The sequence below is a fragment of the Avibacterium endocarditidis genome, from assembly GCF_965138825.1.
GTDB classification, from domain to species: domain Bacteria; phylum Pseudomonadota; class Gammaproteobacteria; order Enterobacterales; family Pasteurellaceae; genus Avibacterium; species Avibacterium endocarditidis.
The window spans coordinates 1-51,589 of record NZ_CBCSDH010000015.1; the positions used below are offsets into that span (position 1 = coordinate 1).

49 protein-coding genes and 6 pseudogenes are annotated in these 51,589 nt (G+C 39.3%); 21 read left to right on the forward strand and 34 right to left on the reverse strand.

All coding sequences use genetic code 11. The annotated features are described in order from the left end of the window. From ACNAV8_RS08865 to lptM, 7 genes and pseudogenes are all read right to left on the reverse strand, one after another. Window positions 1–119 (reverse strand): annotated as a pseudogene (locus ACNAV8_RS08865) (IS1595 family transposase); the annotation flags it as partial. Window position 120: 1 nt separating this feature from the next. Next, a pseudogene (locus ACNAV8_RS08870) lies at window positions 121–409 on the reverse strand (IS1595 family transposase); the annotation flags it as partial. Window positions 410–470: 61 nt separating this feature from the next. Then, window positions 471–589, reverse strand: a pseudogene (locus ACNAV8_RS08875) (IS1595 family transposase); the annotation flags it as partial. Window positions 590–680: 91 nt separating this feature from the next. Next, window positions 681–1,057, reverse strand: a pseudogene (locus ACNAV8_RS08880) (hypothetical protein). Further along, window positions 1,053–1,481 (reverse strand): hypothetical protein, encoded by a 429-nt coding sequence (locus ACNAV8_RS08885; protein ID WP_264256192.1) that lies wholly within the window; start codon window positions 1,479–1,481, stop codon window positions 1,053–1,055. Before ACNAV8_RS08885 ends, ACNAV8_RS08880 begins: the two are co-directional and overlap by 5 nt. Before the next feature lie 156 nt (window positions 1,482–1,637). After that, window positions 1,638–2,888 (reverse strand): diaminopimelate decarboxylase, encoded by a 1,251-nt coding sequence (gene lysA, locus ACNAV8_RS08890; RefSeq protein WP_103855635.1) that lies wholly within the window; start codon window positions 2,886–2,888, stop codon window positions 1,638–1,640. A gap of 10 nt (window positions 2,889–2,898) precedes the next feature. Beyond that, the gene (gene lptM / locus ACNAV8_RS08895) at window positions 2,899–3,018 is read right to left on the reverse strand and encodes an LPS translocon maturation chaperone LptM (protein ID WP_391484921.1); all 120 of its coding nucleotides are present in this window, start codon (window positions 3,016–3,018) and stop codon (window positions 2,899–2,901) included. A 147-nt stretch (window positions 3,019–3,165) separates the two neighbouring features. On the opposite strand from lptM, the gene cyaY reads away from it, so the two are divergent. From cyaY to ACNAV8_RS08935, 8 genes are all read left to right on the forward strand, one after another. Further along, window positions 3,166–3,474 carry an iron donor protein CyaY gene (gene cyaY / locus ACNAV8_RS08900; protein ID WP_103855636.1) on the forward strand — a complete coding sequence of 103 codons (309 nt, stop codon included), beginning with the start codon at window positions 3,166–3,168 and terminating at the stop codon, window positions 3,472–3,474. A 61-nt stretch (window positions 3,475–3,535) separates the two neighbouring features. Next, window positions 3,536–5,380 carry a DNA helicase RecQ gene (recQ, locus tag ACNAV8_RS08905; RefSeq protein ID WP_110479589.1) on the forward strand — a complete coding sequence of 615 codons (1,845 nt, stop codon included), beginning with the start codon at window positions 3,536–3,538 and terminating at the stop codon, window positions 5,378–5,380. Between the two features lie 342 nt (window positions 5,381–5,722). After that, window positions 5,723–5,950, forward strand: coding sequence for a hypothetical protein (locus ACNAV8_RS08910; RefSeq protein WP_103854296.1), 228 nt, complete (start codon window positions 5,723–5,725; stop codon window positions 5,948–5,950). A gap of 235 nt (window positions 5,951–6,185) precedes the next feature. After that, complete coding sequence (locus ACNAV8_RS08915; RefSeq protein ID WP_103854297.1) at window positions 6,186–6,407, forward strand: hypothetical protein; 222 nt, start codon at window positions 6,186–6,188, stop codon at window positions 6,405–6,407. 786 nt (window positions 6,408–7,193) lie between these two features. After that, complete coding sequence (locus ACNAV8_RS08920; protein ID WP_110479587.1) at window positions 7,194–8,447, forward strand: HlyD family secretion protein; 1,254 nt, start codon at window positions 7,194–7,196, stop codon at window positions 8,445–8,447. Window positions 8,448–8,467: 20 nt separating this feature from the next. Further along, entirely contained in the window at window positions 8,468–10,546 is a 2,079-nt protein-coding gene (locus ACNAV8_RS08925; protein WP_110479586.1) for a peptidase domain-containing ABC transporter, read from the forward strand. A gap of 298 nt (window positions 10,547–10,844) precedes the next feature. Continuing rightward, window positions 10,845–12,023 (forward strand): ATP-grasp domain-containing protein, encoded by a 1,179-nt coding sequence (locus tag ACNAV8_RS08930; RefSeq protein WP_103855616.1) that lies wholly within the window; start codon window positions 10,845–10,847, stop codon window positions 12,021–12,023. Between the two features lie 8 nt (window positions 12,024–12,031). Continuing rightward, window positions 12,032–12,787 (forward strand): esterase family protein, encoded by a 756-nt coding sequence (locus ACNAV8_RS08935; RefSeq protein ID WP_103855617.1) that lies wholly within the window; start codon window positions 12,032–12,034, stop codon window positions 12,785–12,787. Between the two features lie 39 nt (window positions 12,788–12,826). Here ACNAV8_RS08935 and ACNAV8_RS08940 read toward each other — a convergent pair whose 3' ends face one another. Continuing rightward, on the reverse strand, window positions 12,827–13,651 hold the full coding sequence (locus tag ACNAV8_RS08940) for an alpha/beta hydrolase (RefSeq protein WP_103855618.1): 825 nt from the start codon (window positions 13,649–13,651) through the stop codon (window positions 12,827–12,829). A 48-nt stretch (window positions 13,652–13,699) separates the two neighbouring features. After that, window positions 13,700–14,164: a xanthine phosphoribosyltransferase gene (gene gpt, locus ACNAV8_RS08945; RefSeq protein ID WP_115248727.1), complete on the reverse strand. Its 465-nt coding sequence runs from the start codon at window positions 14,162–14,164 to the stop codon at window positions 13,700–13,702. A 121-nt stretch (window positions 14,165–14,285) separates the two neighbouring features. Between gpt and ACNAV8_RS08950 the strand changes: the two genes are divergently transcribed. Next, window positions 14,286–15,740 (forward strand): aminoacyl-histidine dipeptidase, encoded by a 1,455-nt coding sequence (locus ACNAV8_RS08950; RefSeq protein WP_103855619.1) that lies wholly within the window; start codon window positions 14,286–14,288, stop codon window positions 15,738–15,740. Between the two features lie 239 nt (window positions 15,741–15,979). Here the strand turns inward: ACNAV8_RS08950 and ACNAV8_RS08955 are convergent, their stop codons facing one another. From ACNAV8_RS08955 to ACNAV8_RS08970, 4 genes are all read right to left on the reverse strand, one after another. Beyond that, window positions 15,980–16,348 (reverse strand): hypothetical protein, encoded by a 369-nt coding sequence (locus tag ACNAV8_RS08955; protein ID WP_415777594.1) that lies wholly within the window; start codon window positions 16,346–16,348, stop codon window positions 15,980–15,982. Between the two features lie 1,049 nt (window positions 16,349–17,397). Further along, window positions 17,398–17,814 carry a protein-export chaperone SecB gene (locus ACNAV8_RS08960; RefSeq protein ID WP_103855620.1) on the reverse strand — a complete coding sequence of 139 codons (417 nt, stop codon included), beginning with the start codon at window positions 17,812–17,814 and terminating at the stop codon, window positions 17,398–17,400. Between the two features lie 20 nt (window positions 17,815–17,834). Then, complete coding sequence (locus ACNAV8_RS08965) at window positions 17,835–18,224, reverse strand: hypothetical protein (RefSeq protein ID WP_415777595.1); 390 nt, start codon at window positions 18,222–18,224, stop codon at window positions 17,835–17,837. Window position 18,225: 1 nt separating this feature from the next. Beyond that, the gene (locus ACNAV8_RS08970; protein WP_415777596.1) at window positions 18,226–18,873 is read right to left on the reverse strand and encodes a hypothetical protein; all 648 of its coding nucleotides are present in this window, start codon (window positions 18,871–18,873) and stop codon (window positions 18,226–18,228) included. A 262-nt stretch (window positions 18,874–19,135) separates the two neighbouring features. Between ACNAV8_RS08970 and ACNAV8_RS08975 the strand changes: the two are divergent. Beyond that, a pseudogene (locus ACNAV8_RS08975) lies at window positions 19,136–19,614 on the forward strand (IS1595 family transposase); the annotation flags it as partial. Between the two features lie 116 nt (window positions 19,615–19,730). Here ACNAV8_RS08975 and ACNAV8_RS08980 read toward each other — a convergent pair. The 13 genes from ACNAV8_RS08980 to ACNAV8_RS09040 all read right to left on the reverse strand — a co-directional run bounded on the left by ACNAV8_RS08980 (window position 19,731) and on the right by ACNAV8_RS09040 (window position 30,521). Beyond that, window positions 19,731–20,159 (reverse strand): F0F1 ATP synthase subunit epsilon, encoded by a 429-nt coding sequence (locus tag ACNAV8_RS08980; protein WP_103855668.1) that lies wholly within the window; start codon window positions 20,157–20,159, stop codon window positions 19,731–19,733. A gap of 39 nt (window positions 20,160–20,198) precedes the next feature. After that, the gene (gene atpD, locus ACNAV8_RS08985; RefSeq protein WP_103855669.1) at window positions 20,199–21,572 is read right to left on the reverse strand and encodes a F0F1 ATP synthase subunit beta; all 1,374 of its coding nucleotides are present in this window, start codon (window positions 21,570–21,572) and stop codon (window positions 20,199–20,201) included. Window positions 21,573–21,588: 16 nt separating this feature from the next. After that, entirely contained in the window at window positions 21,589–22,458 is an 870-nt protein-coding gene (atpG, locus tag ACNAV8_RS08990; protein WP_415777597.1) for a F0F1 ATP synthase subunit gamma, read from the reverse strand. Between the two features lie 22 nt (window positions 22,459–22,480). Beyond that, entirely contained in the window at window positions 22,481–24,022 is a 1,542-nt protein-coding gene (atpA, locus tag ACNAV8_RS08995; RefSeq protein ID WP_103855670.1) for a F0F1 ATP synthase subunit alpha, read from the reverse strand. 12 nt (window positions 24,023–24,034) lie between these two features. Next, window positions 24,035–24,583 carry a F0F1 ATP synthase subunit delta gene (gene atpH, locus ACNAV8_RS09000; RefSeq protein WP_035688891.1) on the reverse strand — a complete coding sequence of 183 codons (549 nt, stop codon included), beginning with the start codon at window positions 24,581–24,583 and terminating at the stop codon, window positions 24,035–24,037. Window positions 24,584–24,596: 13 nt separating this feature from the next. Further along, window positions 24,597–25,067, reverse strand: a complete 471-nt coding sequence (gene atpF, locus ACNAV8_RS09005; protein WP_017806727.1) for a F0F1 ATP synthase subunit B — start codon at window positions 25,065–25,067, stop codon at window positions 24,597–24,599. 73 nt (window positions 25,068–25,140) lie between these two features. Continuing rightward, window positions 25,141–25,395 (reverse strand): F0F1 ATP synthase subunit C, encoded by a 255-nt coding sequence (gene atpE / locus ACNAV8_RS09010; RefSeq protein WP_005539567.1) that lies wholly within the window; start codon window positions 25,393–25,395, stop codon window positions 25,141–25,143. Window positions 25,396–25,472: 77 nt separating this feature from the next. After that, window positions 25,473–26,261, reverse strand: coding sequence for a F0F1 ATP synthase subunit A (gene atpB, locus ACNAV8_RS09015; RefSeq protein ID WP_103855672.1), 789 nt, complete (start codon window positions 26,259–26,261; stop codon window positions 25,473–25,475). 22 nt (window positions 26,262–26,283) lie between these two features. Then, window positions 26,284–26,667 carry an ATP synthase subunit I gene (locus tag ACNAV8_RS09020; protein ID WP_103855673.1) on the reverse strand — a complete coding sequence of 128 codons (384 nt, stop codon included), beginning with the start codon at window positions 26,665–26,667 and terminating at the stop codon, window positions 26,284–26,286. A 139-nt stretch (window positions 26,668–26,806) separates the two neighbouring features. Further along, complete coding sequence (gene rsmG / locus ACNAV8_RS09025) at window positions 26,807–27,442, reverse strand: 16S rRNA (guanine(527)-N(7))-methyltransferase RsmG (protein ID WP_415777598.1); 636 nt, start codon at window positions 27,440–27,442, stop codon at window positions 26,807–26,809. Further along, window positions 27,442–29,331, reverse strand: coding sequence for a tRNA uridine-5-carboxymethylaminomethyl(34) synthesis enzyme MnmG (gene mnmG, locus ACNAV8_RS09030; RefSeq protein WP_415777599.1), 1,890 nt, complete (start codon window positions 29,329–29,331; stop codon window positions 27,442–27,444). Before mnmG ends, rsmG begins: the two co-directional genes overlap by 1 nt. 467 nt (window positions 29,332–29,798) lie before the next feature. Beyond that, window positions 29,799–30,242 (reverse strand): FMN-binding protein MioC, encoded by a 444-nt coding sequence (gene mioC / locus ACNAV8_RS09035; protein WP_103855676.1) that lies wholly within the window; start codon window positions 30,240–30,242, stop codon window positions 29,799–29,801. A gap of 60 nt (window positions 30,243–30,302) precedes the next feature. After that, window positions 30,303–30,521, reverse strand: a complete 219-nt coding sequence (locus ACNAV8_RS09040) for a cell division protein ZapB (protein WP_103854316.1) — start codon at window positions 30,519–30,521, stop codon at window positions 30,303–30,305. A 155-nt stretch (window positions 30,522–30,676) separates the two neighbouring features. On the opposite strand from ACNAV8_RS09040, the gene glpX reads away from it, so the two are divergent. Then, window positions 30,677–31,690, forward strand: a complete 1,014-nt coding sequence (gene glpX, locus ACNAV8_RS09045) for a class II fructose-bisphosphatase (RefSeq protein WP_103855677.1) — start codon at window positions 30,677–30,679, stop codon at window positions 31,688–31,690. Window positions 31,691–31,912: 222 nt separating this feature from the next. Then, on the forward strand, window positions 31,913–34,345 hold the full coding sequence (gyrB, locus tag ACNAV8_RS09050; protein ID WP_415777600.1) for a DNA topoisomerase (ATP-hydrolyzing) subunit B: 2,433 nt from the start codon (window positions 31,913–31,915) through the stop codon (window positions 34,343–34,345). A gap of 101 nt (window positions 34,346–34,446) precedes the next feature. On the opposite strand, the gene ACNAV8_RS09055 is transcribed toward gyrB, so the two are convergent. From ACNAV8_RS09055 to ACNAV8_RS09085, 7 genes are all read right to left on the reverse strand, one after another. Continuing rightward, window positions 34,447–35,880, reverse strand: a complete 1,434-nt coding sequence (locus ACNAV8_RS09055; RefSeq protein ID WP_415777601.1) for a cytochrome-c peroxidase — start codon at window positions 35,878–35,880, stop codon at window positions 34,447–34,449. Window positions 35,881–36,193: 313 nt separating this feature from the next. Next, a complete protein-coding gene (locus tag ACNAV8_RS09060) occupies window positions 36,194–36,289 on the reverse strand; it encodes a methionine/alanine import family NSS transporter small subunit (protein ID WP_103854320.1) in 96 nt (31 codons plus the stop codon). 1 nt (window position 36,290) lies between these two features. Next, window positions 36,291–37,811 carry a sodium-dependent transporter gene (locus ACNAV8_RS09065; protein WP_103855680.1) on the reverse strand — a complete coding sequence of 507 codons (1,521 nt, stop codon included), beginning with the start codon at window positions 37,809–37,811 and terminating at the stop codon, window positions 36,291–36,293. 340 nt (window positions 37,812–38,151) lie between these two features. Continuing rightward, the gene (aroE, locus tag ACNAV8_RS09070) at window positions 38,152–38,982 is read right to left on the reverse strand and encodes a shikimate dehydrogenase (RefSeq protein ID WP_103855681.1); all 831 of its coding nucleotides are present in this window, start codon (window positions 38,980–38,982) and stop codon (window positions 38,152–38,154) included. 11 nt (window positions 38,983–38,993) lie between these two features. Next, on the reverse strand, window positions 38,994–39,557 hold the full coding sequence (gene tsaC / locus ACNAV8_RS09075) for an L-threonylcarbamoyladenylate synthase type 1 TsaC (RefSeq protein WP_103855682.1): 564 nt from the start codon (window positions 39,555–39,557) through the stop codon (window positions 38,994–38,996). Continuing rightward, a complete protein-coding gene (locus ACNAV8_RS09080; RefSeq protein ID WP_415777602.1) occupies window positions 39,550–40,113 on the reverse strand; it encodes a DNA topoisomerase family protein in 564 nt (187 codons plus the stop codon). Before ACNAV8_RS09080 ends, tsaC begins: the two co-directional genes overlap by 8 nt. Beyond that, on the reverse strand, window positions 40,106–40,726 hold the full coding sequence (locus ACNAV8_RS09085; RefSeq protein WP_103855683.1) for a Maf family protein: 621 nt from the start codon (window positions 40,724–40,726) through the stop codon (window positions 40,106–40,108). Before ACNAV8_RS09085 ends, ACNAV8_RS09080 begins: the two co-directional genes overlap by 8 nt. A gap of 151 nt (window positions 40,727–40,877) precedes the next feature. Here ACNAV8_RS09085 and ACNAV8_RS09090 point away from each other — a divergent pair, with 151 nt between their 5' ends. Together ACNAV8_RS09090 and ACNAV8_RS09095 are read left to right on the forward strand one after the other, a co-directional pair. Beyond that, entirely contained in the window at window positions 40,878–42,497 is a 1,620-nt protein-coding gene (locus ACNAV8_RS09090) for a DNA recombination protein RmuC (RefSeq protein ID WP_415777603.1), read from the forward strand. Window positions 42,498–42,575: 78 nt separating this feature from the next. After that, a complete protein-coding gene (locus ACNAV8_RS09095; protein ID WP_115248866.1) occupies window positions 42,576–43,112 on the forward strand; it encodes a TIGR00645 family protein in 537 nt (178 codons plus the stop codon). A gap of 34 nt (window positions 43,113–43,146) precedes the next feature. Here ACNAV8_RS09095 and mutS read toward each other — a convergent pair whose 3' ends face one another. After that, window positions 43,147–45,729: a DNA mismatch repair protein MutS gene (mutS, locus tag ACNAV8_RS09100; protein WP_415777604.1), complete on the reverse strand. Its 2,583-nt coding sequence runs from the start codon at window positions 45,727–45,729 to the stop codon at window positions 43,147–43,149. A gap of 319 nt (window positions 45,730–46,048) precedes the next feature. Here mutS and recA point away from each other — a divergent pair, with 319 nt between their 5' ends. The 7 genes and pseudogenes from recA to ACNAV8_RS09135 form a co-directional block, all read left to right on the forward strand. Further along, complete coding sequence (gene recA / locus ACNAV8_RS09105; RefSeq protein WP_415777605.1) at window positions 46,049–47,116, forward strand: recombinase RecA; 1,068 nt, start codon at window positions 46,049–46,051, stop codon at window positions 47,114–47,116. Window positions 47,117–47,202: 86 nt separating this feature from the next. Then, window positions 47,203–47,661 (forward strand): recombination regulator RecX, encoded by a 459-nt coding sequence (gene recX, locus ACNAV8_RS09110; RefSeq protein WP_103855685.1) that lies wholly within the window; start codon window positions 47,203–47,205, stop codon window positions 47,659–47,661. Window positions 47,662–47,813: 152 nt separating this feature from the next. Beyond that, entirely contained in the window at window positions 47,814–49,529 is a 1,716-nt protein-coding gene (gene proS / locus ACNAV8_RS09115; RefSeq protein WP_103855686.1) for a proline--tRNA ligase, read from the forward strand. A gap of 75 nt (window positions 49,530–49,604) precedes the next feature. Further along, complete coding sequence (locus ACNAV8_RS09120) at window positions 49,605–49,895, forward strand: carbonic anhydrase family protein (RefSeq protein ID WP_245872612.1); 291 nt, start codon at window positions 49,605–49,607, stop codon at window positions 49,893–49,895. A 167-nt stretch (window positions 49,896–50,062) separates the two neighbouring features. Next, entirely contained in the window at window positions 50,063–50,815 is a 753-nt protein-coding gene (trmB, locus tag ACNAV8_RS09125; RefSeq protein ID WP_103855687.1) for a tRNA (guanosine(46)-N7)-methyltransferase TrmB, read from the forward strand. Between the two features lie 29 nt (window positions 50,816–50,844). Then, the gene (locus tag ACNAV8_RS09130; RefSeq protein WP_103855688.1) at window positions 50,845–51,183 is read left to right on the forward strand and encodes a YggL family protein; all 339 of its coding nucleotides are present in this window, start codon (window positions 50,845–50,847) and stop codon (window positions 51,181–51,183) included. A gap of 270 nt (window positions 51,184–51,453) precedes the next feature. After that, window positions 51,454–51,589 (forward strand): annotated as a pseudogene (locus ACNAV8_RS09135) (IS110 family transposase); the annotation flags it as partial.

Here is a 51,589-nt window from a genome sequence, read left to right on the forward strand (position 1 = left end):
ATTCACATTCCTTCAAGAATAAAGGAAAGTTTTTTCGGTTAATTCCATTATATTTTCGCAGTATCCGCTTCGCCTGATTCCAAAAATTTTCAATGCCATTAATATGATTTTGTTTCACCNCAAATAGCTCGGAATGATTGATTCGTTCGTGGTGAAATTCACTCACATCAAGCGCATCATAACTGCGATAAGTGTCCGTATAAACCCAGCTATCAGGCTTGATTTTTCTTTTAATAACAGGGAGTAATGTTTCACTCTTGGTGTTTTCAACCACAACAGTAAATACCTTTCCTTGTCGTTTTAGTCACCCAAAAACAGCAACTTTTCCAGCCGCTCCTCACCCTCCTTTTCCCTTTCGATGACCACCAAAATAGCTTTCGTCTAGTTCAATTTCCCCCTCAAAAATCTCNTTAACTTCAAGGGATAAATGATAGNCAATCACAAGCCTGATTTTATGGTAGAACAAAGCNGCTGTATTCGGTTGAATATCTAGCAAATTTGCTGCCGTTCTTGCAGTAACTTCTGCGACAAAAAACTCAAGCAGTTTTTTCTGTATAGATTTCTTTAATTTACAATGTGTTATCTTCATTTTTGTAGTATAGCATTGTTGCTAATCTACTACAGCCCCTTACTTTTTATTGGAACGTTATAAAAATCTTTGGAATTGTACTATGTTAACCCTAAATTCCACACCAAAATCGCAGTGTTTTTAGCAATTCTTTTGGTGTGCCAAAGTTAAACCGAAATTCACATTCTTTCAAGGATAACGGAAAAGATTTCTTGTTAATTCCGTTATATTTTCTTAGTGCTCGTTTAGACTGACTCCAAAAATTTTCAATCCCATTATTAATATGATTTTTACATCTACTAAATTGGCATCTTGAACTAAATGGTCGCTAATCACCCCTCTGATCTTACGATAAAATAAGGCGGCAGAATTAGGAGTAATTTCTAGTAAATTTGCTGCTGAACGGGCTGTCATTTCAAGCACAAAAAACTCTAGCAGTTTTCTCTGTATAAATTTCTTTATTTTTATATAACTAACATAACTGTTAATCTAATACAGCCCCTTCTTTTTTATCTAAAGAATAATTTTTCTTAACAAAGCGGAGAATTTTAGTATAAAAGAAGCTCAATATTACACCTAAAATAATAAAATAGATTAAGGCTAAAGACGTATCCAAGCTATATTTTTTACTCCAAAAATAGCATAGATAAAAAATCATTAAACAACAAGCAAAATAAAACAAAAGTACATTACGGCCTTTTGCATTTAAGTCATTAAATGGATTATTCGGTTTAATGGTATTTTTATTAATATATAAGGTAGAAAAGTAAACAATAGAAAGTAAAATAATGAGCGATAAAAGTACAAACTCAAGCTCATAGCCTGATACCCAGCCTGATTTTTCAACACGCCTAATCATCATACCACTAAATCCTATTATCATCATATTTAAACATTTTAAGTGTTTTTTCATTGGGTTACCTTAATAATTATTTGAAGGAAAAATTCAGCAAAATCGCACCGCACTTTATTTTAGCAATATAAATTTTTACATTCTATTTTGAGCGATATAACGTTCATCAAAACCTAAAAAAAATAACCCACAAAAGGTGGGTTATCTCTATTATTTTTACGGCAATACACTTTCTAGCTGCCATAATTCAGGGTAGGTTTCGCGGCGTTTGATAAGATGCGCTTGATCGCCGTCCACCATCACTTCAATGGCTCTTGGGCGGGAATTATAGGTGGAAGCCATACTTGCACCATAAGCCCCCGCTGAACGTTGGGCGATGAGATCCCCTTGGGCGATCGCCAGTTCACGCTGTTTGCCTAAGAAATCAGAGGTTTCGCAAATGGGACCCACCACATCATAAACTTTTGTTTCACGCGGTAGGCTGCGATCCACTTCAATAATATTCATATAGGCTTGATACAACGCAGGGCGAATCATATCGTTCATTCCCGTATCTACAATGGCGAAATTACGGCTTTCATTGCTTTTTAGGTATTCTACTTTGGTGAGCAAAATCCCTGCATTGGCGGTGATCGCACGCCCTGGTTCAAGAATAATTTCCAAGTTTGGATAATCTTTTAATTTAGCTAATAACGCTTTTGCATATTCACTTGGGTGCGGTGCATTTTCATCTTTATAGGTTACGCCTAAGCCGCCGCCTAAATCTAAATGTTTTAGTTCGATGCCATCTTGAGCAAGCTGCTGCATTAGCACGATCAAGCGATCTGTGGCATCAAGGAATGGTTGAATTTCCGTGAGTTGTGAGCCAATATGGCAATCCATTCCGGTGATTTTGATATGCGGTAATTGGCTTGCAATGCGATACACTTCACGCGCTTCATCAACGCTCACGCCAAATTTATTTTCTTTCAATCCTGTGGAAATATAAGGGTGCGTGTGCGCGTCTACGTCAGGGTTCACGCGCAAAGAAATTGGCGCGATTTTATTTAACCGCCCTGCGACTTCATTAATGCGGTAAAGCTCGTCAAGGCTTTCAACATTAAAGCAACGAATGCCCACGTTTAACGCACGCTCAATTTCTTGTTCCGATTTTGCAACGCCAGAAAACACCACTTTGCTTGCATCACCGCCCGCTGCAAGGACGCGTTCTAATTCCCCTTGCGAAACAATATCAAAGCCCGATCCTAGCTTCGCCATAATGTTCAAAATGGCTAAGTTCGGGTTGGATTTCACCGCGAAGCAAATAAGGTGGGGGTGATCGCCTAAGGCGTTATCAAAAGCGTGCCAGTGGCGTTCAAGGGTCGCACGGGAGTAAATATAAGCGGGTGTGCCGAATTGCTGGGCGATTTCAGCCACAGGCACTTGTTCTGCCATTAATTGATTCTCTTTATACTGAAAAAAATCCATTACCAATCCTTTATTGTTGTTGTGTTTGTGCGTTATCTTTTTCTGGGAAATACAGTTGGCCTTTCACGCCGCAGCCCGTGGCAGCGAGGGTGATCACCCCTAAAGTTAAACATAAAATCAGTTTTTTCATTGGTGTTTCTCTTGGTTTTTGTGCTTAGATGATAAATCTTATGTATAGTAACGATATTTAGAGAAATTTCTATTCTTTTTTGCACTTTGTATAAATAGCAAAAACTCTCTATAATTCCGCCTTACCTATTTCGCTTATGGAAAAATTATGAACGTTACAGAATTTCATCAAAATATTGAGCAAGTTTGGCTCAAAATTGAAGAACAATTAGAAGAGCAAGATTGCGATGTGGATTGCGACACGCAAGGTTCGGTGTTTACTATCACCTTCCCTGATCGTAGCCAAGTGGTGGTAAACAAGCAAGAGCCATTACTTGAACTCTGGCTTGCCAGCAAAGCAGGCGGTTTTCACTTTGCGTTTAAAGATGGCGAGTGGATCGCTAATGATGGCAAATTATTCTGGCAATGCTTGGAAGAAGCCTGTCGCGTACACGGCGAGCAAGTGCATTTCGCCTAATGGCTCATTTCATCAATAAACAAAGTGCGGTGCGTTTTTAACCAATTTTTCGCAAAAAATAATGGAAAAAAACACCGCACTTAAGGTTTTGAACGAGGTTTTTGGTTACCAATCTTTCCGCAACGGACAAGAAGAAGTGATCAACGCCGCCCTTTCACACCAAGATAGCCTTGTGATTATGGCAACGGGAAACGGAAAATCCCTTTGCTATCAAATTCCTGCGCTTTGCTTTCCGGGGCTAACCTTAGTGATTTCTCCGCTGATTTCCTTAATGAAAGATCAAGTGGATCAACTGCTTGCCAACGGAATTGAAGTGGATTATCTCAATTCCACACAAACCTTTGAGCAGCAGCAAATTGTACAAAATAAGGCGATTTCAGGGCAGCTCAAATTGCTTTATATTTCGCCCGAAAAGGCGATGACAACCAGTTTTTTCCAATTTATTTCTCATTGCCAAGTGAGTTTTATTGCCATTGATGAAGCCCATTGTATTTCCCAATGGGGACACGATTTCCGCCCTGAATACACCCAACTTGGCGGCTTAAAACGTTGCTTTCCCAACGCACCGATAATGGCGCTCACTGCCACCGCAGACAGTGCCACAAGGCAAGATATTTTGCACCATTTGCAACTGGATAATCCGCATATTTATATCGGCAGTTTTGATCGCCCAAATATTCGCTATACCTTGGTGGAGAAATTTAAGCCAATGGAGCAGCTATGCCAATTTGTGCTAGGGCAGAAGGGCAAAAGTGGTATCGTTTATTGCAACAGCCGCAACAAAGTGGAGCGCTTGGCGGAAAGTTTGCGCAAAAAAGGCGTGGCAGCACAAGCCTATCACGCAGGAATGGAAGCGAGCCAGCGCGAGCAAGTGCAGCGTGCCTTTCAGCGCGATAATGTGCAAGTGGTGGTGGCTACCGTTGCCTTTGGAATGGGCATTAACAAATCTAACGTGCGATTTGTGGCGCATTTTGATTTGCCGCGCAGTATCGAGGCGTATTACCAAGAAACAGGGCGCGCAGGGCGTGATGACTTACCTGCCGAAGCGGTGCTGTTTTACGAGCCTGCCGATTATGCGTGGTTACAAAAAATGCTGCTGGAAAAACCAGAAAGCCCGCAGCGCCAAATTGAACAGCATAAATTAGAAGCCATTGGTGAATTTGCCGAAAGCCAAACCTGCCGCCGTTTAGTCTTGCTGAATTATTTTGGCGAACATCGCCAAGCACCGTGCAAAAACTGCGATATTTGCCTTGATCCGCCGAAAAAATATGACGGCTTAATTGACGCACAGAAAGTGATGTCCACCATTTATCGTGTGGGACAAATGTTCGGCGTGCATTATGTGATCGGCGTGCTGCGCGGAATGCAAAATCAAAAAATTAAAGATAACCAGCACGATCAGCTCAGCGTGTACGGCATTGGCAAAGACAAAAGCAAAGAATATTGGCAATCGGTGATCCGCCAACTGATTCATCTTGGGCTTGTGCAACAAGTGATGAATCAATTTCATTCGGTGTTACAACTGACGGAAAACGCGCGCCCAATTTTGCGTGGTGAACAGCCCTTAGAGCTGGCAATGCCAAGGGTTTCTTCCATTATGACCGCACAAAGCGCACAAAAAAGTGCGGTGCAAAATTATGACAAAGATCTCTTTGCTCGCCTGCGTTTCTTACGCAAACAAATTGCCGACAAGGAAAATATCCCCCCTTATATTGTGTTCAACGATGCTACCTTGCAAGAAATGGCACAATATCAACCCACCAGCAAGCGCGAAATGCTACAAATCAACGGCGTGGGCGCAACCAAATTAGAGCGCTTCGGACAGGCATTCCTGCATATTATCCAAGAGCATAAATCGCTCAGCGCAAAAAACAGCCAACCGCTGAAATTATCTAATGAAAAATGAACGATTAATATCGTTTTAAGATCATCTGTAATAGCCTCATATAAATACTAGCCCTCCTATAGACAAGCTAAGAGAGCTAACTGGAAAAAGGTTAGCTTCTTGTAATTCTTTTACATAAAAATAACAAAAGTAAAATATTTTTAACACTGAATTATTCTACTATATAACTAACCATATTCTTCATCACATCTATAAAGTTTAATTTTCCTTAATAAAATTTCTTAATTTTGTGATTTAGATCACATATAAAACACTTGATAATGAATAAGATAATCATTATCATTTACTTGACCTTTTATAAAGGTCTTTGAAAATAAGTAAAATTACATAGGAGAAAAGACTATGAAATCTTTAAATAATGAAGAATTACATCACATAAATGGCGGTTCATTTAGCTTTTCTGGCTTTGGTGCCCATTCAAGATGGGGTAATTATGGGAGAGTTTCGGGAGGCTATACCTTTAAACCAACATCAAATATTTCTGTTACTCCAAGTGTAACAGTAAGCAAATTCCCAAGTGAAAAACCCAAAATTACTGGAGGTGGTATTAATATATCTATAGGGTTTTAATGATGAATATTCTTAGAAACATCTTAACTTTACTCAGTTGTATTCTATTAATTTCTTGTACATCTATGTTATCCAAGAAAAATGAAGAATATGATTTTAATAAAGGTAAATGTTTAAATTATTCACGCCATATAGAAATGAATTATCAGAATGGTACAATTAAATTCTCTGATCCAGTTTTACAGGAAATTAGATACAATGAATGTATGAGAAAGTAAAAAATAGGAGAAATTTTATGAAAAAATTAAACACTGACGAAGTACAATCAATTCATGGTGGGATGTGGGGATATATAGCCAGTGCTTTTGGTGGTTTGGCTTTAAATGAGATATTCCTTAACCCTCTAAAGAATGCCACATATAAACACTATAATAAGGAAAATGAGAAACTAGTAAATAGTTTTAATTCTAATCCTGACAAATTTATAAGAGAAAATACTTCATTTTATGGAGATTAATTTTAATTGAAAATAAAGCATCATATGCTTATGTGATGCTTTATTACTTAGGAGAAACTATGAAAAAATATATATTCCCAACACTTATGTTTTCATTTTTTTTCTTTTTCTTATCAACTTTTATTTATCCTTTATTTCCATTTGAAGTAAATAGATGGATAGCAGATCCTCTAGTTGCTTTGAGCATTTATCTACTATTTTTTAGGAAAGTGAATTAAGAAATAAATAGTAAAATGTTTTATTAGTATATTAATAATATATTTAGAAGGCTTTCACAAGGTCATCAAATGATAGGTAACTCATAATAAGGCGAAAATGCTATGAGAAATTTCAATAATATAGATATGCAAAAAGTTATTGGTGGGCTTGGATATTTAGGAAATTCAGCTATATCAGGTCATTTTACATAGTCTGGATTAGGAACAAGTATTGCTGCAGGAGCTGTATCAGGTATTATTTGAGCTTCTACGGCAGCTAAGTATTTAGCTCCAAGAGTAGGATTTTTAAGTGGAGCGGCTATCGGTATTGCAGATAAAAAATGATATGAAAAGCTGGATGCATATTATTGTCTCAAATGTTTTTATAAACATTTTATTTTTGTATTTAGGCGTTTTTCCTCTTTATATAAATCTTGCATATATTAGTTTAATATTAGTTAACTATATATTAAAGATAATATATAGTGGAGATGATATTAGTAAGTATTTAGATTTTAATAGAAAAATAGATTCTTTTATCATTATTCTCCTAGGTATCTATTATTCATCATTTTTATAAATTAGATTTATGTTTAGAAAAGAAGCCCTAGAACATCAGAAATGGAAAAGTAATGCTGTATTGTTTTCCAAGATTCCAAGTTGGTTAGTTTTTTCTATTTCCATTTTCATTGTGGCTTCTTTTATTTTATACGTTACTTTTGGTAGTTACACCCGCCGCGAAATTGTTTACGGTGAAGTTGTGATGCAACCTCACCCAATCATACTTTCAGCATCTAAATCTGGTTATATTTCAGAAAGTTATATTAAAATAAATCAACTAGTAAAAAAGGGAGATCCGCTATTTAAAATTACATTAGATCGTATCACAGATAGTGGTAATGTTGGTATTAATTCAATTAATGCAATAAAAGCGCAGCTAGAAAAACTTAGTGAAATTATAACGTTAGTTAAAAGTAATCAGACTGAAACCTTAACAAACCTACAAAAGCAAATTGACAAAAACCGTAAAATCTATAATGAAACAAAAATATATTTAAATGAAGTTTCCGCAAGCACAGAAGAATACCGCATTACATTAGAAAAATATGAAAAATTGATGAAAAAAGGCTATTCCTCTAATGATGAGGTGGCTCTGCAACGTTCGCGTTATTTCGATCAAAAATCTTTACGCAACAATTTACAAGAAAAATTAATCCAACAAGAAACTGTCATTATAGGGCTAGAAAATGAAATTGAGAGTCGTAGAACCGATTTTCAAAACCAGATTATTCGTTATGAATTACAACAAAATGATCTTGAAATTCGTTTACTTGAATTTGAATCTGTTTCAGAGCTGATTGTTAATGCTCCGCTAGATGGGTTAATTGAATCAATCAGTGCAACTGTGGGGCAAATTATTCGTGAAGGAGATGCTTTGGCTCAACTAATACCAGCTAATAAAGGCGAATATCAGTTAGTAATGTGGGTGCCTAATAGCGCAATTTCTTTTGTTAAACCTGAAAATAAAATCAGTATTCGCTACGAAGCTTTTCCCTTCGAAAAATTTGGACAGTTTGATGGCACTATTAAATATATTTCGACTGTTCCTGCTTCTCTGCAAGAGCTTGCTTTTTATAAGAATGTTCCTAGTACAGATCCTAATAACCCATTATATAAAATTGTTGTAGAAATACCTGACCAAAATGTCTCTTATAACCATACCTCATTAGCATTTTTAAGCGGTATGAAAGCTGAGGCAACCCTATTTTTAGAAAAACGAAAGCTATATGAATGGATGTTTTTACCATTTTATGGTTTAACCAAAAATATGGAAAAAGAATAAAAATATAGGAAAACAGGGATATGTTAGATAAACTTAATTTTTCATTCTTTAGAAAAGTTCCTCTCGTATTACAAACAGAATCGGCAGAATGCGGATTGGCTTGCCTAGCGATGATAGCTGGCTTTTATGGAGGAGAATCTAATCTTTTTCAACTTCGTAGTAAATATGGTATTTCTTCTAAAGGTGCCACATTAAAAAATTTAATTGATATTGCACAAGATCTTAAATTAATTACTCGCCCACTTTCACTTGAACTTGATGAATTAAAATTGTTACGTTTACCTTGTATTTTACATTGGGATTTTAATCATTTTGTTGTTTTAACCAAGGTAAAAGATAAATCTGTTGTTATTTTTGATCCCGCTTTTGGTAAAAAGAACATCTCTTTTGCAGAATGTTCAAAACATTTTACAGGGGTAGCCTTAGAAGCTTGGTCAGAGGTAAAATTTGAGAAATCTAATGATAATGAGAAAATTAGCCTTTATGAAACATTTAAAAATATTTCTGGTATAAAAGGTGCATTATTAAAGATATTTTCTCTTTCTCTGTTAATTGAATTAATTGCGCTATTAATGCCTATTGGCACCCAATTAGTGATAGATCACGTTTTAAAAGCTAAAGATCAATCCTTGTTATTAATTATTTGTTTAGGTCTTTTTTTATTTACGCTCTTTAGAAGCGTGGTGAGTATGTCAAGAGCTTGGATTTCATTAAAAATGAATTATCTAATCGATTTTCAATGGACAAGCAGCTTTTTTTCTCATTTGTTAAAACTTCCTTTAGATTTTTTTGAGAAACGTCAAGTTGGTGATATTCAATCACGTTTTGATTCACTTAGAAAAATACAAAATACACTTACTAATAGCATAGTAACTACAATCATTGATTTAATTATGACTATCAGCGTTACTATTATGATGTTCCTTTATGGAGGATGGCTAACTTGGGTAGTGATAACTTTTTCCATTATCTATTTAATACTTCGGTTTGTAACCTATTTTACTTACCGCCAGATTACAGAAGAGCAAATTATTAAGAGTGCAAAATCTACTTCTCATTTTATGGAAACGCTTTATGGTATCGCAACAATAAAATCTCTTGGATTAAATAAAAAGAGAGAAGAATATTGGATGTCATTGAATGCTGATGCTTTTAATACATCAATTAGAGTAACGAAGTTAGATATGCTTTTTTCTGGCATTCATACTTTTATTTCTACCTTAGAACAAATTTTAATCTTATGGATTGGTGCAACAATTGTTATGGATAATATGATGACAGTTGGAATGTTTATGGCATTTAATTCCTATAGAGGCTCCTTTTCCTCCAGAATGGGAAACCTAATTAATATTTTCTTTAATTTTAAAATGCTTTCTTTACACAGAGAAAGGATTGCCGATATTGCTTTAACTGAAATTGAAAATAGCATACACTCCTCACCATTTTCTTTATCAGAAGAACAAAAAGGTTTATCTATTTTAGTGAAAAATCTTACCTTTCAATATGATCAATTTACACAACCTATTCTTGATAATTTAAATTTAGAAGTTAATGCTGGAGAAAGCATAGCAATCTCCGCGAAATCAGGCGCAGGTAAAACAACCTTACTAAAATTAATGTCGGGACTCTTGAGACCAACAAAAGGAGAAATTTATATCAATAATATTGATATTAAAAACTTAGATAGTTCACATTATCGCCAACATATTGCAACGGTGTTACAAGAAGATAAGTTTTTCTCTGGCTCAATTTTAGAAAATATTGTCTGCTTTGATAATCAGTATGATAAAGAATTTGCCATTCAATGTGCAAAACAAGCGCAAATTCATAATGAAATAATGAAGATGCCAATGAATTATGAAACGTTGCTTGGAGAACTAGGCAATAACCTTTCAGGAGGGCAAAGACAAAGATTATTTATTGCGCGAGCTCTCTATAAAAGGCCTAAAATTCTTTTTATGGATGAAGCAACAAGTCATCTTGATGAAGAAAATGAAAGAAAAATTAATGATGCAATAGCTAAACTAAAAATAACTAGAGTAATAGTTGCCCATCGTCAATCTACTATTGAAAGTGCTGATCGATGTATAAATCTATAAAGCTAACCTTGATATAATTATTGTAATATGAGTTTTATAAAATCCTTAATACTAATAATTTAACCTATGATTTAATCTATGAAATATTTATAAGAAGCCTAAAAATACGATAGAGAAAATCATTGTAAATATATTACTTATCGCAGTGATATTTAAATTTATTACCCTCTGTTTACATCTAAAAAATAAAGAATAAATAATCCAATTTATTCAAATTTATATGTTGTTGCTTTTATCACTTGATGATTTTTTGTATAATGCAATCGTTTTCGTTATTTTTTAGATTGAGGGATAGTCTATGTCAAGACCACTAAACTTTGTGATGATTTCACCCCATTTCCCAACCAATTTTGAAACCTTTGCCGTGCGCTTGCGGGAAAATGGTTTCAACACCTTAGGCATTGCCGATACGCCTTATGAGCAACTAAGTGAAAATTTGCGCAATGCGCTGACGGAATATTATCGCGTGGATAATATGGAAGATTACGATCAGGTTTATCGCGCGCTGGGCTATTTTGCGCATAAATATGGGCGTATTGATCGCATTGAATCGCACAATGAATATTGGCTTGAGCTAGACGCGAAACTTCGCACTGATTTCAATGTATTTGGTTATAAAAATGAAGATATGAAATCCATTAAAACCAAATCAAAAATGAAAGAAATCTTCCGCCAAACGGGCTTAAAAGTGGCGAAAGGACGTGTATTTGAAAGCGATGAAGATGCCAGAAAATTAGCACACGAATTGCATTATCCCGTGATTATCAAACCGAATTCTGGCGTGGGCGCGAGCGATACTTATAAGATTAAAAATGCGCAAGAATTGGAAAACTTCTTCAGCCATAAAAATCCCAACGTGGAATACATTATGGAAGAATTTATTGACGGCGATATTGTTACCTTTGACGGCTTAACGGATCGCGATGGCAATATTGTGTTTTATTCCAGCCTTGAATATTCCGAAGCGGTGCTGGATACCGTAGAAAAAGATGGCGATATGTTCTATTACGTTCCTCGTGAAATTTCGCCAAAATTGGTGGAACTCGGCAAACAATGCGTCAAAGCCTTTAATGTGAAAGAGCGGTTCTTTCATTTCGAGTTTTTCCGTGTGAAGAAAACTAACGAATTATTGCCATTAGAGGTGAATTGTCGCCCACCGGGTGGTTTAACCATTGATATGTGGAATTATGCCAATGATTTCGATGTATTCAATGAATATGCGCATATTGTGAAAGACAACCAATTCCACGCGCAAATTTCGCACCCTTGGAATGTGGTGTATATCTCTCGCAAGGCAAATCAGCATTATGCTCATTCCATTGCCGAAGTGTGCGAAAAATTTCCACACAATATCATTAGCGTACAGCAAGTGCCGGGCGTATTTGCCAAAATTATGGGGGAAGAAGGAATATTGGCACGCACGCCAAGCCTTGAACAAATGCGTGAAATTATTCAATTTGCTCATCAAAAACACTAGGAGGAAAAATGTTTTTTGAACGCCGTCATCATTGGAGCGGAGAACTTGGCCGCGAAATGCCTTTTAATGTCTATGGCCACAGCGGCAAACCTGTGATTGTTTTTCCTTCATCAGGGGGAAATGAAAACGAATATGGCAATTTTGGAATGATTGACGCCTGCCGTTCTTTCATTGAACGCGGTTTACTCAAATTTTACACCCCTGATTCTTTTGATAAGGAATCTTGGCTCGCGGATCACAAATCAGGGCAAGATATGGCGCAGGCACACAATGCTTATGATCGCTATATTATCAATGAGTTAGTGCCATTAATTCGCTTTGAGTCCCAATGGCAAGGTGCAATGATCGCCACTGGTTGTAGTATGGGCGCATTCCACACCATAAATTTCGCCTTACGTCACCCTGATCTTTTTGATACTGCCATCGCCTTAAGTGGCGTGTATGATGCGCGTTTCTTCACAGGAGAATTTCACGACAACGCGGAAGTCTATTTTAATTCCCCCATTGATTATTTATGGAATCAAAACGATCCGTGGTTTTTAGAGCGCTACCGCCAAAACTATTACATAATCGCCGTTGGGCAAGGTGCTTGGGAAGAACAACACATCGCCGACACCGCTCGCTTACAACAAGCCTTCCAAGCCAAAGATATTCCCGCTTGGTTTGACTTTTGGGGAACAGATGTGGACCACGACTGGCCTTGGTGGCGCGTACAAATGCCTTATTTCTTAGGGAAGTTGGAAGAACATGGGCTATTAAAATAGAAAAAGCGGATTGATATTCCGCTTTTTCACTTATTGAAGCTATTTACCCAACAACGCAAAATGCAAAAACTCGACAAAATGATCTGCCCAGTGCATTTCGTGGTGGATTTCGTTTGCCATAATGCGTAAACGGATATGGTCGAGCGGCTGCCCTGTGCGTAACAAAGCCTGATAATAACGCAGGGTGCAATCAATGTAGGCTTGGTTCATATTAGAAATAAATTGTGAATCCATTTCATCGCCTTCATTTGTACCAACTTGGATAAATACACGGCTTTGTGGTTGTAAAGGGTGATGATGAATAAAGTGCATAAACGCAGGCTCACTAAACCAAGATGCAAGGGAAAACACGCCCAAGTGTCCAAAAATGTGCGGATACGCCGCGCCCATATAAGCGGTGATAATGCCACCCATTGAGCTACCAGCAAGCAAGGTGTTTTCTGCATTTGGCAAAGTGCGGTAGGTTTTATCGATAAATGTTTTAACCTCATTAACCACCCATTGCGCATATTCCGCACCACGTCCGCCCACATTGCGCACGTCATCGTTATTGCCCACATCCGTCCGCCAAGGGGCATATTCGTTCAGCCGTTCCGCCCCTGCATTATCAATGCCGACAATAATGAGTTTCGGCAAATGTTGATAATGCTTAATGGTAGGAATAATTTTCCACGAATGGCCCGAATAGGATTCTTTGCTATAAAACACATTTTGCCCATCGTGCATATAAAGCACAGGGTAATGCTGCCAAGGTTCGTTGTGATAATCTTTTGGCAGCAACACGCGCACACGGCGGTGGTGATGGTAATAAGGCACATAAAGAAAATGCTCTTGCATTTCCAGATAATGATTAAACGCACTCATCTTTTAACTTCTATAAAAAACGCTGGCAAGCCCAGCGTTTATCACAAATTATTTTCTCGCCAATGGTGGAACGAAAGTGATGCCCATATCCCAAGGCTGTTCAATCCAAGTGTTTTGTGGAATATCGATTACATAATCGTCCACTAAATCCGCCCCTGCCGGTTTTGCAAAAACCGTTACAAAACGGGCATTTGGATAAAGTTCACGAATGGCACGCGCTGTGTTGCCAGTATCCACTAAATCATCGACCACGATAAAGCCTTCGCCGCCGTTAGGCACTTGCGCAGCGTGTAAAACATTTAATTCGCCTTGCTGATTATGATCGTAGCTTGCGATACACACAGTTTCAACGTGGCGAATGCTCAATTCACGCGCCAATACCGCAGCAGGAAACAATCCCCCACGGCTCACTGCAATAATGCCTTTCCATTGTGATGCTGGCAATAAACGTTCAGATAATTTGCGTGCGTGCATATGGAACATATCCCAAGTCACAACATATTTTTCACTCATAACTCACCTTAACTTAAGAAAGGAGCGGAAACCGCCCAATAAATAAAATTGCGTTAGGATAACTTGAAACCAATTTTTATGCTATTATTTTGATGAATTTTTTTCATTTGAGGAAAAAACTATGTCTGAAATCCAACAACTTCAACCTACCTTGTTGTGGAAATGGTTCGATCAAATTTGTGCCATTCCTCACCCCTCTTATCACGAAGAAGCACTGGCTAATTTCATCGTAAATTGGGCGAAAGAAAAACAGTTTTTTGTCGAACGTGATGAAGTCGGCAATATTTTAATCCGCAAACCAGCCACGAAGGGAATGGAAAACCGCCCGTCAGTGGTGCTACAAGCTCACCTTGATATGGTACCTCAGGCGAATGAAGACACGCCACACAATTTCCAAACCGACCCAATCCAACCCTATATTGAGGGCGAATGGGTAACTGCCAAAGGCACAACCTTAGGGGCGGATAACGGTATCGGCTTGGCTTCTGCCCTTGCCGCATTAGAAGATGAAAATCTTGCTCACCCAGAGTTAGAAGTGTTGCTCACAATGACCGAAGAGCAAGGAATGGAAGGGGCGATTGGTTTGCGTCCAAATTGGTTGAAAAGCCAGCTAATGATCAACACCGACACCGAAGAAAACGGCGAAATTTATATTGGCTGTGCGGGTGGCATCAATGCCGATTTAACCATTCCTGTACAACAAATCGCCAACCCTTACGCGAACAGCTATCAGCTCGTGTTAAAAGGCTTGAGAGGCGGACATTCTGGCGTGGATATTCATACGGGACGTGTGAATGCGATCAAAACCCTTGTGCGTTTCCTTGCTCATCTCAATCAACATTATTCGCACATTGAATTTGCCATCAGCCAAATCAATGGTGGTTCTGTTCGCAATGCCATTCCCCGTGAAGCCTTTATTACCCTATCTATTGACGGTGATGTTGCCCCATTACAAAGTGCGGTGGAAAATTTTGAAGTTTTATTAAAAACAGAATTAGCCATTGCCGAACCCAATCTGAGCTTGTTCTTACAACCTGTTGAAAAACCAGCACATATTTTTGATAGCCATTCACAAAATAACGTAATCAACCTATTTAATGCCTTACCAAACGGCGTGATTCGTTACAGTGATGCAGTAGAAAATGTAGTGGAAACCTCACTCAGTTTAGGCGTGCTAAAAACCTCAGACAACCAAGTGAACGCCACAATTTTAATTCGCTCATTAATTGAAAGCGGCAAATATTATGTGCAAGAAATGCTGAAATCTTTGACCGCACTTTGTGGCGCAAGCGTCAATTTCGCTGGCAATTACCCAGGTTGGGAACCTCACCCAGACAGCAAAATCTTAGCCTTAACCAGCCAAATTTACGCGGAGATTTTAGGCCATCAACCTGAAATAAAAGTGATTCACGCAGGGTTAGAATGTGGCTTGCTGAAAAAAATCTACCCTAATTTAGACGTAGTTTCTATCGGCCCAACTATTATCAATGCTCATTCCCCTGATGAAAAAGTGCATATCCCCGCCGTACAAACCTACTGGCAATTACTCACCAGAATTTTGGCTGAAGTGAAGTAATTCATTAAAATATAAGTGCGGTGGAAAATTTCTGTATTATGTAGCATCTTCACAAAGTCTGAAAATTGACTAAATTCACATAAAAAAGCCCTTATTTTTATAAGGGCATTATTTTTCTATTGCGTATTCTATACTCTTGCGTTTATTTTTCCATTTTCTTCTAGAGAGTTTATCTCTATGTCCTTAATAGCATTTACTCCATCATTGTAGGATAAGCTTGTTCAAAAAGTGCAGCATATTCAGGTTGAGTGAGATGGTCGGGCAATGTAGATAAACTTTATCTCAGGCAACACTACACAGATAATACAGATCATTTGATACGGTATGCCGCCCTCCGTTTCAAACATTTCATAAGTAAATTGTATTCCAAAGATGGCAACGATAGCTTGGTTATCAGCAATTTCATACGCACCATAAAAGACAAGTGAGTGACGAGGTAAAGTACTAACGACTTTTACTAACTGTCCTAAATTGAGAAAGAACAGTAAGTAAGCATAATCTTTGACATTCGAATACCTCTGAGCCAGTTCACGCATAAAGGTTTTGAAAGACTCGTAGTCCATCTTTTTTAAATCCACGTTGAGTGACAAGTGTGTCATTGTTTCCATTGGAATTCCTTGTGTTTTTTTGAATTATTTAGGCAACAGCTAAATACTGGTTATCGTTTGATGCTTCTAAACACAAACTTTCCAATCCAAATTTTGTAAGCTTTTCTTATTTCTCTGCCAGTAGTCTGCTAAATCACGTGATGGTTTAGTGTTCAAGCAACGTTTTAGTACGTTGTCGAATTTGCCTTTATTTGTATCTCACAACATGTGGCTTCATGGGTGTAGTGCAATATATAGTTATTCCCATCTTATGATAAAAACCCATAATCATTCGTCTGAATCTGGTAAAAAGAAGAATTCCACAAGGTTCTTCGTGATACCATCTATAGAACGATATTTTTACTAATATCTTGTGTCTTTTCAATCGCTTCACGAAGTTTATACAACAACGCCAACAAGGTCTTATATTGCACGTTAAGGAAGTATGAAAACTCAATAGAAGAAATACCCTTACTTTTAATCACAAAACAGTAAATGGCTTCCAATAACTTTTTTTAGGGAAAGTTTGGCGTTCTGAAAAATCGTTCCACTTTTGTTCGAAAAACGATTCTGGCAATGTTTGCACTGCCATTACTTGCTAGAAGGAAGAAAATAGGCTTCGTAGCGGATGCCACAATGCCAACAGCTGACATTATAGGTATTATCGAGATTCCCCAAACGATGAGCTTTTAAAAGATGAAAAGCTTCTTCAGTTAAGTGAAAAAGGTATTCAAGATTTGCTAAACGCTAGACACAAAAGACCAGCCATCAGAAAATCCAAATCGACTCAAAGCGTTTACGTCTCAAATACCATTACTCATAAGGAATTTATGAAAGGATCATTTTTTTAATAAGGTAAATCGTAAATATTAAAACAAGAGAGATTCATCAAATGAATTTTTCCGCTACCTAAATATTCGCTACGCACCTATTAATGTGTGCTGATTGATGGTTGAATAAAGTTACATTTTGGCTAGTTGCATAATTTACTGGAAAGCTATGCCTTACAAATTTGTATTAAATACAGCTTGTCAAGTTCCTTATTAGAATCCCTTTAGATATAAAAATAACTACCCATTTTGTTCACTTAACTTCATAAAATTAATGGATGGTAGTATTATTGGTTCAAAACCTGAATTAGTTAAAAATGTAGCTATAAATGCTCTAAAGAATGGAAAAGCAATAGCTGGAGCATTTACCGTAAGAAACTTACTTTTCTTTACTTCCTCATCAATAGGAGTATCAGTTTCAAAAATTGATTGATATTCAACTTTTAATATAAACCCTTCTTTAATCTGAAATTCAGATTTAAATGTCACAGCAAAATGTTGTGCATTTTGTAAATCATCAATTTCATCAAGAATACCAATAGCAACGCCTAATGAAAAACCATTTTCATTTTGGTTTAATTCATCTTTTATTTTAGTTAAATACAATTCTTGAACATTAAAGTGTTTTAACTGTAAGGAAATTGGTTTGTTAAACATTTATTACCTCTTTTCTTAAATTATGCAGCTAAAGAATAATCATAAATATTATCATTTGCTGCATCATATAAATCAGTACATTCCTGTTCTCTATCAATTAGTTTTATATTTCTAATATCAACAAACTCTATATTACCTACATAAGCTTTTTCTGGAAAAAAAATATTTCGCCATTCATATTGTTTATCTACCATCAGCTCTTCTAACCCGAAAATGAAGTTTTCAGTAGTAATAATATCATACTCAACACAATTACTTTCTGACTGTTCAATGAAATAATCAATAAACTCACCAATCGTCATTCCTGAGTAGTTATCATTTAGAGTTTTGAATGTTGACATAAATTCTTCTGATGATGAGTTAACAATCCAATCAGTAGTATTTTGTAACGCATTGTATTTATCATTCATTTTAGTTACCTTTATAATTAAAGATGAATTGTTCTTTATTACTTATAAAAATACTTTTATACTTTCCAACTTCTATTCTTTTCGCACAAAATAGTTTTTTATTTTTTAGGAAACGTAGATCATTCAAAAATAGTTGTTGTCTAGAAGGTATTGGAATTAACTCTTTTTGTTTTTTTTCTTCTGTAAATTTATATAAATAAGTATCTGTGCTACTATAGTCCATAGCTTTTACTGCATCGTATCTAAATTTATGTTGATCATCTTTAGATATTACGCGAAAGTGATCTAAAACCTTAGATATAGGAATATTTCTAGCATCTGATTTAGAACCTAACTCTCTCCCCATTCGTTCAGCATATATTTGTATTTGTTTCACAAAAAAAAGTTGATCTTTCACATTACCAACTAGATCTAAAAATGAATCCTTAGGAATATCAACCAAATACTCAGTAATAGCATATCCTTTAGGATATTTATCTTTTAGTAATCCCCATTTATGAGCAAAGAATTCACTATCAGTCCAAAAGTAATATCCATTTCCTAACCATTGTGGAGTTGTGGTAATACACCTGTACGGTGAATTCTCAAATATAGAAATTAACGATCCCTCTAAATGACAAGTATGGTAAACAGTAAAAATTAAACTCATATTTTATATAATTTTAAGTAATTAACTCTCTACTTTTCTCTTCTGAACTCAAAACTGTGATATGCAATAACTTTATGTTTAAAGCGTTCAGTCATACATGATAAGAAAGTGAAACTATTAAACTTACTTAGTTTATCATAACATAAAACCTGTTCAAAGTCACATTAGGGTAGATTAATTTTAGGGCTGTATTAGATTAGCAGTTATGTTAGTCTATAAAAATGAAGATAACTCATTGTAAAATCAAGGAGGTGATTAGCTACCCCATTTGGCTCAAGATTCCAATGACATTTTTGCATGTGAAATTGAACTAGATGAAAACTATTTTTATGGTAAAAAATAAAACGGGGGGCGAGGTGCGAAGGGTACTGCCGTTTTTGGTATGTTAAAACGAGATGGAAAAGTCTATACCGTTGTCGTTGAAAATACCAAGATAACTCCTTACTCCCTATTATTAAATAGGAAAATTATGCCTGATAGTATTGTTTACACCGATTATTATCGCAGTTACAATATACTAGATGTGAGCGAATCTAATCATTTCAGAATTAATCATTCAACCCATTTTTCCGAATCAAAAAATCACATTAATGGGATTGAAAATTTCTGTAATCAGGCTAAAGAGAGATCAGAAAATATAACATAATTGATAAGAAATCCTTTCCGTTATTCTTGAAAGAATGTGAGTTTCAGTTTAACTTTGGTACACTAAAAGAACAGCTAAAAACACTGCTATTTTAGTGTGGAATTTAGGCCTTATCTAATACAGCCCAAAATATTTTTTAGATTATTTAGCTAAGGAAAGAAAAACCACCCGAAGGTGGTTTTTTAAATACAGTAAAGAAAGTGCGGTAAAATTAGCGTTTGTTTTTGACTAATTTTTCTGTCAGTTCGTAAGCGCGTAGTTTAGCAAGCTCTTTAGAGAGTTTCGCGGCGAGCATTTCGTAGTTGGCGTCTTTTGCGTTGGCTACGATATTTTGTTCTGCCTGGCGTTTCGCTTCTAAAATGCGATCACCATCAAGCTCTTTACCACGAATTGCGACATCCGCTAGGACAGTAACGACATTGGGTTGAACTTCTAAAAAGCCACCTGAAACGTAGATAACTTCTTCATTGCCATTTTCTAAGGTCAATTTGACGATACCCGGTTTGATTGCCGTTAATAATGGGGTGTGGCCCGGTAAGATACCAAGCTCCCCTTCAATCCCTGTGGCTTGAATACTTTTTACTTGACCAGTAAAAATGCTTTCTTCTGCACTTACAACCGTTAAATTTAATGTTGCCATTGTGATTCTCCTTCAAGTGTTTAATCAGGCTTGAAGTGATTACATATTTTTGGCTTTTTCTAGCACTTCATCAATAGAACCAACCATATAGAACGCTTGTTCTGGGATATGGTCATATTCACCTTCTAAAATACCTTTGAAACCGCGAATAGTCTCTTTTAATGAAACATATTTACCCGGTGAGCCAGTGAACACTTCTGCAACGAAGAACGGTTGTGATAAGAAACGTTCGATTTTACGCGCACGCGCTACCACAAGTTTATCTTCTTCAGAAAGCTCGTCCATACCAAGAATCGCGATGATGTCTTTCAATTCTTTATAGCGTTGTAAGATACCCTGTACGCCACGTGCTACATCATAATGCTCTTGGCCAACCACTAATGGGTCTAATTGGCGAGAAGTTGAATCAAGGGGATCTACCGCTGGGTAAATACCTAATGACGCAATTTGACGGCTTAATACTACCGTTGAGTCTAAGTGCGCAAAGGTCGTTGCTGGCGATGGGTCAGTTAAGTCATCGGCAGGTACATAAACCGCTTGTACGGAGGTGATAGAACCTGTTTTGGTAGAGGTGATACGCTCTTGTAATGCCCCCATTTCTTCTGCTAGGGTTGGTTGGTAACCTACCGCAGATGGCATACGACCTAATAATGCGGATACTTCTGTCCCTGCTAGGGTGTAACGATAAATATTATCCACGAAGAATAATACATCACGACCTTCATCACGGAATTTTTCCGCCATAGTTAAACCGGTTAATGCAACACGCAGACGGTTACCTGGTGGCTCGTTCATTTGTCCGTAAACAAGGGATACTTTGTCTAATACGTTAGATTCCGTCATTTCATGGTAGAAGTCGTTACCTTCACGGGTACGTTCACCTACCCCTGCAAATACGGAGTAACCTGAGTGTTCGATCGCAATATTACGGATTAATTCCATCATATTTACGGTTTTACCTACACCCGCACCACCGAATAAACCAACTTTACCCCCTTTTGCAAATGGGCAGATTAAGTCGATAACTTTGATCCCTGTTTCAAGCAATTCTGTGCTGTTTGCTTGATCTTCATAGCTTGGTGCTGGTCGGTGAATTGACCAAGTTTCTTCTGCACCAATTGGGCCTTGTTCGTCAATTGGTTCACCCAGTACGTTCATAATACGTCCTAGGGTTTTTGTTCCCACTGGAACGGAAATTGGTTTGCCAGTGTTAGACACGGATAAACCACGTTTTAAACCATCTGATGAACCCATTGCGATACAACGTACGATTCCACCGCCTAATTGCTGTTGAACTTCAAGCACTAAGCCTGTTTCAACGTTTAAGGCATCATATACTTTTGGTACTGCATCTTGTGGAAATTCAACGTCAATAACCGCACCGATGATTTGTACAATTTTTCCAGTTGCCATTATCGATCCTCTTTACTTAAATTGCCGCTGCACCAGCAACAATTTCATTTAATTCATTTGTAATACTTGTTTGGCGAGCTTTGTTGTAAACTAATTGCAAGTCTTTAATTAAGTTTCCTGCATTATCAGTTGCCGCTTTCATCGCCACCATTCGTGCCGCTTGCTCAGAAGCCAAATTTTCAACTACCGCTTGATACACTTGAGATTCTAAATAACGAACCAATAAACTATCTAACAACACTTTTGGATCAGGTTCGTAAATGTAGTCCCAAGATTGTGCGCTTTTACCTAAATCATCATTATCTAATTCAGGCAAAGGAACAAGTTTTTCTAAAGTAGATTTTTGCGACATTGTGTTGATGAACTTATTGTAAGCAATGTAGATCGCATCTAATTTGCCTTCTCTATAAGCATCAAACATTTGATTTGCCGTACCAATTAATTCTTCAACAGAAGGCGTATCGCCCATTCCTGAATTTTGTGCAGTAATATTCAAGCCAAGAGATTGGAAAAAACCGATACCTTTCGCACCGATTAAACCCAGTGAAACTTCCACTTGTTTTTCTTTCCAACCTTTGATTTCTTGAAGTGCGGTCTTAAATAAGTTGATATTTAAACCGCCACATAATCCACGATCTGTTGAAACAAGTAGGATACCTACTTTTTTTACTTCTCGTTCCACTAAAAACGGATGTTTGTAACCAATACTGGCTTTTGACACGTGGCTAATCACGCGGCGTATGGCTTGAGCATACGGGCGTGAAGATGACATTCGATCCTGCGTTTTACGCATTTTCGATGCTGCAACCATTTCCATTGCCTTAGTAATTTTTTGCGTACTTTGAACACTGGAAATTTTGGTTCTTATCTCTTTTGCACCTGCCATTGATGTTCTCCGTTAATGTGAATTACCAAGCACTGTTTGCTTTGAAATTGTCTAAAATCGCTTGCAATGTTGCTTTGATTTCATCATTGTAATCGCCAGTTTTGGTTAATCCGTCCATAAAATCAGCATAGTTATGTGCTGCATATTCTAAAAGGGCAGATTCAAAAGAAGCGATACGATCTAATTCAACATCTTCTAAATAACCAAATTCAACGGCAAATAGTACTAATGCTTGTTGCGCCACGCTTAATGGAGAATATTGTTTTTGTTTCAATAATTCCGTTACTTTCTGACCGTGAGAAAGTTGTTTGCGTGTTGCATCATCAAGATCTGAAGCAAATTGTGCGAATGCTGCTAATTCACGATATTGCGCAAGTGCGGTACGAATACCACCCGCTAATTTTTTGATGACTTTAGTTTGTGCTGCACCACCCACACGAGATACCGAAATACCTGGGTTTACCGCAGGACGAATACCTGAGTTAAAGAGATTAGATTCTAAGAAAATCTGACCATCGGTAATGGAAATTACGTTGGTTGGTACGAAAGCTGATACGTCACCTGCTTGGGTTTCAATAATTGGTAATGCAGTTAAAGAACCTGTTTTACCTGTTACTTTACCTTGTGTGAAACGTTCAACATATTCTGCATTAACACGAGAAGCACGCTCAAGTAAGCGAGAGTGTAAATAGAATACATCACCAGGGAAAGCTTCACGACCTGGTGGACGGCGTAATAACAATGAAATTTGACGATAAGCAACCGCTTGTTTAGATAAATCATCATAAACGATGAGTGCATCTTCACCGCGATCACGGAAATATTCACCCATTGTACAACCTGCATAAGGCGCTAAATATTGTAACGCAGCAGATTCTGATGCAGATGCCACAACTACGATGGTATTTTTTAATGCGCCGTGTTCTTCTAATTTACGCACTACGTTAGCAATGGTTGATGCTTTTTGACCAATCGCCACATAGATACATTTAATGCCAGAATCTTTTTGGTTGATGATGGCATCAATAGCTAATGCTGTTTTACCTGTTTGACGGTCACCGATAATTAACTCACGCTGACCACGACCGATTGGCACCATTGAGTCCACCGCTTTATAACCAGTTTGAACAGGCTGATCAACAGATTTACGATCGATAACCCCTGGTGCGATAACTTCAACAGGCGCATAACCATCGTTTTCAATTTCGCCTTTACCATCAATTGGCTGACCAAGGGTATTCACCACGCGACCTAATAAACCACGGCCTACTGGCACTTCAAGAATACGTCCTGTACATTGAACTTCCATACCTTCAGAAAGATCAGTATAAGGCCCCATTACAACCGCACCCACCGAATCACGCTCTAGGTTAAGTGCCATTGCATAACGATTGTCGGGTAATGCAATCATTTCCCCTTGCATTACATCGCTTAAACCGTGGATACGAATAACCCCATCGCTCACAGAAACAATGGTTCCTGTGTTGCGCGGTTCGCTTACCACGTTAAATTCGGCAATGCGTTTTTTAATTAATTCACTAATTTCAGTCGAATTTAGTTGCATCTTTTATTCCTCTTATAATTGCAACTCATTTGCAAGACGAGCCAGTTGCCCACGGCTACTTCCGTCAATGACAAAATCATCTGTACGAATAATAACACCAGCAATCAGTGCATTATCTACGCTGCAATTTAATTTAACTTTACGAGCAAGTTTCTTTTCCATTGCGGCTGCAATTTTAGCTTGTTGCTCTGCACTTAATGGTTGAGCTGAGATGACTTCCACATCTGCAATCGCTTGGTGTTCACTCACATAATGTTGGAACAGTGCAAATACCGCTGGAAGTACAGTTAAACGCTTATTTTCAGCCATTAACCGAATCAAATTTTGCCCATATTGATCAAGTTGGTCGCCACAAATTGAAATCACCGTATCAGCAACTTTGCTGGCAGATAAATCACCTGTTAGGAAATCTTGCATCTCTTTATTTTCAACAACTTGAGAAGCAAAATTTAGCATTTCTGCCCATTTTTCCACCGCACTTTTGTTTTGTGCTTGTTGCTCGATAGCAAAATCAAATGCTGCTTTTGCATAAGGGCGAGCTATGGTAGTTAATTCTGACATAAGCCCAACCTTCTTATAGTTCTGCAACTAATTTTTCAATAATGTCATTGTTTGCCGCTTCATCAACCGTGCGACCCACAATTTTCTCAGCACCTGCAACCGCTAAAGAGGCTACTTTCGCTCGTAATTCTTCTTGAACACGTTTACGCTCTGTCTCAATCTCAGCGTGGCCTTGTTCAATAATTCTTGCTTTTAATGCTTCCGCTTCAGCTTTCACTTCTTCTAGGATTTCATTGCGACGTTTATTCGCTAAATCCACAATTTCTTGTGCTTGAAGTTTCGCTTGATTAATTTCTTGCTCCACCAATGTTTTGGTTTCAGCTTGCTCTTTTCGTGCGACTTCTGCTGCAGCTAAAGCATTAGCAATTGAGCTTTGACGCTCTTCAATTGCTTTAATAATTGGTGGCCAAACATATTTCATACAAAACCACACAAATAGTGCGAATGCAATAAGCTGACCAATTAATGTTGCATTTAAGTTCACAACGCCCTCCTCAATAATGTCATCAATGTTACCCGTTTAGGGTAAAGCTTGGTTGTACAAACAACGCTGACAATTATTGTAATAATCCGATGAATGGGTTTGCGAAAATGAAAAGTAACGAAATACCTACTGCAATCATTGCGATAGCATCTAAAAGACCAGCAACGATAAACATTTTAGTTTGTAAGCTACTTGCTAATTCAGGCTGACGCGCAGAAGATTCTAAGAATTTGCCGCCTAAAATAGCAAAGCCAATTGCTGTACCTAATGCTGCGAAAGCAAGTAGGATTGATGCACCAATAATCGTAGCTGTAATTACAGTTTCCATAGTTTTCTCCGTTAGATTTAAGAAAGTCAGCCTAATTGGCTGGGTTAGTTAATAAAAATCGTTAAATAGTTTTGTTTTTAATGTTCCGCTTTGTTATAAGCGATACTTAAATAAACAATCGTTAGCATCATAAAGATAAACGCTTGTAAGGTGATAACCAAAATATGGAAAATCGCCCAAGCAAGATGTAATGGAATGCCGAGTGAAGCAATCGCCATATTGGCACTATACATTACCGCAATCAAAATAAAGATAAGCTCACCTGCGTACATATTCCCGAACAAACGGAAACCTAATGAAATAGGTTTAGCAAGCAAGGTTACAGATTCAAGAATTAAGTTTACTGGAATGAAAGCCCAGTGATTGAAAGGGTGGAGCGTATATTCTTTAACAAAACCACTCAATCCTTTAGACTTGATGGTATAGAAAATAATGAGGAAGAAGACACAAATAGCCATACCAAGGGTAGCACTAATATCTGCCGTTGGAACCGCTCTTAAATAATGAACACCGAATAGATTTGCCACTTGCGGTAAGAAATCCACAGGGATTAAATCGATGGCATTCATAATGAACACCCAGCAGAAAATGGTTAGCCCTAATGGTGCAATAACATTGCGTGGCCCGTGAAAATTTTCTTTTACCACGCCATCAACCCATTCTACGATCATTTCTACAAAGCATTGCAATTTGCCTGGTACGCCAGAAGTGGCTTTTTTACCCACTTTATAGAAAACGAAAAGGAAAATAATGGCCGATACTGCTGAAAAGAAAAGCGTATCTAAGTGAACGTGCCAGAAAGAATCCCCTGTTTTAAGAAATTCTAAATGGTGTTGAATATACCCTGCGGTTGTAAGGTCAGACATAGTTAATCCCTTGAAATTTAAACTAAATTCTAAAAAATTTACTTACCATTAAAGGCATCAGGTTATTTAGTAATAACCCTAAAATATAACCAGCAAAGAAAGCAATATAATTCATTTCAGCAAAAAATTTGAATGCTAATACGATAAAAATGATCGTACATATAAATTTTATTGCCCCACCTCGATAAAATGTGGTTAATTTATGATTGTTTTTCTGCTTTATAAAAAACACCAGAAAAACAAATAAACAATGCGGAACAAAAATCGCTAATGATCCGAGTAAAAAAGACACCGCACTTACGGATTGCGATGCGCTTAATATTGCAAAAATGACAATAAAAACGAGCAATTCTATGCTCAATGCAACCTGATATTTCTTTTTAACTTGTTTTATGATTGCAGACATTTGTCACTTTGTTTAAAAATCAAACGAACCTAACTTAAAATAGCCTATTAATTATACTCAAAATGGATTAGATAGCAATAAATAGACTATAGAATAACTTGTTTATTTTATTATAAATTCAAAAAAGGTTCAAAAAATTTTAACCTTTATTTAACAAAACAAGGTTTCTTTCGCCAATTAATTCTGGAACTGTTAAGTTGATCACATTTTTTATCATAAAATCGGCTGATAATTGCTCCACTTCCTCTTGATGATATTGTCCTTTTAGGGCATAAAAAGTGCCATTTTCATCAACCAAGTGCTGACACCAGTCGGTCATATCTTTTAATGATGCAAAAGCGCGGCTTAATACGCCATCAAATAACTCTTCAGGCTGATAATCTTCAACTCGGCTTAATACAGGAATCACGTTGGTAATGCCAAGCTCACGCAAGGCATTACGGATAAAGCTAATGCGTTTGCCTAAACTATCTAACAACACAAAGGTTTTATCTGGATTAATAATGGCTAAAGGTAAGCCAGGTAAGCCTGGCCCTGTTCCCACATCAATAAAACGATCACCTTGTAAGTAAGGACTGACAACAAGGCTATCCATAATATGTTTCACTAGCATTTCCTGCGGATCACGCACAGAAGTGAGGTTGTAAGCCTTATTCCATTTATCCAACAACACCACAAGCTTAACGAGCTGATCTTTTTGCTGATCGCTCACAGAAAGTGCGGTGCTTTTTAGCAGAAAATTTAATTTTTCTTTGAGTTGTTCAATGTTAGCCATTATTCACCACGCTTTAACATACCTTGTTTTTTCAGATTCACCAATAAAATGGAAATGGCCGCAGGTGTTACGCCAGAAATACGACTTGCTTGCCCAATTGAGGTTGGACGATGTTGCATTAATTTTGACCGCACTTCATTAGATAGCCCAGATACCGCATCATAATCAAAATTATCCGGAATTTCGGTATTCTCATAACGTTTTTGGCGTGCTATTTCTTCTTGCTGATGTTCAATATAACCTTGATATTTAATCGCAATTTCCACTTGTTCTGCTGCTTCTTTATCTTCAATCGCAGGCGCAAATGGGGTTAATTGAGTCAGAGATTGATAATTCACTTCTGGGCGGCGTAATAAATCTTCGCCACTTGCCTCACGGGTTAATGGGCTATTCAGCAATTCATTAGCTTCAGCCAAATATTCAGAACGCGGATGCAACCAAATGCTACGCAAACGCTGGCGCTCTAATTCAATATTTTCCATTTTTTGATTAAACCGCGCCCAACGTTTTTCATCAATTAAGCCCAGTTTATGCGCCGTTGGAGTTAAACGAATATCCGCATTATCTTCACGCAGCAATAAACGGTATTCCGCACGGGAGGTAAACACGCGATAAGGTTCTTTGGTGCCTAAAGTACAAAGATCGTCCACCAACACACCAATATAAGCTTGATCACGATGTGGATACCAGCTGTCTTTGTCTTGTACATAAAGCCCCGCATTAATTCCAGCCAATAATCCTTGCGCCGCAGCTTCTTCATAACCTGTCGTACCATTAATTTGGCCAGCAAAAAATAAACCTTTAATGGCTTTGGTTTCTAAGGTAGGTTTTAAATCACGGGGATCAAAATAATCATACTCAATGGCATAACCCGGTTTGATAATGCGAGCATTTTCCAATCCTTTCATTGAATTGACGATGCCCATTTGCACATCAAATGGCAAACTCGTAGAAATACCATTTGGATAAACTTCATTGGACGTTAAACCTTCAGGCTCAAGGTAAATTTGGTGCGAATTACGTTCAGCAAAGCGCATTACTTTATCTTCAATGGAAGGACAATAACGCGGCCCAATCCCTTCAATCACGCCGGCATACATCGGACTACGATCCAAATTATTACGGATCAATTCGTGGGTTTGCTCGTTGGTATGGGTGATATAGCAAGGAATTTGGCGTGGGTGCTGATCCACCGATCCCATAAAAGAAAAAACCGGTAATTTTTCATCGCCGTGTTGTTTTGCTAACACATCAAAATTAATGGTTCTCGCATCAATACGCGGTGGGGTACCTGTTTTTAAACGATCCACGCGCAAATTCAGATCGCGCAGGCGATGAGCTAGACTCACTGATGCAGGATCGCCTGCACGCCCACCGGCATAATTTTCCATACCAATATGGATCTTACCCGATAAAAACGTCCCAGCGGTTAAGATCACCGATTTAGCTCGAAACTTTAATCCCATTTTGGTTTCCACACCTGCAACGCGATCTTGTTCGATCAAAATATCCGTCACTTCTTGTTGGAAAATATCTAAATTCGGTTGATTTTCAAGAGCGATCCTTACCGCTTGGCGGTATAACACGCGATCCGCTTGCGCGCGCGTAGCACGTACGGCAGGGCCTTTACTGCTATTTAAAGTACGAAATTGAATACCTGCTTGATCCGCCGCAGTGGCCATTAAACCACCCATTGCATCAATTTCTTTAACTAAATGCCCCTTACCAATGCCACCAATGGCTGGGTTGCAAGACATTTGCCCTAATGTATCCACATTGTGCGTTAATAATAATGTTTTTAATCCCATTCGTGCTGGCGCAAGAGCTGCTTCTGTACCTGCGTGTCCACCACCAATCACAATCACATCATAACTTTCCGTATAAAACATAATAACCTTAATTGCGTGATAAATTTGATCTTCATAAAAGTAACCGCGTATTCTACATCAAATTGATCGTAGCTTAAATCGAAGATTGAAGATCCAGTGAATTTTGTTCGCTCGATCAAAGGATCAGAAAGAAGATCTTTGCCTTATTAATATAAGATCTCTTTTTATATATAAAGATCTTATTATGATAATTATTAGGATCGCTGATCCTTGTGTATAAGGCTAATTTTCGCTTAAAAATAAAGGGGTTAGATCCTTTTTTAGGTTGTTTAGATCACCTATTGATCTAGCTGTATATGTTGTGAGTAAAAGTGAAGGTTATCCACAATGAAGCTTTTTATTATTTTTATTTACAGAATAAATACAATATTTAGACAAGTTTTTACTAAGTTATCCACAGGGTGGTAGATAAGGGATCATTAAAAGCGAGTATGGCGATCTGATGAGATGATCATCAGATCTGAAGATTAAAGATGAGATAAAAAAGTCGGGATCCAATTTTCGGCATACTGTTCTTGATCGTCCACTGCAAGGACATCAATTTTTAAAGGATCGCAAATTTGCACCGCACTTTGTTGGGTTAAACATTCTTGCACAATGTTCACCGCATTGCAGAAGGTATCATAATCGGAATTTCCTAACCCGATCACCGCAAAGCGCAAATGAGATAAATCTGGTTTTTGTGCGCTAATTTCATCAAATAAAGGTTTAAGATTATCAGGCAATTCGCCAGCACCGTGGGTGGAAGTAACAATTAGCCAAAGATTTTCATCAGCCACTTCAGCAAAATCAGGCCCGTGCAAAAGTGCGGTGGAAATTTGCTGAGTTTCTAGCACTTGTTGTAAATGTTCAGCCACATATTCTGCACCGCCGAGGGTGCTGCCTGTTATTAAACATACTTTTTTAGTCATTTTTACTCCTAAAAAATAAGGCTTAGATAATCACCTAAGCCTTTATTTTTATTTTGAAAATTAAACGTTATCAATACGACCTAATAAAGAGCGTAAACGTTCTTGCCAGTTTTGATGTTCGCTCTTAAGCTGTTCATTCTCATTGCGTAATGATTCATTTTGTTGTTGCGCTTGGCTATTTTTTTCTTTTAATTCTTCAACTTCTAATTGAAGTAATTCAATGGTTTCAACCGCTTGTTTAATTTTTGCTTCAAGTTGGTCTAAAATTTCTAACGACATAGTGGATTCCTTTTAAAAAATGGTTAATGAACATAGATGTATGCTTATTCTACCTGAGTTTATTGATTTCGCAAAAAATTTTATCTTTTTATAACGCAATCGTTTGCGAAAGTGATAGAATACGCCGATTTTCAAACAACCAAAGGATCAAAAAAATGAATAGAGCATTAGCCATTGAATTTTCTCGAGTTACTGAAGCCGCGGCACTTGCTGGTTTTGCTTGGTTGGGGCGTGGAGATAAAAATGCTGCCGATGATGCGGCGGTGCAAGCGATGCGATTGATGTTAAATCAAATTGAAATGCGTGGCGAAGTGGTGATTGGTGAAGGCGAAATTGATGAAGCGCCAATGCTCTATATTGGAGAAAAAATTGGTACAGGGGCTGGCGAAGAAGTATCTATTGCTGTTGATCCCATTGAAGGCACAAGAATGACCGCAATGGGGCAACCGAATGCTCTTTCCGTGTTAGCCGCAGGGGGAAAAGACACCTTTTTACGCGCGCCTGATATGTATATGGAAAAATTGGTGGTTGGCCCTGAAGCCAAAGGAATGATCGACCTAAACTTACCACTGGAACAAAACTTGCGCCGTGTGGCATCAAAAATGGGTAAATTGCTTTCTCAATTAACGGTGATCACCTTAGATAAGCCGCGCCATGCGGAAGTGATCAAAAAAATGCAGCAGCTAGGCGTGAAAGTCTTAGCCATTCCCGATGGCGATGTGGCCGCGTCAATTTTATGTTGTTTGCCTGATGGTGGTGCAGATATGCTCTATGGCATTGGCGGTGCGCCTGAAGGGGTGGTGGCTGCCGCAGCCATTCGTGCTTTAGGGGGGGAAATGCAGGCGCGTTTAATTCCACGTCATCAAGTCAAAGGCAGCTCGCCAGAAAATCAATCTATTGCCGCTGATGAAATCCGCCGTTGCCAAGAAATGGGCATTGAAGTGAACCAAGTGCTGAAATTAGAAGATTTAGTGCGTGATGATAATCTTGTTTTCTCCGCCACAGGAATTACCAATGGTGATTTACTCAAAGGTATTCACCGCCGTGGCAATCTTGCTACCACAGAAACCTTGCTCATTCGTGGCCGTTCACGCACCATTCGCCGTATTCAATCGGTGCATTATTTAGACAGAAAAGACACCGCACTTTACCGTTTAATTGATGCTTAATTGAATTTTTAGTTGCTTTATGCCCATCTAGGTGGAAATTTTCCGCCTAATGGGTTTTTAACGCCAATTACCGCAGATCAAAGTGCGGTGCTTTTTTTCATTATTTTTCAATTTGTTATTTCTCTTCTCATAGCCTATTTGAGATTTTTGCGAAATTAGCCAAAAGCGCAAAAATTTGCTATAATCCGCCCAATTTTTTATCAATAAAAACAGAGAATTGTTATGTCGAATAATGTCCCAGAAAATTATGGTGCAAGTAGTATCAAAGTATTAAAAGGCCTTGATGCAGTGCGTAAACGCCCCGGTATGTACATTGGTGATACCGATGACGGAACAGGGTTACATCATATGGTTTTTGAAGTGGTGGATAACGCCATTGACGAAGCGCTTGCAGGTTATTGCTCGGACATTAACGTGATTATTCATTCTGATAATTCCGTTTCAGTGCAAGATGACGGACGTGGTATTCCGGTGGACATTCACCCTGAAGAAGGGGTTTCTGCAGCGGAAGTGATTATGACCGTATTGCACGCAGGCGGTAAATTTGATGATAACTCTTATAAGGTGTCTGGTGGTTTGCACGGCGTGGGCGTGTCGGTGGTGAATGCCTTATCCGATAAGCTACAGCTCACTATTCGCCGTCAAGGCCACGTTCACGAACAATTTTATAATTTAGGTGATCCGCAAGCGCCATTAACCATTATTGGCGAAACCAGCCAAACAGGAACTACCGTGCGTTTTTGGCCAAGCCCAAGCATTTTCACCAATATTGAATTTGAATACGATATTTTAGCAAAACGTCTGCGTGAGCTTTCTTTCTTGAACTCTGGCGTATCCATTAATTTAATTGATGAACGCACAGACAAACGCGATCACTTCCATTATGAAGGGGGTATTCAAGCATTCGTGGAATATCTCAACAAAAACAAAAATCCTATTCACCAAAAACCGTTCTATTTTTCTACTGAACGTGATGGCATTGGCATTGAAGTGGCGTTGCAATGGAACGAAGGCTATCAATCTGAGAATATTCATTGCTTCACCAATAATATTCCACAACGTGATGGAGGAACGCATTTAGCGGGCTTCCGTGCTGCCTTAACGCGTACCTTAAATGCTTATATGGAAAAATCGGGGCTGAATAAAAAAGGCAAGAACGATAAAGTAGAAACTTCAGGCGATGATGCGCGTGAAGGGTTGGTGGCGATTATTTCAGTGAAAGTGCCTGATCCAAAATTCTCATCACAAACCAAAGATAAATTGGTTTCTTCTGAAGTGAAAGGTGCGGTGGAATCGGCAATGAATGAGCGTTTGCAAGAATATTTGGAAGAAAATCCAAATGACGCCAAAATGATTGCGAGCAAAATCATTGACGCTGCACGCGCCCGTGAAGCAGCGCGCAAAGCCCGTGAAATGACACGCCGTAAAGGGGCATTAGATATTGCTGGGCTTCCAGGTAAATTAGCCGACTGCCAAGAGCGCGATCCTGCGTTATCTGAACTCTACCTTGTGGAGGGGGATTCTGCGGGCGGTTCAGCCAAACAAGGGCGCAATCGTAAAAACCAAGCGATTTTGCCATTAAAAGGGAAAATCCTAAACGTAGAAAAAGCTCGTTTTGACAAAATGCTTTCTTCGCAAGAAGTTGGCACATTAATCACCGCACTTGGCTGCGGCATTGGACGTGATGAATATAACCCAGATAAATTGCGTTATCACAGCATTATCATTATGACCGATGCGGACGTGGACGGCGCGCACATTAGCACCTTATTGCTCACCTTCTTCTATCGTCAAATGCCAGAACTCATTGAGCGTGGGCATATTTATATTGCGCAACCACCGCTTTATAAAGTGAAAAAAGGTAAACACGAAGAATATATCAAAGACGATGAAGCAATGGCGCAATATGAGCTTAATTTGGCTTTGGACGGCGCTGCACTTTACACAACAAAAGATGCGCCACCAATGAGCGGTGTCGCCTTGGAAAAATTGGTGGCTGAATATAACGGCGTACAAAAAATGATCGCGCGTTTAAGTCGCCATTATCCAGAAGCAGTGTTGAAAACCTTGATTTATCAACCTGAATTAACCACCGAACTGATGCAAAATGAAAGTGCGGTGGAATCTTGGGCAAAATCTTTGGTGGAAACCTTAACAGAAAAAGAAAGTAGCGGTAATCATTACAGCTATAAATTGCATTTCAACAGCGAACGCCATTTGCACGAAGTGGTACTCACCGTGCGTACTCACGGCGTGGATACGGAATATGTACTCGGCTTCCAATTTGCCAACGGCAATGATTATGCGCGCATTGTAAAATTAGGTTCACAATTAAACGGCTTACTTGAGCCAGATGCTTATGTCGCGCGTGGCGAACGCCAGCACCCAGTGAGTTCTTTCGAGCAAGCAGTAGAATGGCTGGTGAAAGAATCGCGCCGCGGTTTAATGGTTCAACGTTATAAAGGGTTAGGTGAAATGAACCCAGATCAGCTTTGGGAAACCACAATGGATCCTGAAACGCGCACAATGTTGCAAGTTACTATTAAAGACGCCGTGGCAGCAGATCAGCTCTTCACCACCTTAATGGGTGATGAAGTTGAACCACGCCGTGAGTTTATTGAATCTAATGCGCTACGTGCAAACCTAGATATTTAATATCTTCAATGAAGAAAAGCCACTTACGAAAATGTCAGTGGCTTTTTTATTGGGGGAAAGGGATAAATGGGCAGAATATAATTGCCCATTTTTGCATTTGGCTAGTTAGCAGAAGGTTGTTCTTTCATATTATCGTTTGTTAATGGTTTGCCTTGGTATTCTCCTGTTAGGCTATATAAGAAATCAACAATATCGCTAACTTGTTCTTTTGATAAACTTACACCACTTTGATATTTCAACATCATTTCCACTGCTTGGGTTAAATCTTGTGCATTTGCATCGTGGAAATATGGGGCGGTAAGTGCAACATTACGCAATGTTGGCACTTTAAAACGATGTTTATCATAAGGATTTTTCGTTTGTGCAAAGCGACCATCATCGGCTTCGGTTAATGGTTTATTGCGATCAGCAAAATAATCTGCTTTCAAACCCATTAATTCATAAGATTGACCACCTAAATTAACACCAGTATGGCAAGTATCACATTTATATTGGTGAAATAACGCATAACCATTTTTCTGTGCTGCAGTTAAGGCATTTTCATCACCTTGCAAATAGCGATCGAAAGGACTATTTGGGGTAATTAAGGTTTTCTCAAATTCAGCAATGGCATCTGTAATAGTTTTTTCATTAAAACCTTCGGGATAGATTTTTTCAAAGGCTTGTTTAAGTGATTCATCTTTATTGAGGTTATCAACAATTTGTTGCCAATTTTCTGCTCCCATTTCTACAGGATTTAACGGTGGTCCACCGGCTTGTTCTGCTAGGTTAGCAGCACGACCGTCCCAGAATTGAGCAAAGTTGAAAGCCGCATTATAGACAGTCGGCGCATTAATGCCTCCTTTCTGCCCTTTAATTCCAGTAGAAGTGGCAAGATTATCCACTCCGCCTGTGTTCAAACCGTGGCAACTGGCACAAGCAATAGTGCCATCGCCTGATAATGCAGTGCTGTGATAAAGCGTGTTACCTAAATCAACCTTGGCAGGATTAACGGGTAAACTTTGCGGAACAGGTTGTACAAAACGTTCAGCCGATGTGCCAGAGGTATTTGCAGGAAGTTGATATTCTTGGCGAACTTTATGAATCCAATCAAGCAAGGTTGCTTTCTCTTGATCGTTTAAACCTGATCCCCAATGCACCATTTTGAAAGAATGAATAGGCATTTCGTTATTTTGAATAACACTTTCAAGTTTCGCTAAATCTGCTGCGGAAATGCGTTGCGGTTGGTTGAGATAATCCGTGATATTATCCAGCAAAAAATGAGCTTGTCCTTGCTGAATATCTTTTTCCATTAAACTGCTAGCGATAGGCAATTTGGCATAAAATGGCATATTCGCATTGTTACTATGGCAATATTGACAGCCATTATTATATAGCAGGGTTTCAACGACACGTTGCTGCGGATCAGTAATTTGGCTTTCTTGCAAACGGCGTTGTGTTTCTTGTTTATCAAAGTGGTGGATATATGCCACCGTCCCTAGGTAAGCGGCGACACTTGCGCCAATAAATGTAAATAACCACGATTGAGGTTTCATAAGATTCTCCTTTATAGAATAGTAAGTTAGGAAACATCTCGCACAGTATTAACAATTATTAAGAAAGGAATGTTGATAGAAATCAAAAAATTTCATTGGCAAATTCTATAGATTTAATAGGTATAATTTTTGTATGGTTATTTATCCCTTTTTTATGTATGGATTTTAATCTTAAAAAGTCAAGAAAAAAGCACCGCACTTGGGTTAGGAATAACAGCTCATTTAGCAGAAGATCAATAATATTAATAAAAAAAACAGCCACTCACAGGTGGCTGTTTGATTTTATAAAGTGCGGTATTTTTCCCGCGAGTTTTTATTTATCTTTTGGCAGATTTTTGATGGAGAAAAGTAATCCGCCCCAAATAATAACCAAGGCAACGGCCATCATAATAATTGCACTAGTACTCATTTTATTGTTCCTCTTTTGCCTGTTCTTCTGGGTTAAATAACTCTTCGTGTTTCCATTTTAAGCGAGAGATTAGGAAGCTTATCACCACAAGGCTTGCCGCCATTCCCCAGCCAAAGGTATTAACGAACCAAGATGGATAGCCTTCGTAGCCTTCAGTGAACACTTTTGCTCCTTCGCTTAATAACATAAATGCAAGGATACCTGTGGTTAAAACGATACATAAACGCCATAAAAAGCCAACTTTGAAAGAAGATGTTTCGTTTAAGTGCTTGCCAAGTAAGCCTAATTTTTCGTTGGTAACGATAGCCACCAATGAAACAAACGCCACCGCAACAATACCAAAATAGTTGACGAATTTATCTAACACATCAAGCATTGGTAAGCCTGTGGTTGTACCAAATAATACGGTTGAAATTAACATCATTGGCACACCAACAAGGAAAGTGGCTTTAGCACGGCGAACGCGTAATTTATCTTGAATTGCTGAAATAATTACTTCGATTACAGAGATAAATGAAGTCAAAGCAGCGAAAGTTAATGAAGCAAAGAACAACACACCAAGCACTTTACCAAATGGTGCAGCGTTAATAATCGTTGGGAACGCAAAGAACGCCAAGCCGATACCGCCTTTTGCTACTTCGCCCACTTCTTGCCCTGACGCCGTAGCCATAAAGCCAAGCGCGGCAAACACCCCGATACCAGCTAATAATTCAAAACTACTATTGGCAAAGCCCACTACCAAGCCATTACCGGTTAAGTCAGATTCTTTTTTCAAGTAAGAGGCGTAAGTTACCATAATCCCGAAGCCGATAGAAAGGGAGAAGAAAATCTGCCCATAAGCGGCAATCCATACACTTGGATCAGAAAGTTTTGACCAGTTTGGCGTAAATAAAGCATCTAACCCTTTCGCTGCCCCCGGTAAGAATAATGATGAAGCGACCAACACCACAAACATCACTAAAAGCACAGGCATTAATACAGTGGATAGCTTTGCAATCCCTTTTTGCACGCCTAACGCCAACACACCAAGTGCCACAAGCCATACGGCAATTAACGGGCCAACCACCATACTGACAAATTCAAAACTCACACCCTGAGCAATATCGCCCATTTGCAAGAAATCGTGTAAGAAGAAATCAATTGGCTTATCACCCCAAGCGGTATTAAGAGAGAAATAGGTATAGCTCGCCGCCCAACCCAGCACAACCGCATAGTAAATCCCGATGATCACATTCACCATAACTTGCCACCAACCGAAAGTTTCAAAATGGCGACTGAAACGGCGATAAGACAACGGTGCACCCCCACGGTGGCGATGCCCAATGGCATAATCTAAGAATAAAAATGGAATTCCTGCGGTTAAAAGCGCAATAAGATAAGGAATAATGAATGCACCACCACCGTTTTCATAAGTGGTATAAGGAAAACGCCAAATGTTTCCTAAACCCACGGCAGATCCGATGGCGGCAAAAATAAATGCACGACTGCCCGAAAAGGTTTCGCGTTTTGCTGACTGTGTCATATTTTCACCTATTTAAACGTTAAAGAAATGTTAAGGTTAGGAAATATAACGAAATATGATTTTTAGTCAATAGATAAAAATACTATAAGCAGTCCTTTTTTCTATATTTTTGTAACATAGCTAGTTTTAAATTTTGTTAAAAATTTTATTTTTAGATTAATATTCTAAAACAAGGCTATTCATAAGTAATCGTGCTAAAAAGCCTATCTTCTCCCCACATAAAAAACTAGCTTAAAAAAATGCAAAAAATTTTGTAAAAATGGCTGTACTTTCTTTACACTTAGCCTATAAAAAACAAACCTAGCCATCAAGCTAGGTTTTTTATTGGAATGAAATCGGATTAAAGTTCATCAAACAAAGGTGCTACATCAGGCATTACACCGCGCCATAAATAAAAGGCGTGGGCGGCTTGGCCGACTAGCATACCGAAGCCATCGCTGTAATGTTGTGCGCCTTGTTGTTTGGCGAGGGCGATAAATGGCGTGTCTGCGCCTTTGCTGTATTGCATATCGTACACCGCACTGGCTTGTTTTAAAATGTCGGGATCAATCGCCACGGTTTTGCCTTGTAAGCCGAGCGAAGTAGCATTGATGATAAGATCAAATTTTTGCACGGGAATGTCCGCAAGGGTACAGCCTTGAATATTGCCGTAGGCGCTAAATTTTTCCGCCAATTCTGTAGCTTTGGCTAAGGTGCGGTTGGCCACAAGAATAGTTTGCTCTGCTTGTAATAAGGGAAACAACACGCCTTTGGTTGCGCCACCTGCGCCTAAAATCAGCACGGATTGTTGTGGTTTGAGCCAGCCTAAACGCTGTAAATCGCTCACCAGCCCTGCTCCGTCTGTATTATCCGCATAAAGTGTGCCATCGGCGAGTTTTTTTAACGTATTACAAGCACCCGCCAGCAAGCAACGTTCGCTGTGTTGAGCGGCTAGCTTAAACGCACGCTCTTTAAATGGTGCAGTGATGTTGCAGCCTTTCGCCCCTTCAGCAAAAAAGGCAAGCAGTTGCTGTTCAAACTGTTGCTCATCACCAAGCATTGCTACATAGTCTAAATCTTGCTGCGTTTGCTCAGCAAAAATGCGATGAATTTGTGGGGATTTACTTTGTGCAATGGGGTTGCCCCACACGGCATACAGATCTTTGCCTTTGTTATTGATAGCTTTATTCATAAAAATCCTTATTAACCTTGACGAAAAAGTTGTTGGGTAAATAGATCGCGTATTTCTGAAGGGTTTTGCGCCGTGCCGATAGCCATTTCTAACACAGGAAAGTGATCGCCAAATTGCGCTTTCACTTCCGCTGCCGTGCGACAAGGTGGCAAGCCGGTTAAATTGGCGCTGGTGGAGGTGAGCGCAAAGCCTGCCTGTTCGCAAAGCAGTTTTACCGCAGGGTGATCGCTGATGCGCACGGCAATGGTGGAAAATTGCCCTGTGAGAAATTTCGGCGTATCGGCTTTTGCTGGCACAACCCAAGTGGTCGGGCGATCATAATGGGCGTTTAAGCGCTGCCAGTGCTGTTCGGAAAGCTGGCGTTCATCGATAAAAGGCAGCAGAAAATCCAAACTTGGCGCAATTAAAATCAAGCCTTTTTCCACAGGGCGCTGCTTCAAAATTAATAATTTTTGCACCGCACTTTCGCTAAGCGGATTACAGCCTAAGCCAAACACCGCCTCGGTGGGATAGGCAATCACGTCGTTTTGCTTTAATCGCTCAACCAGTTGAGCCACATTCTGTTCGTTATTCATCTTCTGTTTCAAATTGATGACGGCACGCCTTGTTGGCGCACAACCAAGTGCGACGCAAAGTGCGGTCGGTTTTTTCTTCTTTTTTCAGCGTGCTAATGGGGTACGCGCATTGCGGACAAGGCACGGCATAGGGCTGGCTGGCAAGGGTGAATTTGCATTTTGGAAATTGATCGCAGCCGTAAAACACCTTGCCTTGTCGCCCGCGTCGGGGCACCAGCTTGCCCTTTCCACAAGCAGGGCAAGGCAAATGTTGTTGCTCGGGTTCGAGTTCTTCGTGAACGATATAATCACAGTGCGGATAATCGCTGCACCCGATGAACATACCAAATTGCCCTTGTTTTAATTGCAAAAAATGACCGCACTTTGGACAATGTTGATCTAAGTCTTTCAATATTTTGCTTTCGTGAGCGGGCTGTAATGGCTTGATAAAATCGCATTGCGGATAGGCGCTGCAGCCTAAAAATAAGCCTTTTTTGCCCTTTTTAATTTGCAGCAACGCGCCACATTGTGGGCAATGTTCTTCGTGCTTGGTGGCTTGGAATAGGCTTTTACTCATTGCATTGCTCACTTGAACCTAATAAATCAACCCCAACTTGACGCAGCAATTCTGCCGTTTCAAACACAGGCAAGCCCATCACACCGCTGAAACTACCTTCAATATGAGAAATAAAGATGCCGCCCATACCTTGAATGCCATAAGCGCCCGCTTTATCCATTGGCTCGCCTGTGCGGATATAAGCGGAAATTTCTTGTTCTTTCAAAGGGTTAAAGGTTACTTGGCTGGTTTGCACAAGGCTATGTTTTTGATCAAGCAAGCTGACACACACCGCGGTTAGCACTTGGTGCGTGCGAGCGGATAGTTGCTCCAGCATTTGCTGAGCGTGCAAGGTGGTTTGTGGTTTGCCGAGAATTTGTTGATCGCACACCACAATGGTATCTGCGGAAAGAATCGGCAAGTGCGGTAGAAAATTCGGCTGATTTTGCAGTGCCTGACGTGCGGCGTGGTTTTTCTCACCCGCCATTCGGGCGACATAATCCGCTGGCAATTCATTGATTTTCGGCGTTTCATCAATATCAGCATTAAAGGTGGCAACGCATAGCCCCAACTGCTGTAAAAGTTGCAAACGGCGTGGGCTTTGCGAGGCGAGATAAAGTTGTGGATTTGACATAATTACCGCGTTAAAAAAATGCTAAAATAAGGCTATACTTTATTATAGTTTGCTAGAAATTTCATCTGAAAAATCCACCGCACTTTTATTTAGCCAAAAGTGCGGTGTGCATTTTCAGCATTATTTCATCACTCGCATTTTAGGAAAAAGAATGATCGAATTAACCCAATCTCAATGGCTTTATATGGTGATTTTTTTGTTGATTGTTTGCCTTGTGCTGTTTTTTGTTAGTGCAAAACATCAGCGTGATAAACAAGAATTAGCACAGGATTTAAATAAAAACATCAATGATTTCAATCAGCTACTCGAAAAATATGAAACCCTCTCACAGCTTAAAAATCAGCTTGAACAAGATAAAGTGAAAGCGGAAACCAACGCGGAGGGGTTGCAAGTACGGCTTGGGGAGCGTGATGAAAAAATCACCTATTTGCAACAAGAATTGGACGAAGAGCGGGCGCGCCATAATGATGCCACCTCGCAAGTTTCCACAATGAAAGAGCGTTTTGGTATTGCCACCGCCCAAGTGCATAGCTTGCAAACCCAGCTCAACCGCAACCGCGAAGAACTCAGCCAAAAACAACAAGAATGTGCAAATTTAAGCGAAAAATCCACCGCACTTTTACAGCAACTCACGGAGCTAAAAACCAGCTTGAGCGAAAAAGAGAAACATTTTTCTCAGCAGCAAGAAGATTTTATTAAAACCAAACAACAACTTAGCGTGGAATTTCAAAATTTAGCCAATCGCATTTTAGAGGAAAAAAGCCAGCGTTTCGAGCAAACCAATCAAGCCAGCCTCGATGCGTTATTGAAGCCGTTCCGTGAGCAAATTGAGGGCTTCCAAAAGCGGGTGAATGATATTCATTCGGAATCCTTAAAAGGGAATGCCAATTTAGAAGCGGAGATCAAAAAAGTTCTTGAGATTGGGTTGAATATGTCGCAAGAAGCGAATAATCTCACTTCTGCCTTAAAAGGGGAAAAGAAAACCCTCGGCAACTGGGGCGAAATTCAGCTTGAGCGCGCCTTGCAGTTAGCAGGCTTGGTGGAAAACGATCATTATAAAGCGCAAGATCATTTCCGTAATGCAGAGGGCAAATCCAATTATCCAGATTTTGTGGTGTATTTACCTGACAACAAACATTTGATTATTGACAGCAAAATGTCCTTAGTTGCCTATGAAAATGCGGTGAGTGCCGACAATGAGCAAGCTCAGCAACAATTTCTGCGTGAGCATCATAAGGCGATTAAAAACCATATTGATGAGCTTTCGCGCAAGGATTACAGCAATTTAATTGGCGTGCATAGCCCGAATTTTGTGCTGATGTTCATTGCCGTTGAGCCTGCTTATATTGAAGCGATGAAGCAAGACAGCAACTTGTTTAATTATGCCTATGAAAAGAATGTCATTTTAGTGTCGCACACCACCTTAATGCCGATTTTACGCACCGTGGCGAACCTATGGCGCATTGAGCGCGGTAATGCAGAAGCGCGTGAAATTAGTGGCAAGGCTGGGGATATTTATAACCAAATGTGCTTGGTGGCGGAGCGTTTGGCTAAATTGGGTAACAGTTTGGCAACCGTGAGCGGGCATTATAATCACGCGGTTACCGCCTTTGCTGGGCAACAAGGCTTAGCAGGAAAAATTGAACGATTTAAAGATTTTTCTGCCAAAGCCAACAAAGTGATGCCACAGGTGGAATTGCTGCATAATGACCTTGATTTAGCCAAATTAAGCGCCATTTCAGCAGAACAAATTGAACAGGAAAAGCATTGATATTTTGCCTAAAAACAGGTAACTTCAGCGCCCATTAATGAAAAGAGAACAACATTAGCAATAGAAAATAGGACATTTATGCAACATTCGTCTTCAACTAAATACAAAACCCCCACATTATTTAGCCAGATTATTTTCGCCAGCCGTTGGCTGCAACTGCCGATTTATCTTGGTCTGATCGTGGTGCAAGGCATTTACGCCTACAAATTTATGAAATCCCTATGGGAACTCATCACCAACCTGCAAGAGTTGGATTCCAACGCCATTATGCTTTCCGTGTTAAATCTGATTGATGTGGTGATGATCGCCAATTTGTTGGTTATGGTGATTGTGGGCGGTTACGAGATTTTCGTTTCCAAGCTGCATACCGAGGGCCACCCAGATGAACCTGAATGGTTAAGCCACGTTAATGCTTCCGTGTTGAAAGTGAAACTTTCTATGTCGATCATCAGTATTTCGTCTATCCATATGCTACAAACTTTCGTCAATGCAGCAAATATGCCAGAAAAAACGATGATGTGGCAATTATTGCTTCATTTAGGCTTTTTGATTTCCGCTATCGCAATGGCTTATACGGATAAAATCTTGTATAGCACCAGCCATAAAAATCATTAATTTTTCCACCGCTCTTTATAAAAGAGCGGTTTTTCTATCCGCGTTGCATTTTCTTTAATTGATATAAATAAGAAAGCGCCTGCTTCGGACTCATTTCATCAGGATCAAGATTTTCAATCATCTGCCATAGCGCATCTTTATGCTCGTTTTCTTCCATTAACAACAGTTCGCCTTGCCTCTGTTGTTGCATTGCTTCTGCATTTAACTGATTGTTTTGTTGGGAGAATTTTTCTAACTGCGCCAGTTTTTGTTTGGCGAGTTTAATCACCGATTGCGGAACGCCTGCCAATGCCGCCACCGCCAAACCGTAACTTTTACTTGCCGCGCCTTCTTGCACCGCGTGCATAAAGGCGATGGTGTCGTTATGCTCCACCGCATCTAAATGCACGTTGGCAATGCCTTTTAACTGCTCAGGCAAAACAGTCAGCTCAAAATAATGCGTGGCAAATAAGGTAAGCGATCGTACTTTTTGTGCAAGCCATTCCGCACAAGCCCAAGCAAGGGAAAGCCCGTCATAGGTGGACGTGCCGCGCCCAATTTCATCAATAAGCACTAAGCTGTTTGCGCTGGCTTGATGCAAAATATTTGCCATTTCTGTCATTTCCACCATAAAGGTTGAGCGCCCTGAAGCCAGATCATCTGATGCGCCAATACGTGTGAAAATGCGATCGATTGGGCCGATCATAGCACTTTCTGCTGGTACAAAAGATCCCATATAAGCCATTAGCGTGATCAATGCAGTTTGACGCATATAGGTGCTTTTTCCCCCCATATTCGGGCCAGTTATGATCAATAAATGACGATCAGCACTCAGTTTTACTGGGTTGGCAATAAACGGATTTTTGGACACCTGTTCCACCACAGGGTGGCGGCCATTTTGAATATCTACGCCAATTTCATCGCTAAAGGTTGGTGCAACATAGTTCAGGGTTTCTGCCCGTTCAGCTAAGTTGGTTAGCACATCTAATTCTGCCAAAGCAAGGCTTGCTAGCTGTAATGCGCCTAAGTGTGGTAATAATTCATCGAAAATTTCTTCATAAAGTTGTTTTTCTAGCGCTAGTGCGGCACCTTTGGCTTTCAGCACCTTGTCTTCATAGGTTTTCAATTCCGGAATGATATAACGTTCCGCATTTTTGAGTGTTTGGCGACGAACATAGTGAATAGGCGCTTTATGTACTTGCCCTTGTGGAATTTGAATATAATAGCCGTGTACCGCATTAAAACCAATTTTTAGGGTGTCAATGCCGCTGCTTTGTCGCTCCCGTTGCTCTAGCTCTTCTAAATAGCGGGTTGCGCCGTCCGAAAGAGAGCGCCATTCATCAAGTTCTGCGTTAAAGCCTTCTGCAATCACGCCACCATCACGAATCAACAAAGGGGGATTTTCAATAATCGCGCGTTCTAATAGATCTAATTGCGCTGAAAAATCGGAAATTTGTTGAGAAAATGCAGCAAATTGCGGACAATGTTGTTGATTAAGATAATCTTGAATTGCAGGAATTTGCGCGAGCGCGGTGCGTAAACGGGTGAGATCCCGTGGACGCGCTGAACGCAATGCCACGCGCGCTAAAATCCGTTCCATATCCCCCACTTGTTGCAAGTGCGGTTGAAATTCTGCCACTAAATCCTGTTGCAAAATTTGACTGATGGTTTGTTGGCGTAAGGTTAATTTTTCACGATCGCGAATCGGTTGGTGAATCCAACGTTTCAGCAAACGACTCCCCATTGGGGTAACACATTTGTCTAGCACGGAAGCAAGGGTATGCTCTGTGCCACCTGCTAAATTTTGGGTGAGTTCTAAATTCCGTCTTGTGGCGGCATCTAATTGAATATTCTCATTATTTTGTACCAAACTGATGCTTTGAATATGGGGCAACGCGGTGCGCTGAGTTTCCTTGGCATATTGTAACAAACATCCCGCAGCGCAAAGCCCAAGGGGGGATTTTTCCACCCCAAAGGCGCGCAAATCTTGCGTACCAAATTGACGATTAAGCTGCTCAATGGCAGTTTTTAATTCAAATTCCCAAATGGGACGGCGGCGTAAGCCCTTTGCATTTTCAATTAAATAACGATCTTCAAAATCTTCACAATAAAGCAATTCCACAGGTTGAATGCGCTGTAATTCCGCCTGCAAACTTTCTTTGCTAGCAGGCTCACTCAACTGAAAACGCCCCGATGCCATATCCAAAGTTGCCAAGCCAAATTTGTCTTTTTCCTGATAAACCGCGGCAATCAAATTATCCTGACGTTCGGGCAACAAGGCTTCATCACTGATTGTTCCGGGGGTAACAATCCGCACAATTTGGCGTTCCACCGGCCCTTTTGCCGTGGCAGGATCGCCCACTTGCTCGCAAATCGCCACACTTTCGCCAAGCTGAACTAATTTCGCTAAATAGCCCTCCACCGCGTGATAGGGCACACCCGCCATAGGAATAGGCTGCCCTGCCGACTGCCCACGTTTGGTCAAGGAAATATCCAACAATGCCGCCGCTTTTTTTGCATCATCATAAAATAATTCATAAAAATCCCCCATTCGATAAAACAGCAAAATCTCAGGATTTTCTGCTTTCAATCGAAGGTACTGCTGCATCATTGGGGTGTGTTGTTCAAAATTAGTCATCAGGTTTGCTCAATCTGTTATTTTAAATTTAGACAAATTATAACGAAATTTTTCTTATTTGATACTGTAGGAATTATTTTGCTGTCAGCTCATTAATCAGCTTTGTATGTTGAAATAGCAGATCGCCCCTATTAGCCTCATTAATTTGAAGTATAAACGTATTATCTGGAACACAGTTCACAAAATAGAAAAAAGATCAAAATTTTACTTGATACTGTATATCAATACAGCTATATTATGCAGCAGTTTTGATGATGAATTTATAAGGACAAGCAAAATGGCTAAAGAAGATAAAGCAAAAAAAAGTGAGAAACCACAAATTACTACTCAAGAAGAAAAACAAAAAGCCCTTGCTGCGGCGTTAGGTCAAATTGAAAAACAATTTGGTAAAGGTTCAATTATGAAATTGGGGGAAACCCAAGATTTGGATATTGAATCTATTTCCACAGGTTCTCTGGGGTTAGATATTGCCTTAGGTATCGGTGGCTTGCCAATGGGGCGTATCGTAGAAATTTACGGGCCAGAATCTTCAGGGAAAACCACATTAACCCTTTCTGTTATCGCGCAAGCACAAAAATTAGGCAAAACCTGTGCCTTTATTGATGCAGAACACGCTTTAGATCCAATTTATGCGGCAAAACTTGGCGTTGATGTCAAAAAATTGCTCGTTTCTCAGCCTGACAACGGTGAAGAAGCATTAGAAATTTGTGATGCGTTGGTACGTTCTGGTGCGATTGACGTGGTGATTGTGGACTCCGTAGCCGCCCTTACGCCAAAAGCAGAAATTGAAGGGGATATGGGTGATGCGCACGTTGGTTTACAAGCGCGTTTAATGTCGCAAGCCCTGCGTAAACTCACCGGACAAATCAAAAACTCCAACTGCCTTGTGATTTTCATCAACCAAATTCGTATGAAAATTGGCGTAATGTTTGGTAACCCAGAAACCACCACTGGCGGTAATGCATTGAAATTCTATTCTTCTGTGCGCTTAGATATTCGTCGTACTGGTGCGGTGAAAAATGGCGATGAAATCATTGGTAACGAAACTCGTGTGAAAGTGGTGAAAAACAAAGTTGCCCCGCCATTCCGTCAAGTTGATTTCCAAATCCTTTACGGTGAAGGCATTTCACGCAATGGTGAGTTAATTGAATTAGGCGTAAAACATAAATTAGTTGATAAATCAGGCGCGTGGTTCTCTTATAACGGAGAAAAAATTGGTCAAGGAAAAGCCAATGCAATGAAATGGTTGGCAGAACACCCTGAACAAGCCGAAGAATTAGAAAATAAATTACGCGAAGAACTTTTAGCAAACCCAGACAAATCTCTCATTGCGGATATTGAAGCGGATCAAAATGAAGACATTGCAGAAATGGATTCTGAATTTTAATCCCTTTGATTAAATCATCTTCAAAAAAGTGCGGTAATTTTTGACCGCACTTTTTCTAACAGCAATTTAGGAATCAATGAGAAAAAATGGCATCATTGGCATTAAATTATGTGGTGAACTTGCTCTCCCGCCGCGAATATAGTGAATATGAATTGCGTTGCAAAATGCAAGAAAAAGCCTTCACAGAAGCAGAAATTGAACAGGCTTTAGCGATTTGTCAGGAAAAAAATTGGCAAAGTGATCGCCGTTTTACAGAAAATTATTTACATTACCGATCACAAAAAGGCTATGGACTTAATCGAATTAAACAAGAGCTTTTTCAACTCAAAGGTATTTCTTCAGAGATCGTAGAAGACGTGTTAGCAGAAATGGACATTGATTGGTTTGAGATTGCTCATTCTGTGTTACGCAAAAAATTCCCCCATTATGTGCAAGAGCAAGATTTCAAAATGAAACAAAAAATCTGGCGCTATATGCTTTCACACGGTTTTCAAAGTGAAGAATTTGCCGATTTAGTCGGCTCAGGCGAAAACGAATTTTACTAAGACACAGCATTCACTGCCCCTTTCTTTATTTATGCTTTCCAAGGCTTTCTACAAAATATTGGCACAAATGGCCCTTTCTTCTTTGAGTGAACTTAACTCAATGATAAACTAACGCCAATTTTTGTCTTAAATAATTAATATAGGAAACAACAATGCGAGCGAGTCGATATTTATTTGCTACTTTAAAAGAAACCCCGAATGATGCACAGGTGGTGAGCCATCAATTAATGTTGCGTGCTGGAATGGTTCGCCCTTTAGCGTCAGGGCTTTACAACTGGTTGCCTACAGGCTTGCGTGTACTGAAAAAAGTGGAAAATATTGTCCGTGAAGAAATGAATAAAAGCGGTGCGATCGAAGTTGAAATGCCTGTTGTTCAACCAGCTGAATTATGGCAAGAATCGCAACGCTGGGAGCAATATGGCCCAGAATTATTACGCTTCCAAGATCGCGGACAACGTGATTTTGTGCTTGGTCCAACACACGAAGAAGTGATTACCGATTTAGTTCGCCGTGAAGTGAGTTCTTATAAGCAACTTCCACTGAATTTATACCAAATTCAAACCAAATTCCGTGACGAAGTGCGTCCACGTTTTGGGGTAATGCGTGGTCGTGAATTTTTAATGAAAGATGCCTATTCTTTCCACACCACAAAAGAAAGTTTGCAAGAAACCTATGACATAATGTACCAAACTTACAGCAATATTTTCACCCGTCTAGGTTTAGATTTCCGCGCGGTGCAGGCGGATACCGGTTCTATCGGCGGCAGCGCATCACACGAATTCCAAGTATTAGCACAAAGTGGTGAAGATGATATTGTGTTCTCCACAGAATCTGATTTTGCGGCGAATATTGAACTTGCCGAAGCAGTGGCACAAGGCGAACGTGGCACGCCAACTCAGTCAATGGAATTAGTGGATACGCCAAATGCCAAAACCATTAACGAATTGGTGGAACAATTCAATGTGCCAGTAGAAAAAACCGTGAAAACCTTGATTGTAAAAGGTGCAAATGAAGAACAACCATTAATTGCGTTAATCATTCGTGGCGATCACAATTTGAATGAAATCAAAGCGCAAAAATTAGCGCAAGTGGCTGAACCGCTTGAATTTGCCGATGAAGCGGAAATTAAAGCCAAAATCGGCGCAAGCGTTGGCTCTCTTGGCCCTGTTAATTTGCCGATCCCAGCTATTATTGATCGAAGTGTGGCATTAATGAGTGATTTTTCGGCAGGCGCAAACATTGATGGTAAACATTATTTCAATATCAACTGGGAACGTGATGTGCCAATGCCAGAAGTGGCAGATTTACGCAATGTGGTAGAAGGTGATCTAAGCCCTGATGGCAAAGGTTCATTGTTAATCAAGCGCGGTATTGAAGTGGGACATATTTTCCAACTTGGCACAAAATATTCAGAAGCAATGAAAGCTACCGTACAAGGCGAAGATGGCCGCCCACAAACAATGATTATGGGCTGTTACGGTATTGGTGTTAGCCGTGTGGTTGCCGCAGCGATCGAACAAAGCCACGATGAACGTGGGATTATCTGGCCAACGGACGCGATTGCACCATTTACCGTAGCAATCGTGCCAATGAATATGCACAAATCAGAAAGCGTGCAAGAATTTGCCGAAAATTTATACCGCACTTTAAGTGCTGAAGGGATTGAAGTGATTTTTGATGATCGTAAAGAGCGTCCAGGAGTAATGTTTGCTGATATGGAACTTATTGGTGTGCCACATATGATTGTAATCGGCGAAAAAAATCTGCAAAATGGCGAAATTGAATATAAAAATCGTCGTACAGGGGAAAAACAGATGATCAATAAAGATCAGTTGGTGGAATTTGTGAAGCAACAAATTAAATACTAAAGAAAGTTGTTGGGTGGCAAAAGCTGCCCAATTTTTTGTCTAAAATTTGTGAAAAAAGCACCGCACTTACTTCTTTTGATTGTTTTTATCCAGCTAGAAGAATTACTGCATAACCCTTTGAATGTTAATGAAAAAATGGCACAGGCACAGCCATTAGACATCACAAAATTGCTGCCGCGAAGTAAAGGACATTACCGTCTTAATGGCTCGCTCACCACGCCGCCTTGTAGCGAAGGGGTAAATTGGGTGGTTTTACAGCAACCTATCAGTGCAAGCAGTGAGCAGATTCGATCATTATCACATACATTAGGGAATAACAATCGCCCTGTACAACCAATTAACGCTCGAATTGTCGTAAGCGAATAAATGTAAAGAGGGCATTTTTAAGCCCTCATTTCTTATTATTTTTGATCGAAATTTTCCCATTTTTTTACCGCACTTTTTTCTTGCGCGATCTTGCCCTAAAACATAGAATAGCCCTTTAAAAAATGGCATAGCTCATTTTATAAACGATATTGAGTAGTAGATTTTCAATGACAGAACAACAAACTAGCTTTGCGGATCAAAAACGCAAAACCGTTGAAACCGCTGAATTTACCGCTGACGGACGCTACAAACGTAAAGTGCGTAGTTTCGTGTTGCGTACAGGGCGATTAAGCGATTTTCAACGTAATATGATGAATGAATATTGGCCGATTTATGGCTTATCACATCAAACTGAACCTTTTGATTTTAAAAAGATTTATGGCAACGACAAGCCTGTTATTTTAGAAATTGGTTTTGGAATGGGAAAATCCCTAGTGGAAATGGCAGAGCAAAATCCAGATAAAAATTATCTAGGAATTGAAGTGCATACCCCCGGTGTGGGCGCGTGCATTGCTTATGCTGTGGAAAAGAAGGTAAAAAATCTACGCGTTATTTGCCACGATGCCACAGAAATTTTACGCGATTGCATTGCCGATGGCAGCCTTGCTGGCTTACAGCTTTTTTTCCCCGACCCTTGGCATAAAGCGAAGCATCATAAACGCCGCATTGTACAGCCGCATTTTGTGCAAACTGTCTGCCAAAAGCTCGCCAACCAAGGCTTTATTCATATGGCAACAGACTGGGAAAATTATGCGGAACAAATGTTAGACGTATTGCAAAATAATCCACAGTTACGCAATACTTCCGCCACAAAAGACTATATTCCACGCCCTGAAAGCCGCCCATTGACCAAGTTTGAACAACGCGGTCATCGCTTAGGACACGGTGTATGGGATTTATATTTTATTAAAACTGAATAATATCAGCCTAGAAATACGAGGAGAAAACGATGGCTATTCAACGTAACAGAAGACAACGCAAAAAAATGCACCTTGCAGAATTCCAAGAATTAGGCTTTTTAGTAAACTGGCAATTCGCAGAAAATACCCCGATTGATAAAATTGATGAAGTTGTAGATCGTTTTATCAACGAAGTCATTCGTCCAAATGGCTTAGCTTATGAAGGTAGCGGTTATTTACATTGGGAAGGTTTAGTCTGCTTAGAAGAAATCGGAAAATGTGATGAAAGCCACCGTGAGCTAGTGAAAAACTGGTTAGAAAGCAATGGATTACAACAAATTGAAATTAGCCAACTGTTTGATATTTGGTGGGAATATCCAGCGAAATAATAAGATTGAACAGCAATCTTATTTTTATTAGTTAGAATCTAAATTATAGAGTAAAAACTGTATGCGATTTAATTTCGGATACAGTTTTTTTATTGGGTTTTATTAAGGTTGTCCTAGATTTCTTATCAATTCTGTTACATTTTCTAAGTTACTCATTTTTCTTGATTAGCGAAATTCTTAACTTCATTAGTATAATTTTTCTTCTAATTATAGAGTGTAACGTATCAGTATTGTTGCTTTTAGCCGCCATAAAACTGTACAAAAACGAACAAAGACCGAACCAACAATCTGAAAGGGATTGCGCATACCATTGAGTATTTACGTAGTTTCAGTGTGGACTTAATTGTCCTTGAAAGCACCGGTGGGCTTGAACTTCCATTAGCTAAAGCACTCCACCGCGCAGGCT

Excerpts from the sequence above, each read along its gene's own strand:
- recQ (WP_110479589.1), top strand. The coding sequence starts at position 3,536 with ATGGAAAAAAACACCGCACTTAAGGTTTTGAACGAGGTTTTTGGTTAC.
- cyaY (WP_103855636.1), top strand. The coding sequence starts at position 3,166 with ATGAACGTTACAGAATTTCATCAAAATATTGAGCAAGTTTGGCTCAAA.
- lptM (WP_391484921.1), bottom strand. The coding sequence starts at position 3,018 with ATGAAAAAACTGATTTTATGTTTAACTTTAGGGGTGATCACCCTCGCT.
- gyrB (WP_415777600.1), top strand. The coding sequence starts at position 31,913 with ATGTCGAATAATGTCCCAGAAAATTATGGTGCAAGTAGTATCAAAGTA.
- aroE (WP_103855681.1), bottom strand. The coding sequence starts at position 38,982 with ATGAATAAAGCTATCAATAACAAAGGCAAAGATCTGTATGCCGTGTGG.
- ACNAV8_RS09040 (WP_103854316.1), bottom strand. The coding sequence starts at position 30,521 with ATGTCGTTAGAAATTTTAGACCAACTTGAAGCAAAAATTAAACAAGCG.
- ACNAV8_RS09080 (WP_415777602.1), bottom strand. The coding sequence starts at position 40,113 with ATGAGTAAAAGCCTATTCCAAGCCACCAAGCACGAAGAACATTGCCCA.
- ACNAV8_RS09095 (WP_115248866.1), top strand. The coding sequence starts at position 42,576 with ATGCAACATTCGTCTTCAACTAAATACAAAACCCCCACATTATTTAGC.
- ACNAV8_RS09065 (WP_103855680.1), bottom strand. The coding sequence starts at position 37,811 with ATGACACAGTCAGCAAAACGCGAAACCTTTTCGGGCAGTCGTGCATTT.
- ACNAV8_RS09090 (WP_415777603.1), top strand. The coding sequence starts at position 40,878 with ATGATCGAATTAACCCAATCTCAATGGCTTTATATGGTGATTTTTTTG.
- atpB (WP_103855672.1), bottom strand. The coding sequence starts at position 26,261 with ATGTCTGACCTTACAACCGCAGGGTATATTCAACACCATTTAGAATTT.
- ACNAV8_RS08965 (WP_415777595.1), bottom strand. The coding sequence starts at position 18,224 with ATGAATGATAAATACAATGCGTTACAAAATACTACTGATTGGATTGTT.
- atpH (WP_035688891.1), bottom strand. The coding sequence starts at position 24,583 with ATGTCAGAATTAACTACCATAGCTCGCCCTTATGCAAAAGCAGCATTT.
- ACNAV8_RS08970 (WP_415777596.1), bottom strand. The coding sequence starts at position 18,873 with ATGAGTTTAATTTTTACTGTTTACCATACTTGTCATTTAGAGGGATCG.
- atpG (WP_415777597.1), bottom strand. The coding sequence starts at position 22,458 with ATGGCAGGTGCAAAAGAGATAAGAACCAAAATTTCCAGTGTTCAAAGT.
- ACNAV8_RS08930 (WP_103855616.1), top strand. The coding sequence starts at position 10,845 with ATGTCAAGACCACTAAACTTTGTGATGATTTCACCCCATTTCCCAACC.
- ACNAV8_RS08925 (WP_110479586.1), top strand. The coding sequence starts at position 8,468 with ATGTTAGATAAACTTAATTTTTCATTCTTTAGAAAAGTTCCTCTCGTA.
- mioC (WP_103855676.1), bottom strand. The coding sequence starts at position 30,242 with ATGACTAAAAAAGTATGTTTAATAACAGGCAGCACCCTCGGCGGTGCA.
- ACNAV8_RS09060 (WP_103854320.1), bottom strand. The coding sequence starts at position 36,289 with ATGAGTACTAGTGCAATTATTATGATGGCCGTTGCCTTGGTTATTATT.
- ACNAV8_RS08955 (WP_415777594.1), bottom strand. The coding sequence starts at position 16,348 with ATGGAAACAATGACACACTTGTCACTCAACGTGGATTTAAAAAAGATG.
- ACNAV8_RS08885 (WP_264256192.1), bottom strand. The coding sequence starts at position 1,481 with ATGAAAAAACACTTAAAATGTTTAAATATGATGATAATAGGATTTAGT.
- glpX (WP_103855677.1), top strand. The coding sequence starts at position 30,677 with ATGAATAGAGCATTAGCCATTGAATTTTCTCGAGTTACTGAAGCCGCG.
- mutS (WP_415777604.1), bottom strand. The coding sequence starts at position 45,729 with ATGACTAATTTTGAACAACACACCCCAATGATGCAGCAGTACCTTCGA.
- ACNAV8_RS09085 (WP_103855683.1), bottom strand. The coding sequence starts at position 40,726 with ATGTCAAATCCACAACTTTATCTCGCCTCGCAAAGCCCACGCCGTTTG.
- ACNAV8_RS09020 (WP_103855673.1), bottom strand. The coding sequence starts at position 26,667 with ATGTCTGCAATCATAAAACAAGTTAAAAAGAAATATCAGGTTGCATTG.
- lysA (WP_103855635.1), bottom strand. The coding sequence starts at position 2,888 with ATGGATTTTTTTCAGTATAAAGAGAATCAATTAATGGCAGAACAAGTG.
- ACNAV8_RS08915 (WP_103854297.1), top strand. The coding sequence starts at position 6,186 with ATGAAAAAATTAAACACTGACGAAGTACAATCAATTCATGGTGGGATG.
- rsmG (WP_415777598.1), bottom strand. The coding sequence starts at position 27,442 with ATGGCTAACATTGAACAACTCAAAGAAAAATTAAATTTTCTGCTAAAA.
- ACNAV8_RS09130 (WP_103855688.1), top strand. The coding sequence starts at position 50,845 with ATGGCTATTCAACGTAACAGAAGACAACGCAAAAAAATGCACCTTGCA.
- ACNAV8_RS08910 (WP_103854296.1), top strand. The coding sequence starts at position 5,723 with ATGAAATCTTTAAATAATGAAGAATTACATCACATAAATGGCGGTTCA.
- mnmG (WP_415777599.1), bottom strand. The coding sequence starts at position 29,331 with ATGTTTTATACGGAAAGTTATGATGTGATTGTGATTGGTGGTGGACAC.
- ACNAV8_RS08960 (WP_103855620.1), bottom strand. The coding sequence starts at position 17,814 with ATGTTTAACAAACCAATTTCCTTACAGTTAAAACACTTTAATGTTCAA.
- ACNAV8_RS08950 (WP_103855619.1), top strand. The coding sequence starts at position 14,286 with ATGTCTGAAATCCAACAACTTCAACCTACCTTGTTGTGGAAATGGTTC.
- ACNAV8_RS08980 (WP_103855668.1), bottom strand. The coding sequence starts at position 20,159 with ATGGCAACATTAAATTTAACGGTTGTAAGTGCAGAAGAAAGCATTTTT.
- tsaC (WP_103855682.1), bottom strand. The coding sequence starts at position 39,557 with ATGAATAACGAACAGAATGTGGCTCAACTGGTTGAGCGATTAAAGCAA.
- recX (WP_103855685.1), top strand. The coding sequence starts at position 47,203 with ATGGCATCATTGGCATTAAATTATGTGGTGAACTTGCTCTCCCGCCGC.
- atpD (WP_103855669.1), bottom strand. The coding sequence starts at position 21,572 with ATGGCAACTGGAAAAATTGTACAAATCATCGGTGCGGTTATTGACGTT.
- ACNAV8_RS08935 (WP_103855617.1), top strand. The coding sequence starts at position 12,032 with ATGTTTTTTGAACGCCGTCATCATTGGAGCGGAGAACTTGGCCGCGAA.
- atpE (WP_005539567.1), bottom strand. The coding sequence starts at position 25,395 with ATGGAAACTGTAATTACAGCTACGATTATTGGTGCATCAATCCTACTT.
- proS (WP_103855686.1), top strand. The coding sequence starts at position 47,814 with ATGCGAGCGAGTCGATATTTATTTGCTACTTTAAAAGAAACCCCGAAT.
- ACNAV8_RS08940 (WP_103855618.1), bottom strand. The coding sequence starts at position 13,651 with ATGAGTGCGTTTAATCATTATCTGGAAATGCAAGAGCATTTTCTTTAT.
- ACNAV8_RS09055 (WP_415777601.1), bottom strand. The coding sequence starts at position 35,880 with ATGAAACCTCAATCGTGGTTATTTACATTTATTGGCGCAAGTGTCGCC.
- trmB (WP_103855687.1), top strand. The coding sequence starts at position 50,063 with ATGACAGAACAACAAACTAGCTTTGCGGATCAAAAACGCAAAACCGTT.
- gpt (WP_115248727.1), bottom strand. The coding sequence starts at position 14,164 with ATGAGTGAAAAATATGTTGTGACTTGGGATATGTTCCATATGCACGCA.
- ACNAV8_RS08920 (WP_110479587.1), top strand. The coding sequence starts at position 7,194 with ATGTTTAGAAAAGAAGCCCTAGAACATCAGAAATGGAAAAGTAATGCT.
- atpA (WP_103855670.1), bottom strand. The coding sequence starts at position 24,022 with ATGCAACTAAATTCGACTGAAATTAGTGAATTAATTAAAAAACGCATT.